General features: G+C 71.2%; 51 protein-coding genes and 1 pseudogene (1 of these 52 cut by a window edge). 16 read left to right on the top strand and 36 right to left on the bottom strand.

The genetic code is table 11. The annotated features are described in order from the left end of the window. A protein-coding gene (locus AV521_RS06690; RefSeq protein ID WP_076084902.1) for a GNAT family N-acetyltransferase crosses the window boundary here: on the top strand, positions 1-544 show its 3' portion. The gene continues 386 nt to the left of window position 1, outside the view; the window shows 544 of its 930 coding nt (coding positions 387-930); the start codon falls outside the window, past its left edge; the stop codon is at positions 542-544. Next, positions 525-1,025 (top strand): DUF402 domain-containing protein, encoded by a 501-nt coding sequence (locus AV521_RS06685; RefSeq protein ID WP_076084900.1) that lies wholly within the window; start codon positions 525-527, stop codon positions 1,023-1,025. Before AV521_RS06690 ends, AV521_RS06685 begins: the two co-directional genes overlap by 20 nt. On the opposite strand, the gene AV521_RS06680 is transcribed toward AV521_RS06685, so the two are convergent. After that, positions 1,014-1,664 (bottom strand): bifunctional 2-polyprenyl-6-hydroxyphenol methylase/3-demethylubiquinol 3-O-methyltransferase UbiG, encoded by a 651-nt coding sequence (locus tag AV521_RS06680; RefSeq protein ID WP_076084898.1) that lies wholly within the window; start codon positions 1,662-1,664, stop codon positions 1,014-1,016. The genes AV521_RS06685 and AV521_RS06680 overlap by 12 nt on opposite strands. Before the next feature lie 111 nt (positions 1,665-1,775). Between AV521_RS06680 and AV521_RS50530 the strand changes: the two genes are divergently transcribed. Then, the gene (locus AV521_RS50530) at positions 1,776-1,910 is read left to right on the top strand and encodes a hypothetical protein (RefSeq protein WP_107480835.1); all 135 of its coding nucleotides are present in this window, start codon (positions 1,776-1,778) and stop codon (positions 1,908-1,910) included. A gap of 14 nt (positions 1,911-1,924) precedes the next feature. Here AV521_RS50530 and AV521_RS06675 read toward each other — a convergent pair whose 3' ends face one another. Further along, positions 1,925-2,383, bottom strand: a complete 459-nt coding sequence (locus tag AV521_RS06675; RefSeq protein ID WP_076084895.1) for a GNAT family N-acetyltransferase — start codon at positions 2,381-2,383, stop codon at positions 1,925-1,927. A 166-nt stretch (positions 2,384-2,549) separates the two neighbouring features. Between AV521_RS06675 and AV521_RS06670 the strand changes: the two genes are divergently transcribed. After that, a complete protein-coding gene (locus AV521_RS06670; protein WP_076084892.1) occupies positions 2,550-3,533 on the top strand; it encodes a lytic polysaccharide monooxygenase in 984 nt (327 codons plus the stop codon). Between the two features lie 58 nt (positions 3,534-3,591). On the opposite strand, the gene AV521_RS06665 is transcribed toward AV521_RS06670, so the two are convergent. Together AV521_RS06665 and AV521_RS06660 are read right to left on the bottom strand one after the other, a co-directional pair. Beyond that, positions 3,592-4,455, bottom strand: coding sequence for a triacylglycerol lipase (locus tag AV521_RS06665; protein WP_076084889.1), 864 nt, complete (start codon positions 4,453-4,455; stop codon positions 3,592-3,594). Positions 4,456-4,624: 169 nt separating this feature from the next. Beyond that, positions 4,625-5,071, bottom strand: coding sequence for a MarR family winged helix-turn-helix transcriptional regulator (locus AV521_RS06660; RefSeq protein ID WP_076084886.1), 447 nt, complete (start codon positions 5,069-5,071; stop codon positions 4,625-4,627). Between the two features lie 87 nt (positions 5,072-5,158). Between AV521_RS06660 and AV521_RS06655 the strand changes: the two genes are divergently transcribed. Next, positions 5,159-5,533: a cupin domain-containing protein gene (locus tag AV521_RS06655; protein WP_076084883.1), complete on the top strand. Its 375-nt coding sequence runs from the start codon at positions 5,159-5,161 to the stop codon at positions 5,531-5,533. 17 nt (positions 5,534-5,550) lie between these two features. Here AV521_RS06655 and AV521_RS06650 read toward each other — a convergent pair whose 3' ends face one another. The 10 genes from AV521_RS06650 to AV521_RS06605 form a co-directional block, all read right to left on the bottom strand. After that, the gene (locus AV521_RS06650; protein WP_076084881.1) at positions 5,551-6,525 is read right to left on the bottom strand and encodes a hypothetical protein; all 975 of its coding nucleotides are present in this window, start codon (positions 6,523-6,525) and stop codon (positions 5,551-5,553) included. Next, positions 6,522-9,965 (bottom strand): DNA polymerase III subunit alpha, encoded by a 3,444-nt coding sequence (locus tag AV521_RS06645; protein ID WP_076085783.1) that lies wholly within the window; start codon positions 9,963-9,965, stop codon positions 6,522-6,524. Before AV521_RS06645 ends, AV521_RS06650 begins: the two co-directional genes overlap by 4 nt. Before the next feature lie 186 nt (positions 9,966-10,151). Beyond that, positions 10,152-11,234 carry a S1 family peptidase gene (locus AV521_RS06640; protein WP_076084878.1) on the bottom strand — a complete coding sequence of 361 codons (1,083 nt, stop codon included), beginning with the start codon at positions 11,232-11,234 and terminating at the stop codon, positions 10,152-10,154. Positions 11,235-11,550: 316 nt separating this feature from the next. Continuing rightward, positions 11,551-12,447 carry a S1 family peptidase gene (locus AV521_RS06635; RefSeq protein ID WP_076084875.1) on the bottom strand — a complete coding sequence of 299 codons (897 nt, stop codon included), beginning with the start codon at positions 12,445-12,447 and terminating at the stop codon, positions 11,551-11,553. Between the two features lie 247 nt (positions 12,448-12,694). Continuing rightward, on the bottom strand, positions 12,695-13,477 hold the full coding sequence (locus tag AV521_RS06630; protein ID WP_076084872.1) for a DUF1684 domain-containing protein: 783 nt from the start codon (positions 13,475-13,477) through the stop codon (positions 12,695-12,697). Positions 13,478-13,500: 23 nt separating this feature from the next. Further along, positions 13,501-14,745 (bottom strand): NtaA/DmoA family FMN-dependent monooxygenase, encoded by a 1,245-nt coding sequence (locus AV521_RS06625; RefSeq protein WP_076084869.1) that lies wholly within the window; start codon positions 14,743-14,745, stop codon positions 13,501-13,503. Then, entirely contained in the window at positions 14,742-15,836 is a 1,095-nt protein-coding gene (locus AV521_RS06620; protein ID WP_076084866.1) for an LLM class flavin-dependent oxidoreductase, read from the bottom strand. The genes AV521_RS06625 and AV521_RS06620 overlap by 4 nt, the downstream gene beginning before the upstream one ends. A gap of 43 nt (positions 15,837-15,879) precedes the next feature. After that, complete coding sequence (locus AV521_RS06615; RefSeq protein ID WP_076084863.1) at positions 15,880-16,641, bottom strand: amino acid ABC transporter ATP-binding protein; 762 nt, start codon at positions 16,639-16,641, stop codon at positions 15,880-15,882. Continuing rightward, positions 16,638-18,398: an FAD/NAD(P)-binding domain-containing protein gene (locus tag AV521_RS06610; RefSeq protein ID WP_076084860.1), complete on the bottom strand. Its 1,761-nt coding sequence runs from the start codon at positions 18,396-18,398 to the stop codon at positions 16,638-16,640. The genes AV521_RS06615 and AV521_RS06610 overlap by 4 nt, the downstream gene beginning before the upstream one ends. Next, positions 18,395-19,252 carry an amino acid ABC transporter permease gene (locus AV521_RS06605; RefSeq protein ID WP_076084857.1) on the bottom strand — a complete coding sequence of 286 codons (858 nt, stop codon included), beginning with the start codon at positions 19,250-19,252 and terminating at the stop codon, positions 18,395-18,397. The genes AV521_RS06610 and AV521_RS06605 overlap by 4 nt, the downstream gene beginning before the upstream one ends. Before the next feature lie 421 nt (positions 19,253-19,673). Between AV521_RS06605 and AV521_RS06600 the strand changes: the two genes are divergently transcribed. Beyond that, the gene (locus tag AV521_RS06600; protein WP_076084854.1) at positions 19,674-20,612 is read left to right on the top strand and encodes an ABC transporter substrate-binding protein; all 939 of its coding nucleotides are present in this window, start codon (positions 19,674-19,676) and stop codon (positions 20,610-20,612) included. A 9-nt stretch (positions 20,613-20,621) separates the two neighbouring features. On the opposite strand, the gene AV521_RS06595 is transcribed toward AV521_RS06600, so the two are convergent. Further along, positions 20,622-21,800 carry a DUF5685 family protein gene (locus AV521_RS06595; protein WP_076084852.1) on the bottom strand — a complete coding sequence of 393 codons (1,179 nt, stop codon included), beginning with the start codon at positions 21,798-21,800 and terminating at the stop codon, positions 20,622-20,624. A gap of 267 nt (positions 21,801-22,067) precedes the next feature. Here AV521_RS06595 and AV521_RS06590 point away from each other — a divergent pair, with 267 nt between their 5' ends. Then, a complete protein-coding gene (locus AV521_RS06590; protein ID WP_076084849.1) occupies positions 22,068-22,505 on the top strand; it encodes a cell division protein SepF in 438 nt (145 codons plus the stop codon). A 36-nt stretch (positions 22,506-22,541) separates the two neighbouring features. Here AV521_RS06590 and AV521_RS06585 read toward each other — a convergent pair whose 3' ends face one another. Next, the gene (locus AV521_RS06585; protein WP_076084846.1) at positions 22,542-23,732 is read right to left on the bottom strand and encodes an acyl-CoA dehydrogenase family protein; all 1,191 of its coding nucleotides are present in this window, start codon (positions 23,730-23,732) and stop codon (positions 22,542-22,544) included. Positions 23,733-23,821: 89 nt separating this feature from the next. Then, positions 23,822-25,432, bottom strand: a complete 1,611-nt coding sequence (locus tag AV521_RS06580; RefSeq protein ID WP_076084843.1) for an MFS transporter — start codon at positions 25,430-25,432, stop codon at positions 23,822-23,824. Between the two features lie 259 nt (positions 25,433-25,691). Between AV521_RS06580 and AV521_RS06570 the strand changes: the two genes are divergently transcribed. Beyond that, a complete protein-coding gene (locus tag AV521_RS06570; protein ID WP_076084837.1) occupies positions 25,692-26,969 on the top strand; it encodes a mannosyltransferase family protein in 1,278 nt (425 codons plus the stop codon). A 238-nt stretch (positions 26,970-27,207) separates the two neighbouring features. Further along, positions 27,208-28,236 carry a phosphatase PAP2 family protein gene (locus tag AV521_RS06565; protein WP_076084834.1) on the top strand — a complete coding sequence of 343 codons (1,029 nt, stop codon included), beginning with the start codon at positions 27,208-27,210 and terminating at the stop codon, positions 28,234-28,236. A 119-nt stretch (positions 28,237-28,355) separates the two neighbouring features. On the opposite strand, the gene AV521_RS06560 is transcribed toward AV521_RS06565, so the two are convergent. The 3 genes and pseudogenes from AV521_RS06560 to AV521_RS06550 form a co-directional block, all read right to left on the bottom strand. After that, a complete protein-coding gene (locus AV521_RS06560) occupies positions 28,356-28,571 on the bottom strand; it encodes an I78 family peptidase inhibitor (RefSeq protein ID WP_076084831.1) in 216 nt (71 codons plus the stop codon). A 344-nt stretch (positions 28,572-28,915) separates the two neighbouring features. After that, positions 28,916-29,884, bottom strand: a pseudogene (locus AV521_RS06555) (helix-turn-helix transcriptional regulator); the annotation flags it as partial. An 87-nt stretch (positions 29,885-29,971) separates the two neighbouring features. Then, positions 29,972-30,667 carry a transglycosylase family protein gene (locus tag AV521_RS06550; protein WP_076084825.1) on the bottom strand — a complete coding sequence of 232 codons (696 nt, stop codon included), beginning with the start codon at positions 30,665-30,667 and terminating at the stop codon, positions 29,972-29,974. Positions 30,668-31,206: 539 nt separating this feature from the next. On the opposite strand from AV521_RS06550, the gene AV521_RS06545 reads away from it, so the two are divergent. After that, entirely contained in the window at positions 31,207-31,992 is a 786-nt protein-coding gene (locus tag AV521_RS06545; RefSeq protein ID WP_076084822.1) for a hypothetical protein, read from the top strand. Between the two features lie 147 nt (positions 31,993-32,139). Continuing rightward, the gene (locus tag AV521_RS06540; protein WP_076084819.1) at positions 32,140-32,532 is read left to right on the top strand and encodes a hypothetical protein; all 393 of its coding nucleotides are present in this window, start codon (positions 32,140-32,142) and stop codon (positions 32,530-32,532) included. Between the two features lie 67 nt (positions 32,533-32,599). On the opposite strand, the gene der is transcribed toward AV521_RS06540, so the two are convergent. The 5 genes from der to aroH all read right to left on the bottom strand — a co-directional run bounded on the left by der (position 32,600) and on the right by aroH (position 37,177). Further along, entirely contained in the window at positions 32,600-34,096 is a 1,497-nt protein-coding gene (gene der, locus AV521_RS06535; protein WP_076084816.1) for a ribosome biogenesis GTPase Der, read from the bottom strand. A gap of 163 nt (positions 34,097-34,259) precedes the next feature. Beyond that, positions 34,260-34,847 (bottom strand): 1-acyl-sn-glycerol-3-phosphate acyltransferase, encoded by a 588-nt coding sequence (locus tag AV521_RS06530; protein ID WP_076085781.1) that lies wholly within the window; start codon positions 34,845-34,847, stop codon positions 34,260-34,262. 86 nt (positions 34,848-34,933) lie between these two features. Beyond that, positions 34,934-35,629: a (d)CMP kinase gene (cmk, locus tag AV521_RS06525; protein ID WP_076084813.1), complete on the bottom strand. Its 696-nt coding sequence runs from the start codon at positions 35,627-35,629 to the stop codon at positions 34,934-34,936. A gap of 103 nt (positions 35,630-35,732) precedes the next feature. Then, entirely contained in the window at positions 35,733-36,818 is a 1,086-nt protein-coding gene (locus AV521_RS06520) for a prephenate dehydrogenase (protein ID WP_076084810.1), read from the bottom strand. Next, the gene (gene aroH, locus AV521_RS06515) at positions 36,815-37,177 is read right to left on the bottom strand and encodes a chorismate mutase (RefSeq protein ID WP_076084807.1); all 363 of its coding nucleotides are present in this window, start codon (positions 37,175-37,177) and stop codon (positions 36,815-36,817) included. Before aroH ends, AV521_RS06520 begins: the two co-directional genes overlap by 4 nt. 144 nt (positions 37,178-37,321) lie before the next feature. Between aroH and AV521_RS06510 the strand changes: the two genes are divergently transcribed. Then, on the top strand, positions 37,322-37,768 hold the full coding sequence (locus AV521_RS06510; RefSeq protein ID WP_076084805.1) for a Rieske (2Fe-2S) protein: 447 nt from the start codon (positions 37,322-37,324) through the stop codon (positions 37,766-37,768). Positions 37,769-37,790: 22 nt separating this feature from the next. After that, positions 37,791-38,534 (top strand): DNA polymerase beta superfamily protein, encoded by a 744-nt coding sequence (locus AV521_RS06505; protein ID WP_076084802.1) that lies wholly within the window; start codon positions 37,791-37,793, stop codon positions 38,532-38,534. Here AV521_RS06505 and AV521_RS06500 read toward each other — a convergent pair. The 11 genes from AV521_RS06500 to AV521_RS06450 all read right to left on the bottom strand — a co-directional run bounded on the left by AV521_RS06500 (position 38,460) and on the right by AV521_RS06450 (position 51,135). Next, positions 38,460-39,203 carry a DNA polymerase beta superfamily protein gene (locus tag AV521_RS06500; RefSeq protein ID WP_076084799.1) on the bottom strand — a complete coding sequence of 248 codons (744 nt, stop codon included), beginning with the start codon at positions 39,201-39,203 and terminating at the stop codon, positions 38,460-38,462. The two genes, AV521_RS06505 and AV521_RS06500, sit on opposite strands and share 75 nt — an antisense overlap. Positions 39,204-39,207: 4 nt before the next feature. Then, positions 39,208-40,215 carry an ADP-ribosylglycohydrolase family protein gene (locus tag AV521_RS06495; protein ID WP_076084797.1) on the bottom strand — a complete coding sequence of 336 codons (1,008 nt, stop codon included), beginning with the start codon at positions 40,213-40,215 and terminating at the stop codon, positions 39,208-39,210. 67 nt (positions 40,216-40,282) lie between these two features. Next, positions 40,283-41,344, bottom strand: a complete 1,062-nt coding sequence (locus tag AV521_RS06490) for a pseudouridine synthase (protein WP_076084794.1) — start codon at positions 41,342-41,344, stop codon at positions 40,283-40,285. 12 nt (positions 41,345-41,356) lie between these two features. Beyond that, positions 41,357-42,004, bottom strand: a complete 648-nt coding sequence (gene scpB / locus AV521_RS06485) for an SMC-Scp complex subunit ScpB (RefSeq protein WP_076084791.1) — start codon at positions 42,002-42,004, stop codon at positions 41,357-41,359. Continuing rightward, complete coding sequence (locus tag AV521_RS06480) at positions 42,001-43,158, bottom strand: segregation/condensation protein A (protein WP_076084788.1); 1,158 nt, start codon at positions 43,156-43,158, stop codon at positions 42,001-42,003. The genes scpB and AV521_RS06480 overlap by 4 nt, the downstream gene beginning before the upstream one ends. A gap of 18 nt (positions 43,159-43,176) precedes the next feature. After that, entirely contained in the window at positions 43,177-43,722 is a 546-nt protein-coding gene (locus AV521_RS06475; RefSeq protein ID WP_076084785.1) for a hypothetical protein, read from the bottom strand. Next, positions 43,707-44,840 (bottom strand): ParA family protein, encoded by a 1,134-nt coding sequence (locus AV521_RS06470; RefSeq protein WP_076084782.1) that lies wholly within the window; start codon positions 44,838-44,840, stop codon positions 43,707-43,709. Before AV521_RS06470 ends, AV521_RS06475 begins: the two co-directional genes overlap by 16 nt. 424 nt (positions 44,841-45,264) lie before the next feature. Next, a complete protein-coding gene (gene ald, locus AV521_RS06465; protein WP_179022933.1) occupies positions 45,265-46,380 on the bottom strand; it encodes an alanine dehydrogenase in 1,116 nt (371 codons plus the stop codon). Positions 46,381-46,527: 147 nt separating this feature from the next. Further along, complete coding sequence (locus tag AV521_RS06460) at positions 46,528-48,594, bottom strand: tetratricopeptide repeat protein (RefSeq protein ID WP_076084776.1); 2,067 nt, start codon at positions 48,592-48,594, stop codon at positions 46,528-46,530. Positions 48,595-48,757: 163 nt separating this feature from the next. Continuing rightward, on the bottom strand, positions 48,758-49,384 hold the full coding sequence (locus AV521_RS06455; protein WP_076084773.1) for an NUDIX hydrolase: 627 nt from the start codon (positions 49,382-49,384) through the stop codon (positions 48,758-48,760). Between the two features lie 83 nt (positions 49,385-49,467). Continuing rightward, positions 49,468-51,135 carry a CTP synthase gene (locus AV521_RS06450; protein WP_076084770.1) on the bottom strand — a complete coding sequence of 556 codons (1,668 nt, stop codon included), beginning with the start codon at positions 51,133-51,135 and terminating at the stop codon, positions 49,468-49,470. Positions 51,136-51,668: 533 nt separating this feature from the next. Between AV521_RS06450 and AV521_RS06445 the strand changes: the two genes are divergently transcribed. The 3 genes from AV521_RS06445 (at position 51,669) to AV521_RS06435 (ending at position 56,665) form a co-directional block, all read left to right on the top strand. Next, entirely contained in the window at positions 51,669-53,471 is a 1,803-nt protein-coding gene (locus AV521_RS06445) for a glycoside hydrolase family 15 protein (RefSeq protein WP_076084767.1), read from the top strand. Positions 53,472-53,591: 120 nt separating this feature from the next. Further along, complete coding sequence (locus AV521_RS06440; RefSeq protein ID WP_076084764.1) at positions 53,592-54,974, top strand: FAD-binding oxidoreductase; 1,383 nt, start codon at positions 53,592-53,594, stop codon at positions 54,972-54,974. 44 nt (positions 54,975-55,018) lie between these two features. Next, positions 55,019-56,665 (top strand): PucR family transcriptional regulator ligand-binding domain-containing protein, encoded by a 1,647-nt coding sequence (locus AV521_RS06435; protein WP_076084761.1) that lies wholly within the window; start codon positions 55,019-55,021, stop codon positions 56,663-56,665. Positions 56,666-56,755: the final 90 nt, after the last annotated feature.

Raw genomic sequence — 56,755 nt, 5'->3', positions numbered from 1 at the left:
ACGCCACGGCTATCGGGGCAGCCGTTCCGCCCACTTCCTGCGCCGCGACCTGGCGGGCTCCGCTCTCCCGCCCGTACCGGAGACCCCGCCGGGCGTCGAGCTGCGTACAGCCGCGGACTTCGCGGACGACCCGCGCCCGCTGTTCGAGCTGGACGCGGAGACGATGCTGGACGAACCGGGCGACGTCGACTACGAGTTGACCGACTACGAGGCCTGGATCGAGCAGTACTGGAAGCATCCGCTGCTGGACCGCGACCTGACGGTGGCCGCGTGTGTCGAGGGCCGCCCAGTGGCCTTCAGCGTGGCCTACACCGACGGCGGCACCCGGTACGCCACCGCGATGACCGGCACCGCCCAGTCCCATCGCGGGCGCGGCCTGGCCAAGCTCGCCAAGATCCACTCTCTCTACCGGGCCCGGGCCGCCGGTGTCACCGAGGCCTTCACCGGCAACGACACCGGGAACGACCCGATGATCGCGATCAACGAGTGGCTCGGGTACGAGATCTGCGCGACGGAGGTACGCCATGTCCGTGAACTCGGCTGACGAACTGGAACAGTTGGAGGTCGTCCTGGTCAAGGCCGGCCGGACGAAGATCCGTTACCCGGCCGAGCTGCTCGGCGACGACGGCACCCGCATCGCCGTACGCGCGCCCTGGGCGGGCGCCGGCGCCCGGGACTTCGGCTTCGTCCGCTTCGAGCCGGGTGACGTCTTCACCGAGTACTACTGGCGGGACCGCTGGTACGCGGTGAAGGAGGTGCGCGCCGCGGACGGCACGGTGAAGGGCTGGTACTGCGACATCACCCGCCCGGCGGTGCGCACCGGCGCCGAACTGACCGTGGAAGACCTGGACCTGGACCTGTGGCGCTCCGCCGACGGCACGGACGTACGACGGCTGGACGAGGACGAGTTCGCCGAGAGCGGGCTGGCGGAGACGGACCCCGAGGCCGCCTCCGCCGCCGTGGCCGCCCTGGACGAACTGGAGAGGCTGGCCCGCAAGGGCGGCTTCGAGGAGCTACTGACCTGACGGGTGTCCTATGCCGGCCACCACGGCGTACCGCTCGTCCGTCACCGCCTTCCCCCACAACAGCGGGTCGTCGGACAGGCGCTCCACGCGTATCTCCGGGCTCAGCGGCGCGAGCAGGGCGGTGAGGTGCTCGGCGGGGATGCCGACGGGGTTCAGGGTCCCCCAGACCCCCTCGACCAGCACGAGCCGCCCTCCGGGCCGCAGCAGGTCCCGCCAGTGCCGCAGCACCCTGTCCGGTCCCGGCAGGGTCCAGAGCACATGCCGCACCAGGACGACGTCGAAGCGCCGCTCCCCCACCGGCGGGGTGGCGGCATCCCCGCGCAGGACCGCCGCGTCGTACCCGGCGAGCTTGGCGCGGGCCCGCTCGACCATCGCCGGGGAGGAGTCGACGCCGGTCACACGGTGTCCCTGTTCGGCCGCGAGGAGCGACAGGCTGCCGGTGCCGCAGCCGAGGTCGAGGACGTCGGCGGGGCGCTCGGGCAGCCAGGAGCGGAGTCTGGCCGCCCAGGCGGCGCGGATCCCGGGGTCGCGCAGGCCATGGTCCGGCTCGTCGTCGAAGACGCCGGCCGCGGCGTCCCAGTCGACATCCGGGGCATCGTAGGCGACCGGCGCAACCGTCCGGCCCTTCACATTCGTCATGCCCACAGAGTGACACCCGCCACTGACAATCCGGCTCCGATGAGGAACTCTCGCCGAAAGGGTCTACCTCCGTGACAACGCGGGCCACGGTAGGCACTGAAGGAGGCAGCCATGCGCCGCGTAACCGTGCAGAAGCCCCTGAAGAAGACGGACAGCCGCCGGGTCCGCGAAGAGGCGGAGGAGCGCCCCGCGGTCCGTCCCGAGGTGCGCAAAGACATCGCACGCACCTGGTGGCCCGACGGCTGACCGCGCCGGGGCCGTCAGTCCAGCCGCTTGCGGTAGTGAATCCGGTCGTAGGGCCCGTCGACACGGCGTTCCACGACCTCGTATCCGTACTTCGGGTAGATCTCCTGGTTCTCCCACATCAGCGCGTTCGTGTAGAGCCTGATCTCGCCGAGGCCCAGCGCACGCGCGCGTGCCTCGACGAAGCGCAGCAAGCGCCCTCCGACGCCCGTGCCGCGGGCGTCGGGGTGGACGGCGATGCTGTCCAGGAAGAGGTGGTCGGCGAACGCCTCGATCACGACCAGCCCGTCGACCGGTTCCCCGGTGACGAACACCTTGCCGGCGGCCACGTCCGTGGCGTGGTCCGCCACCATGGGCTGCGGCACCACGCCGATGCGCTCGATGTAGTGCTGATAGGCCGCGTCCGTCACCGCCTTGACAGCCGGCACATCGCCGGCGACGGCCGCGCGGACCTGCTCGGGATTCCTGTCGATCATGGCCGCACGCTATCTACCTGAGCGCAGTCTGAGCACCCCCTTAAGCGCACCATAAGGATCTCCTTCTCCCGCCTCCAGCAGGCGATTTCACGGTTTCTCGGGGCTAGCTTCGGAGCACCCCCACGGGATCCACCCGCACCGAGGACCGTTTTTCGAGGAGTTCCGCATGCCCGCTCGCGCCCGACGCACGGCCGCTGTCGTCGCCGTACTCGGTCTGCCGCCGCTCGCCCTGACCGTGTTCGCCGCCGCGCCCGCGTCCGCGCACGGTTCGATGGGCGATCCGGTCAGCCGTGTCTCGCAGTGCTACGCGGAGGGTCCGCAGAGCCCGAAGTCGGCCGCGTGCAAGGCGGCCGTGGCGGCCGGCGGCGCACAGGCGCTGTACGACTGGAACGGCATCCGGATCGGCGATGCCGCCGGACAGCACCAGAAGCTGATCCCGGACGGCAAGCTGTGCAGCGCGAACAACGAGGAGTTCAAGGGCCTGGACCTGGCCCGCGCCGACTGGCCGGCGACGAGCGTGCACAGCGGGTCGTACACCTTCAAGTACCGGGTGACCGCCCAGCACAAGGGGACCTTCAAGGTCTATCTCACCAAGCCCGGTTACGACCCCGCCAAGTCGCTGGCCTGGTCCGAGCTGGATCTGGAGCACCCGGTGGCGACGGCCACCGACCCGGTCGCCTCGGGTGGCTTCTACACGTTCTCCGGCACGCTTCCCGAGCGGTCCGGCAAGCAGCTGCTGTATGCGATCTGGCAGCGCTCGGACAGCCCGGAGGCGTTCTACTCCTGCTCGGACGTCGACTTCGGTGGCGCCGGGGCGGCGAACCCGGGCAGCAGCCCCGCTCCCACGGCCTCCGCGCCCTCCGACCACCAGATCGCGGCCGGTGCCGACAAGTCGACGATGACGATGCAGCACCACGGTCACGGCGACGGCACGAGCACGCCGTCCCGGCCGCCGGCACAGCAGCCCGGCAGCGCCGCCGCGCCCAACGCGCCGAAGGCGGCCGGTGCGACGAAGAACCTCGCGGAGACCGGCGCCTCCACCGCCACCTCGTACGTCGCGATCGGTGGCGCGGCGGCGCTGGCGCTCGGTTCGGCGACGCTGTTCCTGTCGGTACGGCGGCGCACGGCGGGTGGCGCCCACCGCCGGTAGGGCCTGCGGGTTCCGGGGCCTGTCCGGCGGCTCAGGTCGGACAGGCCCCGGTGGCACGTCAGCTGAAGGCCGACGCGCAGGTGGTGGCGGTGGCGGCGGCCGGGTCGAGCGCATTGGCCACCTCGTGGAAGGCGATCCGGTCGAACAGGCCGATCGCGACGTGCTCGGTGAGGTCGAGCGGGCACAGGTCCTGCAGCAGGACGTTGTGGACGTCTGAGCCGCTCAGGTACTGGCTCTGCCAGGGCGTGGCCACCTCGTCGTACTTGGTGGCGATGACCGTGTAGTGCACTCCGGGGTCGGTGTCGCCGCCCGCGTTGAGCTTGGTGAGGAAGTCGGAGCCGGGGATCTGGTCGGCGAGGCCGGGGGTGGTGGCCTTGACCAGGTCCGTGGCGCCGGGGAAGTACGGCAGCAGGTTGGTGAGGCCGCTCACGGTGGCGCCGTGGTTGTCGGGTGCCAGGCCGACGAGGGCGTTCACCTTGGCGTCTCCGCCGAGGAACCTCAGGTAGTAGCGGGGCATCATGCCGCCCTGGGAGTGCCCGACCAGGTCGGCCTTGGCGGCGCCGGTCGCGGCGAGCACCTTGTCCACGAAGGCCGACAGCTGCTCCGCCGACTTGTCGATGGGACCGAGGCCGTAGAAGAGGGGGACGCCGGGCAGTTGGCCGTAGTCGAGGGAGTAGACGCAGTATCCACGGCCCTTCAGATAGGGGGCGAGGGACAGCCAGTTGTCGACCGAGTTGCCCAGGGTGCCGTGCACCAGGACGACCGGGCGGGGGTGGTCGGCGGAGGGCTTGCACGAGAAGTCGTTCCAACCACTGCTGGGAGCGTTGTCCGCGGCATGCGCCGCGGCGGCGGGAACGGTGGCGACCGCGGCGGTGAGGAGCACCGCGGCAAGGGGTCTGAGCACTCGCTTCCAGGGCAGCATCGAGTGATCTCCTTGCGGCTCAAGGGAGGTACGACGGCCTTACCCTGTGATCCGGATCACGAGGATGCTGTTCACTCGTCAAGTTACGGGCGAGTAGTGCACATGTGAAGTTACGCGCCAGTAAAAACTTCCAGTGATAACCAACGCTCCACCAGGACCCGATGGACCTTCACCAAGCGGGCCGGATCGGACCATGGGGCACAATCCGCGCCAACCGCTCCCCCAGCGCCCGCACTTCACCCTCGCCCAGCACCCCGGCCCACGCCCCCACCACGTCGGCCGCCGCCTCCTCCGCCGCCCGGGTGCACGCCCAGCCGCGCTCGGTCAGCACGATCAGCCGGGCCCGCGCGTCCTGCGGATGCGGCCGGCGCTCCGCGTACCCCTTGCGCACGATCTCGTCCACCAGCTGACTCGCCGCCTGCTTGGTCACCCCGAGATGCGCGGCGACATCGGTGACCGTGGCCCCGTCCGGGGCGAGCCGGGCGAAGGTGAAGCCGTGGGCGGGCCGCACATCGGCGAATCCGCGTGCGACGACCCCCTCGTTGATGCGTTGCGTGAGGTCACCGGCGACGGCGAGCAAGGTGGCGGACAGGGCCATGGCTTCGGAGTTCTGCACGGAGGCATTGAAACACCCTTGACGTGACGGTCAAGCAGCTTGACCATATAGTCAATCCACTTGACCACTCGATCGGAGATCACCGTCATGCCCGTCGTCCGCTCGTCCGAGGCCGTCACCCATGAGATCCACGGCGCCCGCTTCGTCTCGTACGCCACCCCGCTCACCGGCAGCAAGGAGCTGTGCGCCTGGCGCGGGGAGATCCCGGCGGGCACCAAGGCACCGGCACACACCGTCAGCCGCGAGGAGATCCTCCATCTGCTCGTGGGCGAACTGCTGATCACCCTCGACGGCCGGACCGACCGCATCGGCGCGGGCGACACGGTGATCATCAACCCCGGTGCGACCCTGGCCGTCGAGAACCCCACCGACCACACCGCACTCTCCTGGGTCACCACCCCCATCGGCCTGGAGGCGGAGCTGGCGGACGGCACCCGCATCACCCCACCCTGGGCCAACTGACGCCCGGCTGAACGGGGTTACGCCACCAGGGACCCCGGCATCACCGCCCGGGGCCCGAACTTCGCTCGCGCGCGGTCCGCGACCTCCTCGATCCGGCGGACCTTCTCGTCCACGGGGTCGAAGGTGAGCTGATGGGAGGCCTGGTCGGCGGGGGCCAGGCCCTCGGCGCGCAGGGTGAGCGCGCGGACCCGGGCACGCTGCAGGCCAAGCGCCTCGTACATGCCGTAGGCCGCTTCCGTCAGGGCCGCCGAGTGCGCGGTCGGCTCCTTCAGGGTGCGGCTGCGGGTGGTCGAGGAGCGGTCCGCATAGCGGACGGTGAGGGTCAGGGTGCGGCAGATCTTCTCCACCGCGCGCAGCCGTGCGCCGATCTCCTCGGCGGCCGACAGCAGCGCCCTGCGATGCCGGCCGGGGTCCAACTCGTCGATGCCGAAGGCCCGCTCCGCCGCCAGTGACCGTGAGACGGCGTTCGGCACGACCCGGCCCCGGTCGATGCCGCTCGCCTTCTCGCGCAGCTCGCGGCCCGCCCGCGCGCCGATCAGCCGCTGAAGCGTGGACAGCGGCGCGCCGGCGACCAGACCCAGGGTGTCCAGACCGTACTCGTCCAGGGTGCGGGCGGTCGCCGCGCCGACGCCGGGCAGCGCGGACACGGGCCGCTCGGCGAGGAACTCCGCGATGCCGTCCGGGTCCTCGGGCACGACACAGGTCACCCCGGGCCGGGCGTCGCGCAGCGCCATACGGGCCAGCATCGGCCCCGGACCGGCGCCGATCATGCAGTCGACGCCGTGTCGCGCGAGCGCCCGCACCCGGATCACCGAGGCCAGCTCCACGGCGCTGCGCCCGAAGTACCGCTCGGCGCCGCGCAGATCGGCCAGCGCCCCGTCCGGGGGCAGCGCCTCGACGACCGGGGTGAAGTCCTCCAGCAACCCGAGCAGCCCCGGCAGGGCCGCCTCGTACATCGGCGGCAGCTGGAAACGTACGCAGAGAATGGTCATCCCGCACTCCCCGGACTCTGGTGCCACAACTTCTTCATCGCCGAAGGCCCTTGCGCGGCCTCCTGGCCCGCGGGCCGCAGATCGGCCCACGGATGCATCTCGTATCCGGTCGGCAGCTGGATCCGCCGCCCACCGGTCGGATCGCCGTCCGCGCCCTCGGCCACCGGCTCCGCGAGCCGCGCCGCCACGTCGTCCAGCCCGCCCGCGGCCCGCAGTTCGACGAGCTCGGCGAGATTCCAGGCGGCGGAACCCACCACGCTCAGACTGCGCGGACCGCGCCGCTGCACCACTCCCCGCACCAGCAGCAGCCACGAGTGGAAGACGGTGTGGGCGCAGGCATCGTGCGAGTCGTCGAAGAACGCCAGATCGACCAGCCCCGTGCCGTCGTCCAGCGTGGAGAAGATGACCCGCTTGCCGGAGCGGATCGGTGGGGTCTGGGTGGCCGCCTTGGCGCCCGCGACCAGCACGGTCTCACCGTGCCGCGCCTCGCGCAGCCGGCGCGCGGAGACCACGCCCAGCTCCTTGAGGAACTCCCGGTGGTCGTCCATCAGATTGCGCGAGGCGTCCATGGACAGCACACCCAGCTCCGCACTGAGCCGCTCCGCCGAGGTGAGGTCGGGCAGCCCGGCTGGAGCCGTCTTCCGCCCACCTGCCAGAGGGAGCTGCCCGCCACCACCGCCCCGGGCTCCCCGGTGCAGCTCGGCCAGATGCAGCTGCAGATCCCGCCGGTTGGCACCGAACACATCCAACGCCCCCACCTGGGCGAGCCTTTGGGCCAGCGGACGACTGGGCCGCCCCCGCTCCCAGAAGTCCACCAGCGAGGAGTACGGCTGTCCGCCCGCGATCCGCCGCGCCTCGGCCTCGCTGATGCCGTGCACATCGGAGAGAGCGAGCCGCAGCCCCCACACTCCAGATTCAGACACCAGTTCGATCCGATGGGCGACCCCGGACACATTCACGTCCAACGGCAGAATCGGCACCCCGCGCCGCCGTGCATCGGCCAGCAACAGCCGCTTCGGATACATCCCCGGATCGTGTGTGAGCAGCCCGGCGTAGAAGGCGGCCGGGTGATGGGCCTTCAGCCAGGCCGACTGATACGTCGGCACGGCGAAGGCGACGGCATGCGCCTTGCAGAACCCGTACGACCCGAAGGCCTCGACGATCTCCCAGGTCCGCTGAATCGTTTCCGCATCATATCCGTTCATCGCGGCGCGCTGAGCGAACCAGACCCGGATCCGCCCCTGCGACCCGGGATCGGACAGCCCGCGCCGTACCGCGTCCGCCTCGGCCCGCCCGCAGCCGGTCATGATGTCGACGATGTGAATGATCTGCTCGTGAAAGACGACGACGCCGTACGTCTCCTTCAGCGGACGCTCCAGATCCGGGTGCGGATAACGCACCGGCGCCCGCCCGTGCCTGGCCTCGATGAACGGCCGCACCATGTCGGCGGCGACGGGCCCGGGCCGGAACAGCGAGATATCAACGACCAGATCATGAAACGTGCTCGGCTGCAGCCGCCCCACCAGATCCCGCTGACCGGGCGACTCGATCTGGAAGCACCCCAGCGTCTCGGCGGACCGGATCAGCTCATAGGTCTCCGCGTCCCCCGGCGGCACCGCGTCCAGATCGACCCGCTCCCCCGTCGCGCGCTCCACCTCGGCGACCGCATGCGCCATCGCCGACTGCATCCGCACACCCAGCACATCGAGCTTGAGCAGCCCCAGGTCCTCCACGTCCTCCTTGTCGAACTGCGACATGGGAAAGCCCTCGCCGCTGGTAGGCATCACCGGCGTACGTTCGAGCAGCGAGGCATCGGACAACAGCACCCCGCACGGATGCATGGCGACCCCGCGCGGCAGCGCGTCCAGCGCCTCGACCAGCTCCCACAACCGCCCGAACTTCTCCTTCTCCCCCGCCAGTTTCCGCAGCTCGGGCAGTTCCTCCAGCGCGGCCCGCGCATCCCGGGCCCGGATGTGCGGAAAGGACTTGGCGACCCGGTCGATCTCGGCCGGGTCCATGGACAGAGCGGCGCCCACGTCCCGGATGGCATGCCGCACCCGATAGGTCTCCGGCATCGCGACCGTCGCGACCCGCTCGGTGCCGAACCGGTCGATGATCGCGCGGTAGACCTCCAGCCGGCGCGCGGACTCCACATCGATGTCGATATCGGGCAGGGCGAGACGGCGCTTGGACAGGAAGCGCTCCATCAGCAGCCCGTGCTCGACCGGATCGGCATGCGCGATCCCCAGAAGGTGATTGACCAGCGATCCGGCCCCGGACCCTCGGGCGGCCACTCGAATCCCCATCTTCCGTACGTCATCGACGACTTGAGCCACCGTCAGGAAGTAGGAGGCATAGCCGTAGTAAGCGATGACGTCCAGCTCGTCATGCATCCGCGCCCAGTAGTCCCGGCGGTCGTCATAGCCGCGCAGCACCATGCCCGCCGCCGCCCGTGAGGCGAGCACGCGCTGGGCGGTACGACGCCCGGCACCGACGAGATACGCCTCGGGAAAATGAACCGTGCCGATGCCGAGATCGTCCTCGGGGTCGACCAGGCACTCGGCGGCGGTCGCTCGGGTCTGCTCCAGCAGCCGGTACGCGACGTCCCGCCGGTAACCGGCAGCCTCCACGACCCGCTCGGCGACCCGCACCATGTCACCCGCGCCCTTGAGCCAGGCCTCGCCCGAGTCCAGCTCCTTGGCGGGGTCGATGGGCACCAGCCGCCGGGCGGCATCCAGCACATCGGCGACAGGCCCCGCACCGGGGTCGGCATACCGGACGGCATTGCTGAGCACGGGCCGCACCCCCTGCTCGGCGGCGAAGCCGACGGTACGGGCGGCCAGGCGCAGGGAGCCGGGGCCGGTGCCCTTGCGCTGATGCCAGACGGCCTCCAGCCTCAGTGCATCGCCGTAGACCTCGCGCCAGGGGACGAGGAGCTTCGCGGCCCGGTCGGGACGGCCCGCGGCGAGGGCGCGGCCGACGTCGGAGTCGGGACCGAGCAGCACGGTCAGGCCGTCGGCGTGGTTGTCGGGCCAGGTCAGCCGGGGGGCGTCCGTGGCCGTATGGGCGGCGGTGACCAGGCGGCACAGGTCGGCCCAGCCCCGGGCGCCGTCCCGGGCGAGAAAGGTCACGCGGGGCGTCGACTCGTCGACGAAGGCGCCACCGCGCACCGGAGTGCCACGCCGTTCCCGGCGTACCGGATCATCCGCACGCACCCGCGCCGGCCCCTCCACCGCCAGATCGGCGCCGAACAGCGGGCGGACTCCGGCCTTCGCACAGGCCTTGGCGAAGCGCACCACCCCCGCGACGGTGTCACGATCGGTGAGGGCGAGAGCATCCATCCCCCGCTCCGAGGCACGCTCGGCCAGCCGCTCCGGATGGGATGCCCCATACCTCAGGGAGAACCCGGAGACGGTGTGCAGATGCACGAAGCCCGGCACACCCACCTCCCGCACTCGAACATCAGTTCCCTACTTCCACCCCCACCATACCCCTATTCTCGAACGTGTGTACGACATCCATGCAGCCGCCTCCCACCTGCGCAAACACCCGGAGACGAGGCCGCCGCAGGCATGACGAAGTCCCGCCCCCAGGCATCCGCGGGGGCGGGACTTCACAAAAACGAATCAGCCGATCTGCGCCCCGGTGGCGGACAGCGCGGCGGTGACCGGCTGGAAGAACGTCTCCCCGCCGGAGGTGCAGTCGCCACTGCCACCCGAGGTCATGCCGATCGCGTTGCTCCCCGAGAACAGCGAGCCACCGCTGTCACCGGGCTCGGCGCACACATTGGTCTGGATGAGGCCGCTGACGGAGCCCTCCTGGTAGTTCACCGTGGCGTTCAGCCCGGTGACCGTACCGTCGTGCACATGGGTCGTCGACCCACTGCGCGTCACCTTCATCCCGACCGTCGCCTCGGCGGCCCCGGTGATCTTCTGGGTGGACCCGTTGTACAGGTCGACCTCGCTCGGGTGGTCCACGCCCGCCGCGTACTTCACGAGCCCGAAGTCGGTCCCCGGGAAGTGCGACTCCGCGTTCTGCCCGATCTCCTTGCCGCTGGAGTCCGACCAGGTGGAGATGTCCGCGGTGCAGTGCCCGGCGGTCAGGAAGTACGGCTGCCCGTCCTTGACCACGTTGAAGCCGAGCGAGCAACGCCCACCGGAACCGCTGATCGCGTCACCACCGGCGATGAAGGGCTTGAACTCCCCCTTCGACCGCTGCAGTTCGGCCTTGCCGCCGAGCGCGTCGACCACCTTGCTCAGCTTGGTCCACTGCGTGCCCGACACCGTCTTGTCGGCGGTGACGACAACCTTGTTGCTGACCGGGTCCGTCGCCCACGACGTCCCCGGAATGGTCGCGTCCTTCTTCAGCGTCGTCCGCGCACCGTCGAGCGCGGCGAGCGAGTTGGCGACGAGTCTCGCCTTGGCTCCGGCCGCCTCGACGATTTTCACGGCACTCTGGTCGAGCACGTTGACGACAAGGCTCTTGGCCTGGGCGTCGTAGTAGCTGCCGGCGGCGCCGGAGCCGAGGTTCTTCAGCAGCGTAGAGGCGAGGTTTCCAGCCGCCGGGGCGGACAGAACCTTCAGCTCCGGAGCGGACTTCGCCGGCTCACTGGCGTTCGCATTCTGCAAGGTGACACCCGCTGCGACCAGTGCGGCGATTCCCGCACCGGCCAGGGCGGCCCGCCGCCTGGGTATGCGTCGGTGCTTCAACTCACGTCCTCCTGTGGGGGGATGGTCCGCCGGTTGTGTGGGGGCGACGGACCGGAAGGCTGGTTGACGAGGGCCCACTCTTCCGAACGACACAGGGGGCACACAAGGTTGACTTCAGGACGCACACAGAAGCGCCGTACACACCCCCCACGAACTTGACCGACCACGGTCACGCCAGGAAATTAACACTGCAAACACAGGGCGCAAGTAGCCCTCTGCGGAACGTGACGGGATCACATGGCTTGTTCTCACCCATTCCCGCCAAGGGAAAGTCCCCGTACGCCCAAGGGTGTACGGGGACTCGGCAAACCGGCCGTCAGGGCAGCGTGACCCCGTAGTGGCTCAACGCCTCGGTGACCGGCTGGAAGAACGTCGTACCACCGGAGGTGCAGTCACCACTGCCTCCGGACGTCAGCCCGTAGGCCACAGAACCCGCGTACAGCGGCCCACCGCTGTCGCCGCCCTCGGCGCACACCGTGGTCTGGATCAGGCCGGTGACGGTCTCACCGCTGCCGTAGTGGACGGTGGCGTTCAGCGCCGTGACCCGCCCGCTGTGCGTACCGGTGGTGGAGCCGCGCCGGTAGACGGTCTGGCCCACGCTCGGTGTACCCGCGCTGGTGATGCTCTGGCTGCCGACCGCGCTCGGGTGCGCGATGGCGGAGTTGGTGTACCGCACCAGCGCGAAGTCGTTGCCCGGGAAGCTGTAGTCGACGTTGGTGCCCAGCACCGTGGTGTGGCTGGAGTTGCTGTACCAGGTGGAGGCGACCTGGCCGCAGTGCCCGGCGGTGAGGAAGTAGTACGTGCCGCCACTGTGCACGTTGAAACCGAGCGAGCAGCGGTACTGGCCGCCGTAGATGGCGTCGCCGCCGCTGATGAGCTTGCTGAACTTGCCGGAGGTGTGCTTGATGGTCAGCGCCTCCGCGTTGGCGCCGGCCAACCGCTTGATCCTGGCGATCGCGGCCTTCGACACCGTGCTGTCGACGGTGACGACGACACGGTTGGTCCTGCTGTCGACCGCCCAGGCCGTACCGGCCACATCGGCCTTGCCGACGGAGTCGCTCGCCTTGGTGAGCTGGGCCGCGCTGAAGTGGTTGTCGCTCGCGTTCGCGGCGGGGACGGCGAACGCCGCGGCGGCCAGGAAGCCGGTGGCCACGGCGATCAGCCGGGTCCGTCTCGCAGTGCCGCTGTGGGGAGTGGTGCGCTTGATCCTCACTTCTCGTTCCCTCCCAGGGGAATTCGGGGGCCCGCGTGGGGTCGGGGCCCGTGAGGCGCAGCCAGGGGGCCGAGCCGGATTCCGAACACGTATGCCCCCCGACAAGCGCTCGCTGAGGGGGAGTATTCGGCCGGACGACCGGTCGCCACAAGGTCGCCTTTCGGCCGTAGGACTTTAAACCACTCTTACGCAGCAGCCCTTGACACCGACTCAACACACACCTGCACCAACCCGACACACGCTGCTCTCAGCCCAGCGCGCGCTCCCCTGCCCCGATCGCCACGTCCAGCGTGTTGCCGGGCGGCGGGAACGGGCAGATGAAAGCGTCGGCGAAGGCGCACGGCGGAAGCTGGGCGCGGTTGAAGTCCACCGTCGTACGCCCCTCGGCGTCCGGCGCCGCGGGATAGAGGAAGCGGAACCGGAAGCTGCTGTCACCGCTGGTGGCGTCGGCGAACACGGCCCACAGCAGCCCGTCGCCCTGCTGCGCGACCTGAAGCGTCAGCTCCCGCCCGTCCAGGGTGAAGGCCAGCTCTCCGGCGAGGGCGAGCCCCCGCTCGCGCCCGTCCGCGTTGCCCACCCGCAGGGTGCGCGGGTCGTCGTACGGGGTGAAACGCCCCGGCACCGACCAGCGCGGGTCGTACTCGGTGGCCACGATGCCCTTGAAGGCACGGCGGGCCTCGGCCCCGGGGTCGTAGACCCGCACGCCCCACACACCCTCCCGGACCAGCACGAACAGCCGCTTCTCACCGAGCGCGACCCGCGCCTGTGCCTCCGGTCCGCGGTCGGCGGAGAGCCGGACCGCACCCGCGAAGGGCCGCCCGTCCACGCTCAGGCCGTCGGCCTCGACGGCGGTGAGCACCACGCCCTCCCCATCGGCCACCCAAATCCCGGGAATGTCCGGAAGCCGCCCAGCCGGATGGTCCTCGACCCAGTGGGTGGCGGTCAGGGCGAGCGGTCCGTAGGGCGCCGAGACCTTCTCGGCACGCTTCTCGTGCCACTGCTGCCACGCGTCGGCTGCGTCCGTCGTCATGCCGTCTTTCCTTTCATCGGTGATCAGCCTTCCTCCACCGGGTGAGGCAGCCCGAGATGGGAGCGGAGAGTGGCGCCCTGGTATTCCGTGCGGAACGCGCCACGTTCCTGGAGCAGCGGCACCACCCGGTCCACGAACTCCTCCAGTCCGTCGGCCGCCAGCAGGAAACCGTCGGCGGCTCCCTCGCGGACCTGTGCGTGCAGGTCGGAGGCGACCGAGTCGGGCGTGCCGACGAAGGACTGCCTGCCGCCGGCCTCGATCACGGTCTCCCGGCCGGACAGCCCCTTCTCCTCCGCCAGCGCCCGCCATCTCGCGACGCGTGCCAGCGTTTCGCGGTCCCGGCTGCGCGGGGCGATCGCGGGCAGCGGACCGTCGGGGTCGTGACCGGAGAGGTCCACGCCCCAGAGCCGCTCCAGCGCGTAGCGCGCGTACTGCGGGGTGACCCGTTGCCGTCGGATCCCGGCGGCCCGCTCCTGCGCCTCGGCGGCGGTGTCCCCGAGTACGACGGTGACACCGGCCATGATCCTCAGCTCCTCCGGTGCGCGACCGTACGCGGCGAGCCGCCGCTTGACGCGGACGTAGCGGAAGCGGGCCGTCTCCAGCGGGCCGTGCCGGGTGAGGAGCACATCGGCCGTGGCCGCGGCCAGTTCCCGGGTCTTTGCGGACTCGCCCGCGTGGATCACCACGGGCCGCCCCTGCGGTGACCGCGGAAGCCCGAACTCGCCCGCGATGTCGAAGTGCCGGCCCTGGTGCGCGAACGGCCGGGGCGTCCCGTCGGGCGTCCAGGAGTCCCACAGCAGCTTCGCCACGGTGACGAATTCGGCGGTTCTCGCGGAGTGCTCCACGGGTGCGCCGGGGCGGAAGTTCTCGGCGGCGTCCGGTGTGGCCGTCACCCGCCAGGCCGCCCGGCCCCCGCTCAGCTGGTCCAACGTGGCGATTTTTCGGGCGAGTTCGTACGGTTCGCCGAAGGCGGTGTCCGCCGTGGCGGCGAGCCCCAGCCGCGCGGTGCCCTCGGCGAGCGCGTTCAGCAGGGCGGCCGGTTCCGGCCGGCCCACCGGTTCGAGGTCGTGGATCCGGCCCCGGTGCTCGGGCAGCCGCAGCCCCTCGTCGAGCAGCAGGAAGTCGAACAGCCCGCGCTCGGCGACCTGGGCCAGGCGCTCGAAGGAGGCGAACGCGGTGCACGGGTCCGCGTGGGGATCCGCCCATCCGGTGGTGTCCTCGGCGCCCGGGCCGAGGGCCGCGAGATGCACCCGCCGCCGTACGCTCATGACGTTCCCCCTGTCATGGCGCTTCCGGCCCCGGCGTACTGATGGGCGGGCCGCGCGAGCCCCAGGTGCTCGCGCAGGGTGCTGCCCGGGTAGAAGGTGCGGAACAGGCCGCGGTGCTGGAGCAGCGCCACCGTGCCGTTGACCAGCCGCTCCAGGTCACGGCGCGGCTCGACGGGGACGAGGTGGAAGCCGTCGGTGACACCGTCGGCGTGCCAGCCGGCGACCAGTTCGGCGAGATCGACCGGGCCGCCCCGGTACAGCGGCCCCCGCGCGGTGGGCCGTGGGCCTCCGCCGCCGTGTCCGGGCTCGGCGGCGTGTTCCCCGTCGCCGAGGTCGATCAGCAGGCTCACCAGGACCCGAAGGCCGTCCGGATCCCGCCCGGACCGGGCGGCCAGAGCGCGCAGTTCGTCGCGTACGGCGGTGGCCTGCGCCGGGGTCGCGGCGCGGACGAGGGCCACGTCCGCGTACCGCGCGGCGACGGAGCGGGCCTCGTGCCCGGTGGCGTCGACCACGCGGACGGGGTGGCCCTGCGGCGGCCGGGGCACGGTCGAGGGGCCCCGGACCGAGAACGCGGTGCCGGTGAAGTCGACGTGGTGCAGCTTGTTCCGGTCCAGGAAGCGACCGTCGTGCACGTCCCGGATCTCGGCGCCGTCCTCCCAGCTGTCCCACAACTTCGCGGCCACGTCGGCGACCTCACCCGCCTCCCGCCACAGCTCCTCGGGCGGCGCGGCAGGACGGCGGCCGAAGAGCCGGGCCTCGCCCTCGCCGGTGGACACGTCGATCCGCCAGCCGGCCCGGCCGCGGCTGATCCAGTCCAGCGTGGCCACGGCGGCCTGCACCCGGAAGGGCTCGGTGTGGGTGGTGGTGACGGTCGGGACCAGGCCGATGCGCCGGGTCGAGGGCGCCGACCGGGACAGCACGCAGAGGGCGTCGGGCCCGGGCCGGCCGAAGGAGTCGTCCAGCGTCACGAAGTCCAGCCCACCGCGCTCGGCGAGCCGGACCAGCTCGACGTACGACTCGGCGCCGAAACAGCCGGCCAGATCGACGGCGGCGGCGAGATGCGGCAGCCCACGGCCGTGGCGCGCGCTCACCTCGACGCTCCCGGCACGGTGCGACCGGCGGCGATGCCCACCCTCACAGCACCTTCGCCAGAAATGCCCGCGTCCGTTCCTCCCGCGGAGCGCCCAGTACCTCACCCGGCGGTCCCTGCTCCACGATCCTGCCGTCGGCCATGAACACCACCGTGTCGGCGACCTCACGGGCGAACGCGATCTCGTGTGTGACGACGATCATCGTCGTGCCCTGGGCGGCCAGGTCCCGGATGACATCGAGGACTTCGCCGACCAGCTCGGGATCGAGCGCCGAGGTCGGCTCGTCGAAGAGCAGCAGCCTGGGCTCCAGCGCGAGCGCCCGCGCGATGGCCACCCGCTGCTGCTGCCCACCCGACAACTGCCGCGGATAAGCGTCTGCCTTGTCGCCGAGGCCCACCCGCTCCAGCAGCCGGCGCGCACCCGCGACCGCCTCCTTCCGGGGCCGTCTCAGGGCGGACACCGGTGCCTCGACGACGTTGTCCAGGACCGTGAGATGCGGAAAGAGGTGGAAGTTCTGGAAGACGAACCCGATCCGGGTGCGCTGCCGGAGCACCTCGCGCTCGGGCAGCTCGTACAGCTTGTTCCCGGCGCGCCGGTACCCCATCAGCGCGCCGTCCACGCTGATCTCGCCCCGGTCCACCTTCTCCAGGTGGTTGATGGTGCGCAGCAGCGTGGACTTGCCGGAGCCGGAGGGGCCGAGCACAACGGTCACCTCACCGGCGCGTACTTGGAGGTCGATGCCCTTGAGGACGTCGAGCGAGCCGAAGCTCTTGTGCACCGACCTGATGTCGACCATGACTGTCATCGAGCGAGTTCCTTTGTCTGTGAGACGCTCAGGAAGGCCAGTACCGCCCGGGCGGTGGCGTCGTTCTGCCGGAACGCGGCGCCGCCGGTGCGCGGCCGGGTGAAGGCGCCGGCGGTACGGGTCTCGGTGTACGGGCCGAGGGCGAAGCGCCGGGGATGCGGGCGCCCGGCGCCGTCGAGGATCCGGCCGTCGGCGGGGTCGGTGCGCAGCAGTCCGTCGGGGGTCTCGGCGGCGCCGTCGGCGTGCAGTTCGCGCAGCAGGCTGTCGCGGGCCCGGCCGACGGTGGGCTCGGGCAGCCGGGCCTCGACCAGCGCCCGCGCCTCGACCGAGAAGCCGGGCACGGTGGGGCTGGCGGCCCGGAACACCCCGTCCTCGGCGGTGACGGTCATGTCGGCGCCGATGAATCCGAGCAGCCCGGCCCGGGACAGCGCGAGCATCTGCCGCAGCCGCGGTCCGGGCGGCCCGGACGCCAGGTAGCTGAAGAAGCCGTGCCACCAGGGGCCGATGTTCCCGAGCCGCGCGAGCTGCCCGTAGACGGAGAGCAGTCCGAGGAAGACACCGAGATCCGCGCTGTGGGACGGGTTGTGACGGCGGTTCAGGTCGGCCTCGACATGGGCCCGCAGCCCGTCCTGGAATGCCTCGTGCGAGGCGTACCGCACCCCGTCCAGCGGGTGGTCGAGCGCGGCGAGGTCGAGGCGGTCGGCCGGGTCGGGTACGGCGGCGGCGACGAGCGCCCGGACCTCGGCGGGGTCACCGGCGGCCGCGTACGTCTCCTCGAAGTCGGCCCAGGCCATCGCCGTACGCTCGGTGTGGGCGGTGAACAGCCGGTGGTAGTGGGCGAAGCCCAGCTCCTTCTCCACCAGTGGCCACACATCGCGCCTGAAGTCGAAGCCGTCCTTCCTGGCCAGCAGGTCCTCGACCGCGGCCGGCCCGAGGAAGCGCGGCAGCGGGGGCCGGTCGCCGGTCCAGCCGTAGCCGATCTTCGCGCGGTACGGCACTCCGCGCCGCGAGCCGACATGGAGCACCGGCTCCCGCCCGGAGGGTATGTAGGTGTCGCCCTCGTACCGCCCGCCGCGGCCCTCGGTGAGCAGCACCATCAGGTCGACGAAGGCCAGCCCGAAACCCCGGACGAGGACGGGTTCGCCGGGCTCCAGCGCGGACAGGTCGCTGTCGGCGGTGAAGTCGGGCGGCAGGTGCACCAGGCCGTGCTTTCGGGCGTATGCGGCCAACTCGGCCTGCTGTACGTCGAGTTCGGCGTCGAGGTGGCCGAGGGCGAGGATCACCAGGTCGGCGAGGAGGGGGCGCGGGCGGTCCTCCAGCCACACCTGCTGGCGGCCGTCGCGCGGGCCGCCGATGCGCAGGGCGCGCCGGGGATGGTGGTGGACGGTGACCTCCGGCGGCAGATCGGCACGGGCCCGCTCGTACACCCAGCGCAGGTAGCGGCCCTGAAGCTGCCGGTCCGCGAAGGTGCTGCCGTCGAGTCCGGCCCACTCGTGCAGGGTGGGGCCCCCGCGCACCGGTCCCGCCATGGTCACCGTCTCGTCGGTGAACATGGTGATGTCCTCGGCGTGCGAGTTCATCCACAGCAGCGGCGACTGCGCCTGGCGCCAGATGCGGCCGCCGCCCGGCGGATACGGGTCGACCAGATGGATGTCGAGGCCCGAACCGGCGTACAGCTCCGGGGCGTTGGCGGCGATGCGTTCCAGCAGTCCGGTCCCCCGCGGCCCGGCTCCCACGATCACCAGCTGCGGTCTCATCGGGCGTGCTCCGTGCCGCGTGCGTAGTACTTCTCGACGTAGTGCTGACCGAGGCCGAGCAGTGAGGTGACGACCGCGTACCAGAGGGTCGCGACCATCAGCAGCGGGATGACCTGGTAGGTGCGGTGGTAGATCAACTGGGTGGAGAACAGCAGGTCGTCGACGGCGATGACGCTGACGATCGAGGTGCCTTTGAGGGTGCCGATGAGCATGTTGCCGGCGGGCGGCACGATGGCGCGCATGGCCTGCGGCAGCACGATCCGCCACCAGCGCCGTGACCGGCTCAGGCCCAGCGCCTGGGCGGCCTCGATCTGGCCGCGGTCCACGGAGAGGATGCCGGCCCGGACCACCTCGGCGGCGAAGGCGGCCTCGTGCAGGGTGAGCCCGACGACCGCGACGGCGACAGGAGTGAGCAGGTTGACGGTCTTCACGCCGAGCACCTGCGGGTACAGCGCGCCGATGTTGAACCACAGCAGCAGCTGCACCAGGATCGGGATCGACCGGAACAGCCAGACGTAGCCCCAACTGACCGCTCTCAGCACCGGGTTGGCGGAGAGCCGGAAGGCGGCGAGCAGGGTGCCGAGGGCGAAGCCGAGGACCATCACGACGGCGGTCAGCCACAGCGTGAGCCAGAGTCCGCGCAGGATGGCGTCCGAGGTGAAGTAGTTCGCGACGACGTTCCACTGGAACGCCTGGTTGCGCAGGACGGAGTCGACGGCGAAGGCGAGCAGCACGAGGACGACGACGGCTGCCGCCCACTGGCCGTACCGGCGCTGCGGGACGATCCGCGGGGCGTCCGCGGGCTCGGGTTTCTCCGGCGCGGTGGGGGCTTGGGTGAGGGTGTCGGATGACATGCGAAGGCTCCGTGACGCGTGGGTCGTCAGAACGGGGTGGTGCCTTCACACGGGCGCGCCGTGCGGCGCGCTGTACGGCCGAGCCCCTCAGCAGGGCCGTACCCCGAGAGTACGTGGGCGTTTCCGCGCACTGTCAAGGCTGTCCGAACTGTGAGCCGTACGTCTCAGGTCAGTTGACGCGAAACCGGATGCCTGTTCCACTTGGCCCATGCATCCACAGCAGTGGCTGGTCACCCGCTCCCACATCGACTTCGGTCGCGTGTGGTCCTGTTCCTGTTGAGCTGACCCCCTGCGCGCGCCGGCCCGTCGGCCGGCGTCATCGCGTTCTCCCTTCTTTCGGCACGCCTTTCGCCACGCCTTCACACGCGCACCCCTCCCCTCGCGCTTCCGCACACCGCTGCTCACAGGAGACCGCTTTCTGATGCGTTCGCGCCTTTTGCTGCCGTTCGTCACGATCACCTCGGCCACGCTGTTCCTCACCGCCTGCGGCTCCGGTTCCGGAGGCTCGGGCGGAACGGACGCCTCCAAAGTGGCGGCCGGATCCGACGACGTGCCCACCACGGACGTCGTCTCGGCCGAGAGGAAGGACGAGGCGGCGGCGAAGCTGCTGCCCGCCGGCACCACACACCTCACCGTCGCGATCAGCGTCGGCGGCACCCCGCCCGGCACCACCTATCTGTCCGACGGCAAGACGCTGACCGGCCAGGACGTCGACTTCGCCAAGGCGGTCGCCCGGGTGCTCGGTATCAGGCTGACGGTGGAGCAGGCGGGCTTCGAGGCGATCCTGCCCGCGCTGGACAGCGGCAAGTACGACTTCGGCGCGAGCAATTTCGGCGTCACGGACGAGCGCCGCAGGACCATCGACTTCGTCACCTACGTCAACGACGGCCAGGGCTTCGCCACCCGCAAGGACAGCGAGCTGACGAAGATCACCGACCTGAAGCAGCTGTGCGGACTGAACGTCGCGACCGGCGCCGGCACGACCTTCGAGGCCACGCTGGAGGAGAACAAGCACGTCTGCACCGACGCGGGCAAGAAGCCGTACCAGGTGCAGACGTATGCCGATCCGAGCGCGATATGGTCGTCCGTCCAGCAGGGACGCAGCGACATCGTGATGTCGACGATCAACGGTCTGCGCTACGCCGTCGCCCACCAGCCGGGGCTGAAGTTCCTCGACGAATACCACCGCCTGGACGTGGGCTTCGCCTTCAAGAAGGGCACCGGGCTGGCCCCCGCCTTCCAGGCGGCGGTGAACAAGCTGCTGTCCGACGGCACTTACGGCAAGATCCTCAGGAAGTGGGGCACGACGGGCTCGGCCATCAGCACGTCGCGGATCAGCCCGCCGGAGCTGAAGAACTGAACGCCACGGTCACAGACCGCAGTCACAGCACGAGCAGCATTCACAGCACTCGCAGCACTGACAGGCCTCGCAGCACGACGCGTCACAGTCACAGTCGCAGTCGGCGCAGCAGCCCTCGCGCCTCTTCCGCGACCAGGGGCCCTCGAACTCGTCGGCGCAGCACACCTTGCAGGTGCAGCACAGGCCGAGGGCGGCCGCGCAACCGGCCCAGAAACCCCGCTTGTCCGGGCGCGGCGGCTGGCCGAAGGGATGGCCGTACGGGTGCTGGGGCGCGTCGGGCGCGTGGTGGCCGGGCGGCGGCCCGAACGCGGCCTCGGGCGCGTGTCCGCACGACGAGCTGCCGAACGCCCGGTCCACGGACCGTCCCAGCTCGTGCACGAGCAGCAGATGGACGAGCTTGCCGTCGGCGAACTCGGCCTCGCGCAGGGCGAGGCGGATGCCGTGCAGGGCGTCGTCGGCGAGCCGGCGGACCTCGGTCCGCGAAGTGCCCGTGGCGGTGAGCGGGTTCCAGGCGCCCGACAACGCGTCGGTGCGCTGGTCCTCCACGGCGTCCAGGAGATGCGCGAGCCGCCCGAAGAGCCGTCCGGCCTCCGCGAGCGGCTGTGCGTTGTCCGGCCGTCCGGCCAGCACCGCGGTGTGGGCGAAGGCGGCGGCGGTGGCGGTCTCGGTCGGCTCGGTGACGGTCAGGATCGGTGTGCCGTACCCGGCGAGGGTCTCCAGACCGAGCTGCCGATCGACGGCCTCGACGAGGACACCGGTGTCGAAGCCGACCGCGGAGCCGCTGCGGGCACCGGCGTTGCCCCAGCCCACGGCGACCCGGCGCGCGGCCGCGGCCACCGGTCTGCGGGCCAGCAGCCCGTCCCCGTCGGCGACATGATCGCGGACCTTCGCCGCGGCGAGCACCAGCGAGACCGCGGCGGCGAGCCGCGCCCCCTCGCCCTGGGCGACGGACGCGGTGCGCATCCCGCGCAGCGCGCACGGCCCGGCCGTACGGCGGCCGTCGAGGGTCGGGCCCGTCTGAGCATCCGTCAGAACCGATATGAGCAGGCCGTCATAGTTCGTCACGATCCGTGCGAACTGGCCGTGGTCGCGGCGCAGTGCGAGACAGAGCCCGCACAAATGCGCCATCCACTCGGTCTTGAGGCGTTCACCGAGCCGATGAGCGCACGGTCTGACGATTCCGAACACGACGATCCCCCGTGATGTGGTACGACGTTGGCGTTCACCCGTACGCGCCGATGATCACCCATCCGCCGCCGACAATCATATTTCACTCTCAGTCAGCAGCCGTACGAGTCGGGACCCTTGGGATACAAGGACTCTCGACGGATCGTCTGTGCACCAGTACCGTCACAAACTCCCCGGGCGGCGTCTATCCACTTGGCGCACCGTCCGCATCATGGATGACCATAGGGATGCGGAAAGCACGAAAGACCGCTGTGAGAGGAGGCGTCCATGGGATCGGTACGCAAGGCGAGTGCGTGGCTCGGCCTCGTCGACGACAACGATGACGAGCGTTACTACGACGACGAGTACTCCGAGGGCTCCGAGTCAGGGGACGCCTGGGTCACGGACCCCCGGGTGAAGGTGGCCACGGACACGGCCGAGGAGAAGGGCCGCCGGATCGGCACGGTCACCCCGGACAGCTTCCGGGACGCCCGCGCCATCGGCGAACTGTTCCGGGACGGCGTCCCGGTCATCATGAACCTCACGGCGATGGAGCCCGCCGACGCCAAGCGCGTGGTGGACTTCGCGGCGGGGCTGATCTTCGGTCTGCGCGGCTCGATCGACCGCGTGTCCAACCGGGTGTTCCTGCTGACGCCCGCCGACACGGAGATCGTCAGCAGTGAGGCGTCCACCCACCGCGACGACGGATTCTTCAACCAGAGCTGAGGCAGGGCCGCTCGCCGGCCCTGCCCGCCCGGGGCCTCACCGGAAGGCGTCGAGCCCGGTGAGCGCCTTGCCCAGCACGAGCTGGTGCATCTCGACGGTGCCCTCGTAGGTGAGCACCGACTCAAGGTTGGTCGCGTGCCGCATCACGGGGTATTCGAGGGAGATCCCGTTGGCCCCGAGGATCGTCCGCGCCGTACGGCAGATCTCGATCGCCTCGCGGACGTTGTTGAGCTTGCCGAAGCTGACCTGCTCGGGACGCAGGCGGCCGGCGTCCATCCGCCGCCCCAGATGGTGGGCGAGCAGAATCCCCTTGTGCAGTTCGACCGCCATGTCCGCGAGCTTGGCCTGGGTGAGCTGGAAGCCGCCGATGGGCCGCCCGAACTGCTCCCGGGTCTTCGCGTAGTCCAGCGCCGCCTCGAAGCTGCTGCGCGCCGCGCCCATCGCGCCCCAGACGATGCCGTACCGGGCGTGGGACAGACAGCTGAGCGGGCCGCGCAGTCCGGTGACCTCCGGGAGTACGGCGGTTGCGGGCAGCCGTACGTCGTCCATCACCAATTCGCTGGTGACCGAGGCGCGCAGGGACCACTTGTGCTTGATCTCGGGTGCCGCGAAACCGGGGCTGCCGGTGGGCACGACGAAGCCGCGGATGCCGTCCTCGGTCTGCGCCCAGACGACGGCCACCCCGGCGACCGACCCGTTGGTGATCCACATCTTGCGGCCGCTGAGCACCCAGTCGTCGCCGTCGCGTTTGGCGTGGGTGCGCATCGAGGCGGGGTCGGAGCCGTGGTCGGGCTCGGTCAGCCCGAAGCAGCCGATCACCTCGCCGGCCGCCATGCGCGGCAGCCACTCCTGCTTCTGCTCCTCGCTGCCGAACCGGTGGATCGCGTACATGGCGAGGGAGCCCTGTACGGAGACCAGGGACCGGATACCCGAGTCCGCCGCCTCCAGCTCCAGGCAGGCCAGGCCGTACTGCACGGCCGTGGCGCCGGCGCAGCCGTACCCGGTCAGGGACATGCCGAGAGCGCCGAGGGAGCCGAGTTCGCGGGCGAGGTCCCGGATGCCGGGCAGCTCGCCCTTCTCGTACCAGTCGGCGACATGGGGCAGCACCCGGTCGGCGGCCCAGCCGCGGACGGTGTCCCGGATGGCCAGGTCCTCCGGTTCCAGCAGGTCGTCGATCCCGAGCGGGTCGGCGGGATCGAAGGGGGGCAACTTCGAGGACGCGGACATGGGACACCCTCCGGCACACAAGAAAACTAGCACCGCTAGCCACGGATCGACGCCGACGTTACGGTGCGGTGTCGCCCACGTCCAGTGCGTCAGGCCGTGACACGGGACTCCGCGACTTCCCGGGGCGCGGGCAGCTCCACCGCCACCACCGGCTCCGCGCCGCACTGCATGACCCGCGGCAGCCGCAGCGCCATCACCGCGCCCAGCAGCAACAGGCCCGCGCTCACCAGCAGCGTCACATGCAGTCCGTGCACGAAGGAGTCCCGTGCGGCCCGGCGCAGCGCCGCCCCGGCGGACCCGCCGAGGCGTCCGGCGACGGCGTAGGCCTCGCCGAGCGAGTGCCCCGCCGCGTCCGACGCGTGCCGCGGGACGCCCGGCACCGAGCGCAGATTGGGGGCGTAGGCCGCGTTCATCACGGTGCCGAGCAGCGCGATGCCGATGCCGGCACCGAGTTGGTACGAGGTCTCGCCGATCGCCGCCGCGCCACCAGCCTGCTCGGCCGGGGACTCGCTGAGCATCGACTCGTAGGCCCCGAAGAGCGTGGTCTCAAGACCGAAGCCGAGCACCACGAACCCGCCCAGCAGCAGCGGCGCGTTGTCGGCGGTGCCCATCGCGGTGAGTGTCAGGACCGCGGCGGCGGTCAGCAGGAAGCCGACGCAGACCATCCGGCGCGGCCCGAAACGGCGCAGCAGCCGTGCGCCCGCGAGGCCGGCCGCCATCGCCGCGACGGTCAGGGGCAGCAGCCTGAGGCCGGTCTGCAGCGGGGAGAGCCCGAGGACCAGTTGCAGATACTGGGCGGCGATCAGCTCCAGGCCGACGAGCGCGAGCATCGCCAGCACGATGCAGCCCACCGAGGTGCTGAACGCGGGCCGGCGGAACATCCTGAGGTCCACCAGCGGATGCGGGTGCCGCCGCTGCCGTCGTACGAAGAGGAGGAGAAGGGTCGCGCCGGCCAGCAGGGGCAGCACGGTGAACGGGCTCAGCGGGGGCCCTCCGCCGCCCAGCTGCTTCACGCCGAGGACGGCGCCGAAGAGACCGCCGGCCGCCATCAGGGCGCCGACGACGTCCCAGGGGCCGCTCCGCCCGCCGCGGGACTCGGGCAGCAGGATCCGGCCGACCGGCAGGCTGACCAGCATCAGCGGGATGTTGACCAGGAAGACCGCGCCCCACCAGAAGTGCTCCAGCAGAAAGCCGCCGAGCAGTGGACCGACGGCCGCGCCGACGGCGGCCACCGCGCTCCAGATGCCGACGGCGAGCGCGCGCTCGCGCCGGTCGGGGAAGACCTGACGCAGGATCGACAGGGTCGCCGGCATGATCATGGCGCCGCCCACGCCGAGCAGGGCGCGGGCGAGGATCAGTGTCTCGGCCGTCGGCGCGAAGGCGGCCACGGCGGAGGCGACGCCGAACAGGCCGTAGCCGAGCAGCAGAACGCGACGGCGGCCGATCCGGTCGCCGAGGGTGCCGAAGAGAATCAGCAGCGAGGCACAGACCAGCGGATAGACGTCGACGATCCAGAGCAGTTCCAGGGCACCGGGCCTGAGGTCCTGGGTGACGGCGGGGACCGCCACATGCAGCACGGTCGCGTCGACGGCGACGAGCAGCAGGCTGACGCACAGGACGACGAGAACGACCCAGCGGCTCGCGTCGGCACCGGCCTCCGGACGGCGCGGCCGAACGGCAGCCGTGGTCGTCCCGGACATGCGCGTACCTCCCAGATGTGCCGCGCGTGGGGCGGAGCGACGGGGTGGGGACTCCCTGTCGTACGGCCGGAGAGGAGCGGGGTCTCCGGCCCGCGCGAACCCACGCGGGTGACTCGTCAGCGTACGCGAGTCCGCCACGGGGTCACGTGGCAGAGCTCTCACACGCATACGGGAACCCTTGTGGCGTACCCCACACCGTTCTGTCTTGACCACGCCCCCGGGGACGGTGCGGTTCCACCGCCGGTCGATAATCGAGTCCGTGAGCGATCTTGAAACGCGCGTGGCGTCACCCCGCGCCCCACTTCCGCGCCGGGCGGCTCCGGCCCTGCTGGGCTATGCGGCGGTCCGCGCCCTCGGGCTGGTGGTGCTGGCGGTGTGGAGCGCCGCGCGTGGCAAGAGCGCGTACACCTTGCTGACCGGGCGCTGGGACTCGCTCTGGTACACCCGGGTCGCCGAGCTGGGGTACGGCTACGAGGTACGGCTGCCGAACGGCGACGTGCACTCCAATCTGGCGTTCTTCCCGCTGCTGCCGTGGCTGGAGCGGTCGCTGCACGCGGTCACGCCGCTGTCGTACGCGGGCGCCGGTTTCGTGGTCAGCCTGCTCGCCTCGCTCGCGGCGGCCTGCGGGATCTTCGCGGTCGCCGACCGGGTGTACGGCCCCAGGGTGGGGATCTGCGCCGTCCTGCTGTGGGCCGTGCTGCCGGTCGGGATCGTGCAGTCGATGGCGTACAGCGAGTCGCTGTTCACAGCGCTGGCGGCCTGGTCGCTGTACGCGCTGCTGACCGGCCGCTGGGTCTGGGCCGGCACGCTGGCCGCCCTGGCGGGGCTGACCCGGCCGGTCGGGGCGGCGGTGGTCACGGCGGTGTGGGTGACGGGCGTGCTCTCGTTCGTGCGAGACCGGAGCACGACGTCCGCACCAGGCGCGCACCACACCGAACGCACCCCGGCGCACACGCCCAGCGCGCTTGATGGCACACACGCCCCGGCTCTCACTCCGGGCGCACAGGCCCCGATCGCACCGTTCGCCTCATCCGCCCCTGCCTGCCGCCGGGTGCTCGGCATGTTCATCGCGCCGCTCGGGACCGCCGGTTACGTGCTCTGGGTCGGCCGGCGGACCGGGAAGGGACTTTTCGGGTACCTGGACGTACAGGCCGGATGGCGCAATGGGTTCGACGGAGGCTACGCATTCGCACGCTTCGTGGCCGACAAGTTCACGTCATTTCCGTCCGCCCTCGCGGGCGTCGGCCTGATCATCGGGGTCGCCCTGGTGCTCTGGCTGTACGTCGCCGGGATCCGCCGGCGCCAGCCGGTCGAACTGCTGGTGTACACCGGTGTCGTCCTCGCGCTCGCGCTGTGCGCGTCGAGCTACTTCGGCTCCAAGCCACGGCTGCTGATGCCCGCCTTCCCGTTGCTGCTGCCGCTCGCCGGTGCCCTCGCCGGGCTGCGGACGCGCCGATCCGTGCTGGTCACGGCCATGTTGGCGGGCGCGGCAGCGATCTACGGGGCGTTCTGGCTGAACGGTTCCGGTCCTCCATGATCGACATCGGCGGCCCGATGACGCTCCGGAAAATTCCGCCCCAGGGTGGGGTTAACGTATTCATAAGCGCCATATAAACAACGTCCGGCATGATCAAAGGAATTGAGCGGAAGCACCTCACGAGATTGCGGAATCCCGGGAATTCGGACCGCCCTTGAGAGGTTTGCCACATCACATCGTCATCACAAACCCACTGTTTCGACGGGGTTCACAGCTCACTCGCTGTAACGTCGATTGGGTGCGTACCGAACGAAACCTCACCCGGCGTCTGGACCGGGTGTTCGCCAGACTCGACCGTGAGCCGGAACGACCGGCCCACATCGATGTGCCAAGGATGAGCCGGCACCGGGTCGTTCTCTTCACCGCGACCCTGGCTTTCTACCTGGCGATCGTGTGGGCCGTCGTGATCACGTCCTGGCTGGTCCGGCTCGACTGGCAGGTCATGTTCTTCCGGCCGTACCAGCAGTGGCCGCAGATCCATGCCTTCCTCGACTACTACGTGGTGCTCGGCCAGCGCGGCCCCACCGCGGTGATGGTCGCGGCCTGGCTCGGCTGGCGCTCCTGGCGGCAGCACACCCTGCGCCCACTGCTCACCCTGGCCGCCTCGCTGCTGCTGCTGAACATCACGGTCGGCGCCGCCAAACTCGGGATGGGGCGCCTCGGTCCGCACTACGCGACCGTGATCGGCTCGAACGAGATGGGCCTGGGCGGCGATATATTCCCCAGCGGCCACACCGCCAACGCGGTCGTGACCTGGGGCATCCTGGCCTATCTGGCCTCCACCCCGAGAGCGCGCCGCTGGCTGTCCGCGCTGTCCGCGATCACGGCGCTGGGCGTCGGCCTCACCACCGTCTACCTCGGTACGCACTGGCTGAGCGACGTGCTGCTGGGCTGGGCCGCGGGCCTGCTGATCCTGCTCGCCCTGCCGTGGTTCGAGCCGCTGATCGCCAGGACCGAGACCGCGCTGTTCGATCTGCGCGACCGCTGGCGCGGCCGCCGCAGCCGGCCCGTGCCCGAACCGGTCGTCCCGGTCACGCCGGTGGTGCTCAGGCCGCGCGGCGCACCGGACGAGCAGCCGACCCCGGCGCGCGAGCCGGTCACCTCGGCCCGCGCCGCCCGAGCGATGGCGCATCTGGCCCCGGGACCGCACACGACCCGTTCGGAACGCACCCCGGTCACCCCGGTGGGCAGCCGCCGCCCACCGCACACCGACCACCGCCTCCCGCGCGGCACCACCCAGCCGGCCCGGCCGCTGACCGGCGGCTGACGGCTCGCACGGCGACGGGGCTCGGTACGCACAACCGCCCCGCGCCACAGCGACGGCCCCGCTTCCCGGCAGAGGGAAGCGGGGCCGTCGTCCTGTGCGGGCCTGCACCGAGCGGAGCGTCACCCCTTCCAGGCGCGGGCCACCCGGCCGTCGCGCACCTCGAAGTTCAGACGTCCCACCCGGTACTCCATGGTGATGATCGCGCCCGGCGGCAGCGACCGTACGGTCGACCATCCGCGCTGCCGGGCGAGCAGCTCGGCGTTCGCGGCGTCGAGGCCGACGTACCCGTCCGGGCTGTCCTGCGGCTCCGTCGGCGGAGTGGGAATGGGTGCCATGCCGCCACGCTAGGCCGCAACCGGCGGTCACGGAAGCCGGGCACGGCCGGGTAAGAGTCGTATCCACGTACGGTCACACTTCTGTCACAGCTTCCCGGCTCCGATTCTGTCGCGCCGAGTCACACGTACGAGGGTTTCCGTTGGGCTCACCGGGGGAATCGAGCGGAATTTCAGGCGCCACCGAGCACCCCTTGGAATTACCCCGCGAAAAGGGCGGCGATGATCCAAGCGGAGCCTGGAACGTGATTTCCCGTGCAATCCGGCGTGATGCAGAGGCTGCTGACACCGCATAGGAATTTCACGGATTCCACACACGGCCGCCGTGACCCCTGTCAGACGGGCTCCGCGGACCGCGCCAGCGCCGCGTCCAGCCGGTCCCGGATCGCTCTGATCGCCTCGGTCAGCCCGGCGGGCTCGATCACCTCGAACGGGAAGCCCGGCATCATGAGGTGAACGACCATCACCTCCGGGTTCGCCGCGCCGGAGCGCAGGATGCAGGCGTCCGCGCCGTCGGCCTCCAGCGTCCCCATGGACGGTGAGATCCGCGCGGCGGCCTCGTGCAGCGGCACCAGCAGCCGTACGACGGAGTGTGCGGCGTACGCGCGCGTGGAGACGCCCTTCGAGACATAGGCGGCCAGATCCTCGGCGGGCGGCTCGCGCGGGGTGAAGCGGGGCCCGTGCGGCGGCCTGGGTGTGATGCGGTCGACGCGGAACGTCCGCCAGTCCGCCCGGTCGACGTCCCAGGCGACCAGATACCAGCGCCGCTCGGTGCAGACCAGCCGGTGCGGCTCGACGGTACGGCGGCTGTCCGCGCCGTCGTGGGTGCGGTACTCGAAGCGCAGCCGCTCGGCGTCCCGGCACAGGTGCGCCAGTTCGGTGAGCAGCGCCGGGTCGACGGCGTCGGCCGGCGGGCCGCCGCGCAGCATCGGCACGGTGAAGGCGTTGAGGGCGCTCACCCGGCGTTGCAGCCGGTTCGGCAGCACCTGTTCCAGCTTGGCGAGGGCGCGTACGGAGGTCTCGCCGATGCCCTCGATGCCCTGGCTCGCGGCCGTGCGCAGACCGACCGCGACGGCGACGGCCTCGTCGTCGTCCAGCAGCAGCGGCGGGAGTTCGGCGCCCGCGCCCAGCTGGTAGCCGCCGCCGGAGCCGGGGCTGGCGTTGACCGGGTAGCCCAGCTCGCGCAGCCGGTCCACGTCCCGGCGGACGGTGCGCGGGGTGACACCGAGCTGTTCGGCGAGTCCGGCGCCGGACCATTCGCGGTGGGCCTGGAGCAGCGAGAGCAGGCGCAGCAGGCGTGCCGAGGTCTCCAACATGGGGCCGAGTCTGCCAGGGGATGCGGACAGCCGCTGTCCTCGATGGGCAGCGGCCGTCCTCACAGCGTGCTCGACCTGAAGGGTGCTTCAGAGCGCGAGGCGCTGGCCGGGCACGATCAGGTTCGGGTCGTCGCCGACGACCTTCTTGTTGGCGGCGTAGATCCGCTGCCAGGTGGTCCCGTGCCGGGCGGCGATGGCGCTCAGCGTGTCGCCCTCGCGGACGATGTAGTCACCGCGGGAGTCACCGCGGCCGGTGTGGGCCGCCGGGCGTTCCGGCGTGTTCGCCGGAGCGGAGTTCGACGGTGCGGACCGCGTCGGGGCGGACTTCGTCGTCTCGCTGCCCGTCGAGGCCGTCGTACCGGAGGAACCGGTGTGGTCCGCCGCGGGGGCGGCGCCGGAGGCTCCGGCGCGGCCCGAGCAGACCGGCCAGGCACCCCAGCCCTGGGCCTGCTGAACCTGGGTGGCGACGGCGATCTGCGCGCTCCTGGAGGCCTCGTCGGCCGTCGGGGCATAGGCGGTGCCGCCGTACGCGCGCCAGGTGCCGGCGGAGAACTGGAGCCCGCCGTAGTAGCCGTTGCCGGTGTTGATGTGCCAGTTGCCGCCGCTCTCGCACTGGGCGATGCGGTCCCACACCCCGTTGTCCGCCGCCGCGGCGTTGCCGGTCGCGGCCAGCAGCCCCAGCGGGGCGAGCAGCGCGGCTCCGGCGAGCGCGGCCGTCGTACGGCCCTTGCGGGAGCCGTCGTGACGGGCGGCGTTGCGGGTGGTATCGGCACACTCGGACATGTAATTCCCTCTCCACGAACCCGGGCTCCCCCAGGCGGTGCACGTCTCGCCGCGCAGGACCGCGGTTCCTCGTGCCCGCCCCGTCCGCGTGGCCGGTACCGGCGTTGCTGCTCTGCCGGTGCCGGGCGTCGGACGCACCCAGGCGGTGCTCGTTGCACACGGCGGAGGAATTTAGGGAGGACCAGCGCCCGGAATCAACCAACTCCCCGTCATTCCAGGCCAGTTGCCTGTTACCGCGGGTATCGACGATTTTCGGCCACCCACTACATCCCTGGATTTCCTGATTTATCAACCACCGACCGAAGCGACCTGTGAGCCACTTCACCCCTTCAAGTTCCTTGACTTGACGACGAGTTGACGGTGAGTAGCGCATTCCGCACATGATGTGACCGTGCGCGGTGGTTGGTGCGAACCGGTTGTCCCCAGAGCGTGACTCCCACCACAGGACGTCCGTTGTCTTCTTCATGAGCCCGGAACCCCGGGACTCATCGGCCGGGAGCCACCCGGTCGACCCAGCACCGCATCCCGAGGGAGCCACCGTGCCGCGCATGCTCGACGTCAGTGACGCCGTACGCGCCGAGATCGGCGACGAAGAAGCCGACCGGCTGCTCGCCGGAGAGAACGCACCGGGCAGTTACGACTGCACCTCCTGCCGCACCCCGGGCGACTCCGAGCAGGAGCGCACCAGCACCGTTCTGTTCGTCGGCGACGAGACCGCCGTGCTCGCCTTCGCCCACGCCAGCTGCCTGCCCTCGCAGGTCGTCCAGGTCACCGAGGAGCAGTTGCGGGGCGCCGTCCGATCCATCGACGGCGTGGCCGCCTCCGCGGGCACGGCGCAGCAGGTCGCGCCCGAGCAGGCGGTGCTCGGCGTGACCAGCGGACTCGTGCTGATCGAGGGCGAGTTGCACCCCGCGCTCGTCGTCGAGCCGACCTCGGCGATCGTGCGCCCCGGCTCCACCGGGACCGGCGACGACTTCCTTCCGCTGCTCATCGAGCAGGGGTTCATGCCGGTGACCGAGCTGTCGTCCGTGCCGCCGGTGCTGCACGGCTGGTCGGTGCTGCTCGCCATGGGGCAGCTGCATGCGGTGCTGCAGCCCTCGGCGAGCGGCGGACAGCCGGTCGCCTGGTGGCAGGCGCATCAGCCGCTGCAGGTGACGGACGGGTGGCGGGCCGCGGCGAACAAGCACCAGCAGGTGCTGATGTTCGCGGCGCCGGTGGGGTCGATCGGGCGGCAGCCGAGGGAGGACCTGCTGCGGGGGTCTCTCGACAAGGCGGCGGCGCAGGGGAAGCTGGTCGGGGCGGCCCTTCCTCTTGCGGGTACGTGATTCTTGCGCCTGAGGGGCGGAGGGGCCGCTGTAAAGGGGCGGGTGCGGGTGCGTTGTGGCTGAAGCCGCAAATCAAATGCGGCCTCGCGCCCCCAAAGGCATGCCGTGGAACCGCATCTCTTTAGGGGTGCCGTCGTTTGGACATACGTGCACGCATACGACACTCCTCCCCGCCGGTCATTGTTCTCCCCCATCCCGTCCGCGCGGACGGGGCAGGAAGGTGTGGCCTCCCCCACGCCGATCTACGACTCGCTCTACGCGGAGTGGGTCAAGGCCTTCCGTACGCTGCCGGGTGACCGGAGCGGGGAGGAGGGACTGAGGTTCAGCCCGTTCGGGCAGCTCTCGGACCGTACGGGCGGCTACGGCGGGCATCGGGCCGGGTCGTTCAGCAGCTCGTACAGCGCCTACAGCGCGGGGGCGTACAGCGCGCGGCAGCAGTCGCAGTGGCAGCGGATCGGCACGCTGGGGCGGCAGCACGAGGACACCGGTATGCACCATGTTCCGGCGGCGCTGCCTCCCGGACCGCGCCGGGGCATGTGACGGCGAACGCTGAAGGGCGGCTCCTGGACTCCGGTCTCCAGGTGCCGCCCTTCACGTCGTACAGCCGTTACTTCTTCTTCGCGCCGCGCTTCTCGCGCACCCGCACCGAGATGTGGATCGGGGTGCCCTCGAAGCCGAACTCCTCGCGCAGCCGGCGCTCGATGAAGCGGCGGTAGCCCGCCTCGATGAAGCCGGAGGCGAAGAGCACGAAGCGCGGGGGCTTGGTGCCTGCCTGGGTGCCGAACAGGATGCGCGGCTGCTTGCCGCCCCGGATCGGGTGCGGGTGGGCCGAGACCAGCTCGCCGAGGAAGGCGTTGAGGCGGCCGGTGGGGACGCGGGTCTCCCAGCCGGCGAGGGCGGTCTCGATGGCCGGGACCAGCTTCTCCATGTGCCGGCCGGTGTACGCCGAGACGTTCACCCGCGGGGCCCAGGTGACCTGGCCCAGCTCGGTCTCGATCTCCCGCTCCAGGTAGTAGCGGCGCTCCTCGTCGAGGGTGTCCCACTTGTTGTAGGCGATGACCATCGCACGGCCCGCGTCGACGGCCATGGTGATGATCCGCTGGTCCTGCACGGAGATGTTCTCGGAGGCGTCGATCAGGACGACCGCGACCTCGGCCTTCTCGACGGCGGCAGCCGTGCGCAGGGAGGCGTAGTAGTCGGCGCCCTGCTGGAGGTGGACGCGCTTGCGGATACCGGCGGTGTCCACGAACTTCCAGGTCTTGCCGCCCAGTTCGATCATCTCGTCGACCGGGTCGCGGGTGGTGCCCGCCAGTTCGTTGACGACGACGCGCTCCTCGCCGGCCACCTTGTTCAGCAGGGAGGACTTGCCGACGTTCGGGCGGCCGATGAGGGCGATGCGGCGCGGGCCGCCGATGCCGCTGCCGCCGAAGCTCTCGCGCGGGGCGTCCGGCAGGACGTCCAGGACGGCGTCCAGCATGTCGCCGGTGCCACGGCCGTGCAGGGCGGAGACGGGGTGCGGCTCGCCGAGGCCGAGGTTCCACAGGTAGGCCGCGTCGGCCTCGCCGCTCGGTCCGTCGACCTTGTTGGCGCACAGTACGACCGGCTTGCCGGCCTTGCGCAGCAGCCGTACGACCGCCTCGTCGGTGTCGGTCGCGCCGACCTTGGCGTCCACCACGAAGACGACGGCGTCGGAGGCCTCGATCGCGTACTCGGCCTGGGCGGCCACGGAGGCGTCGATGCCGAGGACGTCCTGCTCCCAGCCGCCGGTGTCGACGACCTTGAAGCGGCGGCCGGCCCACTCGGCCTCGTAGGTGACGCGGTCGCGGGTGACGCCGGGCTTGTCCTCGACGACCGCCTCACGGCGGCCGATCATCCGGTTCACCAGAGTCGACTTGCCGACATTGGGGCGGCCGACGACGGCGAGCACGGGCAGCGGGCCGTGGCCCGCCGCCTCGATGGCGCCCTCGACGTCCTCGATGTCGAAGCCCTCTTCCGCGGCGAGCTCCATGAACTCCGCGTACTCGGCGTCGCCGAGCGCCCCGTGGTCGTACTCGTGCGCGTGCTCATGCGCGTCCGAGCCGTCGGGCTGGATCTGGTCGTTCATGAAGTCCGTACCTCGTTGTTCATTCGTGGTGATCGGTGGAGAAGCCCTGCCTGGGCTGATCCACTACTCAAGTGTCGCTCGGGCCTGTCCGGCGGATCAGGTCGGAGGAAATCAACGGTATCCGACCAGCCCCGCGTCTCCGGAACGATCCGCTGGGCAGGCCCTAACGCCCGGTCAGGCGCCTGGCGTTTTCCAAGTGGCTGGTGAGCTGCTTCTGGATGCGCTCGGTCGCCTCGTCCAGCGCCTTGCGCGTGCGCCGCCCGCTCCCGTCCCCCGCGTCGAAGGGGTCGCCGAAGACGACGTCGACACGGGAGCGCAGCGGAGGCAGCGCCTTTATCAACCGTCCGGGTCGCTCGGCGCTTCCCATCACGGCGATGGGCACGATCGGCGCCCCGCTGCGTACGGCGAAGTAGGCGAGCCCGGCGCGCAGCGAGGCGAAGTCGCCCTCGCCGCGGGTGCCCTCCGGGAAGATGCCCAGCACGCCCCCGGCCTCCAGCACACCGAGGGCCCGGATGATCGCCGCGCGGTCGGCGGTGCTGCGGTCCACCTTCAGCTGGCCGATGCCGGTCAGGAAGGAGCCCAGCGGGCCGACGTACGCCTCCTTCTTGATCAGGAAGTGCGTCGGCCGGGGTGCAACCCCCATGACCATCGGGCCGTCGATGTTGTGGGAGTGGTTGACCGCGAAGATCACCGGGCCGGTGGCGGGCACCTTCCAGGCGCCGAGCACGCGCGGCTTCCACAGCCCGTACATCAGGCCGACGCCGATACGCCGGCCGACCTCGGCACCCCGCTCCGAGGGGGGCTTCTCCGGCTGCTGGTCAGGAGCTGACGGAAGGCTCACTTCCCGGCCCGCTTCTCCTCGACCAGGGTGACGACGCACTCGATGACCTGGGCGAGGGTGAGCTCGGTGGTGTCCACCTCGACCGCGTCGCCGGCCTTGGCGAGCGGCGAGGTCTTGCGGGAGGAGTCGGCCGCGTCCCGCTTGATCAGCGCCTCGCGGGTGGCGTGCACGTCGGCGCCCTTCAGCTCGCCGCTGCGGCGGGCCGCGCGGGCCTCCGGGGAGGCCGTGAGGAAGATCTTCAGGTCGGCGTCCGGGAGGACGGTCGTACCGATGTCACGGCCCTCGACCACGATGCCGTACTCCGCGCCGGCGGCGATCGAGCGCTGCAGCTCGGTGATCAGGGTGCGCACCTCGGGCACCGCGCTGACCGCGCTGACCTTGGAGGTGACCTCCTGGGTGCGGATCGCGCCGGCCACGTCGGTGCCGTCGACCGTGATGGTCGGGTGGGCCGGGTCGGTGCCGGAGACGATCTCCGGCTTGCCGGCGACCGCGGCGACGGCGGTCGGGTCCTCCAGGTCGATGCCGTTGGTCACCATCCACCAGGTGATCGCCCGGTACTGGGCGCCGGTGTCCAGGTAGCTCAGACCGAGCTGCGCGGCGACGGCCTTCGACGTGCTCGACTTGCCCGTGCCGGAGGGGCCGTCGATCGCGACGATCACGGGCTGGGCGGTCGGGGCGGCGCCGTTTTCCACGGAGGGACACCTTCCTGGTGCGGTGTGGGCGGGTACGGGGAGCGAGAGCGCCCCGCACAAGGTTACTGGGTGCGGGTCACTCGTCCGGACGCCTGTGGACGCGCTACTGCCGCAGCGCCCAGCCCCGCTCCCGCAGCGCCTCCTTCAGCGCCGGCGCCGCCTTCGGTTCGACCATGAGCTGGACCAGACCGGCCTGCTGCCCGGTCGCGTGCTCGATGCGCACGTCCTCGATGTTGACCCCGGCCCGTCCCGCGTCGGCGAAGATGCGGGCCAGCTGGCCGGGCTGGTCGTCGATGAGGACGACGACGGTCTCGTACCGGTGCGGCGCGCTGCCGTGCTTGCCCGGCACCCGCACCTGGCCCGCGTTCCCGCGGCGCAGCACGTCCTCGATGCCGGCGGTGCCCTCGCGCCGCTTGGCCTCGTCGGAGGACTGCAGGGCGCGCAGCGCCTCGACGGTCTCGCCCAGGTCGGAGGCGACGTCGGAGAGCAGGTCGGCGACCGGGCCGGGGTTCGCGGACAGGATGTCGATCCACATGCGCGGATCGGAGGCGGCGATCCGGGTCACGTCCCGGATGCCCTGCCCGCACAGCCGTACGGCGGCCTCCGCGGCGTGCTCCAGGCGCGCGGCGACCATGCTGGACACCAGGTGGGGCATGTGGGAGACGAGGGCGACGGCGCGGTCGTGCGCGTCGGCGTCCATGACGACCGGCACGGCGCGGCAGTGCGAGACCAGCTCCAGGGCGAGGTTCAGCACCTCGGTGTCGGTGTCCCGGGTCGGGGTGAGCACCCAGGGGCGGCCCTCGAAGAGGTCGGCGGTCGCGGCCAGCGGGCCGGACTTCTCACGGCCGGACATGGGGTGGCTGCCGAGGTACGCCGACAGGTCGAGGCCCAGCGCCTCCAGCTCGCGGCGCGGGCCGCCCTTGACGCTGGCCACGTCGACATAGCCGTGGGCCACGCCCCGGCGCATGGCGTCGGCGAGCACACCGGCCACGTGCGCGGGCGGGGCGGCCACGATCGCGAGGTCGACGGGGCCGTCGGGGGCCTCGTCGGTGCCGGCGCCCAGCGCGGCGGCCGTACGGGCCTGCTCGGGGTCGTGATCGGCGAGGTGGACGTTGACGCCGCGCTGGACGAGGGCCAGGGCGGCGGAGGTGCCGATGAGGCCGGTGCCGATGACGAGTGCGGTTCTCACTGGGCGATGTCCTTGCGCAGGGCGGCCGCGGCGCCGAGGTAGACGTGGTTGATGTCGGCTCGGGGCCGGTCCGACTCGATGTGCGCGAGGAGCCGTACGACCCGGGGCATGGCGCCCTCGATGTCCAGTTCCTGGGCGCAGATCAGCGGCACGTCGACGATGCCCAGCTTGCGCGCGGCGGCCGCCGGGAAGTCGCTGCGCAGGTCCGGGGTGGCTGTGAACCAGATGCTGATCAGGTCGTCGGTGCTCAGTCCGTTCCGCTCCAGGACCGCGATGAGCAGGGCTACGACCTGCTCGTCCATGTGCCCGGCCTCGTCCCGCTCCAGTTGGACGGCCCCCCGGACCGCTCGTACCGCCACGGCGCTGCTCCCTGCTGACATGCGGATCTGTGCTTGGTCCGTCCAGGGTAGTCAGCCCGCGCGCGACAGGTGCGGGCCGCCCGATCGCTGAGACGATGCGGAGTGTCCGATATGCATCGATTTCGAGGTTGTACGGAGGCCGGCATGACCGAGGACGTGAAGCGGCGCACGGTTCTGGCGACGGGTGCGGCGGCAGCGATCGTCGCGCCCGTCGCGGCATGCGGCGGCGGCACCAAGAGCAGCGGCAGCGCCAGCACGAGCGGCAGCACCGAGAGCGCAAGCGACATCAAGACCGCCGGCACCGGCGGGGATCTGGGCAAGACCAGTGGCATCCCCGTGGGCGGCGGCACGATCTTCAAGGATCAGAAGGTGGTCGTCACGCAGCCGAAGAAGGGCGAGTTCAAGGCCTTCTCGGCGATCTGCACCCACCTGGGCTGCACGGTGAACAACATCGCGAACGGCACGATCGACTGCCCGTGTCACGGCAGCAAGTTCCACATCGCCGACGGCTCGGTGGCGCACGGCCCCGCGACCAGGCCGCTCCCCGAGAAGTCGATCAAGGTGGAGAAGAATTCGATCCGTCTGACGTGACCGGTCCGCGTACGCTCCCGGCATGCAGCCCGAGACCCTGGTACGCGACCACACTGTTTACGCCTGTGTCATGGGTTCCCGGGCCTTCGGTCTGGCGACGGACACCAGCGACACCGACCGGCGGGGTGTGTTCCTCGCCCCCACTCCCCTGTTCTGGCGCTTCGAGAAGCCGCCGACGCATGTGGAGGGGCCGGGCGAGGAGCAGTTCTCCTGGGAGCTGGAGCGGTTCTGCGAGCTGGCGCTGCGCGGCAATCCGAACATCCTGGAGTGCCTGCACTCCCCGCTGGTGGAGCACCTGGACGACACCGGCCGGGAGCTGCTGTCGCTGCGCGAGGCCTTCCTCTCCCGCCGGGCCTACGACACCTTCACCCGCTATGCCCTCGGCCAGCACAGAAAGCTCGACGCCGGCATCCGTACGACGGGCGCCCCGCGCTGGAAGCACGCCATGCATCTGCTGCGCCTGCTGATGAGCGCTCGTGACCTGCTGCGCACCGGCGCGCTGCGGATCGACGTCGGCGACCGGCGCGAGGCGCTGCTCGCGGTGAAGCGGGGCGAGGTCCCGTGGGCCGAGGTGGAGGCGTGGATGGCCCGGCTGGGCACGGAGACGGAGCAGGCCCTGCACCGCAGCCCGCTCCCGCCCGAGCCGGACCACGCGCGCGTGGCCGACTTCCTGTTCCGGGTACGCCGGGACTCAGCGCTGCAGACGGACGCGTATCACGAAGTCGTGCAGGGCGTCGTACGCGGTGGGCGCGTCGGGCAGGGCTGAGGCGGACTGGGCCTCGTCCAGCACGGCGTGCAGGCGCTCCACGTCGGCCTCCACGCGCGCGTGCGGGATGTCGGCGATGCCGTGCTCCCGCTCCCCCTTGGCGGCTATCAGCTCGGGCAGATAGCCGGGTGCCTCGATCTGCTCCAGGAGGGTGGGCAGGTGGGCCTGGACCTCGCCGCTGCGCATGAGGTGGATGCCCGTGAGCAGCACCCTGAACGTGTAGAGCAGCGGCTTGAGTTCGCCGGTCTTCTCGAACAGCCGCCACTGGGTCACCGCGAACCCCCGGTAGTGGTGGGCGTGGTGGCCGGTGAGGACTCCAGGGGCGAGCGCGGCCAGCTCCCGGTGCGTGTCGCCGGTGTGCACGACCAGCGGTGAGAGCAGCTGCTCCAGAACGTAGCCGTTGCGGCGCAGCATCAGCCGGACGAACTTGCGCAGGTCGTGGGTGACGAGGTCCAGCTCGACGCCGTAGCGCACCCAGGCGCGCGAGCGGGTCTCCTCCGGCTCGTGCAGCCCGACGAGGTCGGCCGCCGGGAGCAGATGGACGCCCCGCAGGTCCACGTCCGAGTCCTGCGACGGGAAGCCGTACAGGTGGGCTCCGGAGACGGTCGCGAACAGCAGCGGGTCGGGCTGTTCCGCGACCACGGGCGCGAGGTCGAGGTCTTCGATCATGGTCCTAAGCGTCCCAGAGCGCCCCCAGGGCCAAAAGGTCGCCTCGGTACTCGATGCGCTCGGCCCAGTCGGCCGGCCAGGCCTGCGCGCCCAGCCAGGCGCCCGCGAACGCGCCGGTCAGGCAGGCAATGGAGTCGGAGTCGCCGGCGGTGCAGGCGGCCCGGCGCAGGGCGGTGACGGGCTCGTCGGGGAAGAGCAGGAAGCACAGCAGCCCGGTGGCGAGGGCCTCTTCGGCGATCCACCCCTCTCCGGTGGCCAGGCACGGGTCGGTCTCCGGGGAGACGGTCCGCACTGCTTCCTGGAGCCGGTCGAGGATCCCGAGGCACTCGTCCCAGCCGCGCGCGATGAAGTGCTCGGGGCTGGGGTCCTGGGACCGGGTCCACAGGTCGCCGAGCCAGGTGTGGTCGTACCGGGTGCGGTGGTCGAGGGCGTACGAGCGCAGCCGGCCCACGAGCCCGGCCGGGTCGGTGCCCCGGGCGAGCAGGTGGACGGCGTGCGCGGTGAGGTCGGAGGCGGCGAGCGCAGTGGGGTGGCCGTGGGTCAGCCCGGACTGCAACTGGGCGGCGCCGGAGCGCTGTTCGTCGCTCAGCCCGGGGGCGAGCCCGATGGGCGCGACCCGCATGTTGGCACCGCAGCCCTTGGAGCCGATCTGACTGGCGTGCTGCCAGGCCCGGCCGTCCTCCGTCAGGAGACCGCACGCGGTCAGGCAGGTGTTGCCCGGGGCGCGGTTGTTCTCCGGCGAGTGGTACCAGTCCACGAACTCCTCGCGCAGCGGCCGCTCCAGCCGCCTGGGCGCGAGGTACCCGCGCTCCATGGCCGTCCGCAGCCCGCGCCCGACGGCGAGGGTCATCTGGGTGTCGTCGGAGACGATGGCGCGCCGCGGCAGCTCCATCTCCCGCCAGGGCCCGCACTTGGCGAGGATCGACGGTACGTCGTTGAACTCGGTCGGGAAGCCGAGGGCGTCCCCGAGGGCGAGGCCGAGAAGTGCGCCGGTCGCCGGCTGCTTGGGCATATACGTCATCCCCCTTTATTGTCGTTGTGACGATAAAGGGGGACGGCGATGTGGCGCAAGCCGCGCTCTAGAGATCCACTTCCTTCATCAGCATCCCGACCTCGGTGTTGGACAGGCGCCGCAGCCATCCCGACTTCTGGTCGCCGAGCGTGATGGGGCCGAAGGCGGTGCGGACCAGCTTCTCGACCGGGAAGCCGGCCTCCGCCAGCATGCGCCGCACGATGTGCTTGCGGCCCTCGTGCAGGGTCACCTCGACCAGGTAGTTCTTGCCGGTCTGCTCCACGACCCGGAAGTGGTCCGCGCGGGCGTAGCCGTCCTCCAGCTGGATGCCGTCCTTCAGGCGCTTGCCGAGGTCGCGCGGGATCGGGCCGACGATGGCGGCGAGGTAGGTCTTCTTCACGCCGTACTTGGGGTGGGTGAGGCGATGGGCCAGCTCACCGTGGTTGGTGAGCAGGATGACGCCCTCGGTCTCGGTGTCCAGCCGGCCGACGTGGAAGAGCCGCGTCTCACGGTTGGTGACGTAGTCCCCGAGGCACTGCCGTCCCTCCGGGTCCTCCATCGTGGAGACGACACCGGCGGGTTTGTTCAGCGAGAAGAACTGGTACGACTGCGTGGCGACCGTCAGGCCGTCGACCTTGACCTCGTCCTTCTCCGGGTCGACCCGGCGGCCCTGCTCCAGCACGATCTCGCCGTTGACCTCGACCCGCGCCTGCTCGATCAGCTCCTCGCAGGCCCGCCGCGAGCCGTAGCCGGCGCGCGCGAGGACCTTCTGCAGCCGCTCGCCCTCCTGCTCGGCGCCCGGGAAGGTCTTGGGCAGCTTGATGTCCTTCTTGCCGGCGTAGCGCTCCCGGTTGCGCTCCTCGACGCGCGTCTCGAACTCACGCGAGCGCGCGGGGGCCGTACGACCGGACTGCTGGGGCTTCTTCGGGCCGCCCTTGGCGCCGCCGCGCGCGGTGCCGCCGCGCCCGGACTTGGGGCCTTCCTGGGAGGCGCCGGGACCCACGTCGTAGCGGCGCTCCTCGGGGCGGGGCTTGCGGGGCCGGCCCTGCCCCTGCCGCTCGTCCCTGCTGTTGCCGGCACCGCGGTAGTTACCGCGCCCGCCGCTCTTTCCGCTGCCGCTGCTTCGCATCAAAGTTCCGTCTTAGTCGTCTGCGTCCTCTACGCCGGGCGCGTCGGGCGCGTCCGGGTCGAACGACGGGACCCCTTCCTGGGTCTCGGCCTCGATCGCCTCCGCCTCCGGGAGGAAGGGCGCGAGCTCCGGAAGCTCGTCCAGGCCACGCAGGCCCATCCGCTCCAGGAAGTAGTTCGTCGTCCTGTACAGGATCGCACCTGTTTCGGGTTCCGTGCCCGCCTCCTCGACCAGACCGCGCTGCAGCAGGGTGCGCATCACACCGTCGCAGTTGACCCCGCGTACGGCGGAGACGCGGCTGCGGCTGACCGGCTGGCGGTAGGCGACCACCGCGAGGGTCTCCAGCGCGGCCTGGGTGAGCCGGGCGGTCTGGCCGTCCAGGACGAGCCGCTCGACGGCGGGGGCGTACTCGGCACGGGTGTAGTAGCGCCAGCCGCCCGCGACGAACCGCAGCTCGAAGCCGCGGCCCTGCACGGTGTACTCGTCGGCCAGCTCCCGCAGCGCGTCGGCGACCTGCCGTCTCGGCCGCTCCAGCAGCTTCGCGAGGTGCTCCTCGGTCGCGGGCTCGTCGACGACCATGAGCATCGCCTCCAGGGCGGGCTTGAGATCGAGGTCGGCGACGGCCGCCGGTCCGGCGGGGGCCTCGGTGGTCTCGCTCACGGCTTCTTCTCCTCCTTCGGCGGCTCGGGCGGCCGGTCGAACTCGTCGGTGACCATCGGTGCCGAGTCGGCGTCCCCGCCGGTCCAGCGCACCAGCAGTTCCCCGAGCGCGGTCTCCTGCTCCAGGGCGACGGCCTTCTCGCGGTACAGCTCCAGCAGGGCGAGGAACCGCGCCACGACGGTGAGCGTGTCGTCCGTGTCCTCGATCAGGGCCCGGAAGCTGACCTCCCCCAGCTCCTTCAGTCGGGCGACCACGATCCCGGCCTGCTCCTGCACGCTGACCAGCGGGGCGTGGATGTGGTCGACGTAGACCTGCGGCTTGGGCTTGGGCTGCATCGCCTTGACCGCGAGCCTGGCGAAGCCCTCGGGGCCGATGCTGATGACGACCTCGGGCAACAGCTCGGCGTGGTGCGGCTCCAGGCCGACCGTACGGGGCCAGCGGCGGGCCTCGTCGTCGAGGCGCCGGTTGAAGATGTCCGCGACCTGTTTGTACGCGCGGTACTGCAGCAGCCGCGCGAACAGCAGGTCCCGCGCCTCCAGCAGCGCCAGGTCGGCCTCGTCCTCGACCTCGGCGGCGGGCAGCAGCCGGGCCGCCTTCAGATCGAGCAGCGTGGCCGCCACGACCAGGAACTCGGTCGTCTGGTCCAGGTCCCAGTCGGGTCCCATGGCCCGGATGTGCGCCATGAACTCGTCGGTGACCTTCGACAGGGCCACCTCGGTGACGTCCAGCTTGTGTTTGGAGATCAGCTGGAGGAGGAGATCGAAGGGACCCTCGAAGTTCGAGAGCCGCACCTTGAAGACACCGTCACGGACTTCTTCGGGCTCGACGGGCGCGGACGCCTCGGGTACAGCGGGCGCGGGGACCTCGGGTACAGCGGGCGCGGGCGCCTCGGATACAGCGGCCTCGGGCGCCTCGGATACAGCGGGCGCGGGCGCCTCGGATACAGCGGCCTCGGACGCCTCAGGTACAGCGAGCGCGGGCGCCTCGGGTACGGCGAGCGCGGGCGCCTCGGGTACGACAGTTCCGGGCGCCTCTTCCGGCACAGCGGGTTCAGCCGGGACCACGGCCTCAGCCACAGACGTACCCGGCCCTCGACCCAGGGCACGCCTGCGACCGGCGTTCGTGCCGGGAGCGGGAACGTCAGACGAGGTCATAGCCCCCGCAGGCTACCCCTACCGCCCCCGCAGCCGTCGTACGAGGATGCTCGCGTCCCCGCGTGACTCCAGGTCGGCCAGGACCACGGCCACCGCCTCACGGACGATCCGCCCGCGGTCCACCGCCAGCCCGTGCTCGCCCCGGAGCACCAGGCGGGCGTGTTCGAGGTCCATCAGCTCCTCGGCCGACACATACACCGTGATCTTCTCGTCGTGCCGCTCGCGCCCGCTGGGCCGGCGGTTCGCCGCCCGCCCCCGCTTGCGCGGCTGCGCGGCGCCAGAACCTTCCTGCGCCGCCTGCCGGCGCGCCGGGCGGCTGCGGGACTCGCCGGCCCCGTCCTGCTCGGACTCCGCGGCGACATGCTCCGCGCCCGCTCCGTCACCGCCCTGGACGGGCACGGACTGCGGTACGTCCTCGGCGGCGGCCACGTCGTCACTCTCCCCCGCGGGAGCCGGCACCCGGGCCTCGCCGTTGGCGCGCCGGGGCGTGGACGGCTGGAGCGCAGTCCCCCCTGTCGTACGGAAGAGTTCGTCGGCCCCGGGCAGACTCACTCGGCGTGACACCGGGCGAGCACCTCCCTGGCGAGCTGGCGATAGGCGGCGGCACCGACGGAGTTGGAGGCGTACGTGGTGATCGGTTCACCGGCGACCGTGGTCTCCGGGAAGCGGACCGTGCGGCCGATGACCGTGTGGTAGACGTGGTCGTCGAACGCCTCGACCACACGGGCCAGGACCTCGCGGCTGTGGACCGTGCGCGAGTCGTACATCGTGGCGAGGATGCCGTCCAGTTCCAGCTCGGGGTTGAGCCGCTCCTGGACCTTCTCGATGGTCTCGGTCAGCAGGGCCACACCGCGCAGGGCGAAGAACTCGCACTCCAGCGGCACGATCACCTTGTGAGCGGCCGTCAGGGCGTTGACGGTGAGCAGGCCGAGCGAGGGCTGACAGTCGATCACGATGTAGTCGTAGTCGGACATCAGCGGCTTCAGGGCGCGCTGCAGCGTCGACTCGCGGGCGACCTCGGAGACCAGCTGGACCTCGGCGGCCGACAGGTCGATGTTGGAGGGCAGCAGGTCCATGTTGGGGACCGCCGTCTTCAGCAGGACCTCGTCCGCGGACATGCCCCGCTCCATGAGCAGGTTGTAGACCGTCAGGTCGAGTTCCATCGGGTTGACGCCGAGACCCACCGACAGCGCGCCCTGCGGGTCGAAGTCCACGAGCAGCACGCGCCGGCCGTACTCCGCGAGCGCGGCACCCAGGTTGATGGTCGACGTCGTCTTGCCGACGCCGCCCTTCTGGTTGCACATCGCGATGATCTTCGCGGGGCCGTGGTCGGTCAGCGGGCCCGGGATCGGGAAGTACGGCAGCGGGCGTCCGGTCGGGCCGATGCGCTCGCGGCGCTGGCGGGCCGCGTCGGGCGCGAGCGTGGCCGCGTACTCCGGATCGGGCTCGTACTCGGCGTCGGGGTCGTAGAAGTGCCCCTCGGGCAGTTCGTCGTAGTCGGCGAATTGGTTGTGGGGCGCGCCACTTCCGTCGCCGGCCATGGCGTTCACGTGATGGCCATCCATGCTCTGGTGTGCTGTCCCGGCCGCCTGCGGACCGGAACTCTGGTGGGCTGCGAAGGTGCGCACAGCTACGGAGCCGACAGCCTCGAATCCCGCGGAGCCCTGGCCCCGTGCAGGCATTCCTGGTTGACCACCCCCGGGAGAAAATGTCGACTCATTCACAAGTCGTCTTACCTCCTTGGTGACCAGGAAACTTCTAGACAAGGTCAGCGTGGCACCATGCCGACGGTTGGCGACTCTATGGCGTGTCGGCGGTCCGCAGCAACACAATCCGCCGGACCCGGCAGGATGTGTCGGCAATGAAACATCTCGCTGTCAAGGGCGTACGGCCGTCGCACAGCAGGTTTCACCGGTGTGCGAATCGGTCGAAGGGTTACGTTCGAGGCGAGTTGACCGAGAGCCGCAAAGTGACCATACACACATCCGGCCGGACCTTGTCGGGCAAGGTCCGGCCGGGCGCGCGGTGTTGACGATGTGTGTTGACGAATCGCCTTTTACCCGTTGGTGACTTAGTGACTCACCAGGTCACGGGCTCGGTCGGGCGTCAGCCGAGCAGGGTCTCCAGCTCGACGTGCTCCAGGCCGTGGGCCTCGGCGACCTCGCGGTACACGACCTTGCCCTCGTGGGTGTTCAGGCCCTTGGCGAGCGAGGCATCGCGGCGCAGCGCCTCGACCCAGCCGTTGTTGGCGAGGGAGACGATGTACGGCAGCGTCGCGTTGGTGAGGGCGTTGGTGGAGGTGTTGGGCACCGCGCCGGGCATGTTGGCGACGCAGTAGAAGACCGAGTTGTGCACCTTGAAGGTCGGCTCGGCGTGCGTCGTCGGGTGGGAGTCCTCGAAGCAGCCGCCCTGGTCGATCGCGATGTCGACAAGGACACTGCCGGGCTTCATACGGGCCACCAGCTCGTTGGTGACGAGCTTCGGGGCCTTGGCGCCCGGGATGAGGACCGCGCCGATGACGAGGTCGGCGTCGAGGACGGCCTTCTCCAGCTCGAAGGAGTTGGACATGATCGCCTTGACCTTCGTACCGAAGATCTTGTCGGCCTCGCGCAGCTTGTTGATGTCACGGTCGAGCAGGGTCACCTCGAAGCCCATGCCGACGGCGACCTGGGTGGCGTTCCAGCCGGAGACGCCGCCGCCGATGACCACGCACTTGGCCGGGGTCACGCCCGGGACGCCACCCGGCAGCACACCGCGGCCGCCGGCCGCACGCATCAGGTGGTAGGCGCCGACCTGCGGGGCGAGCCGGCCCGCGACCTCGGACATCGGGGCGAGCAGCGGCAGCGCGCGGTTCGGCAGCTCGACGGTCTCGTAGGCGATGGCCGTGGTGCCGGACTCGACGAGCGCGTCGGTGCACTCCTTGGAGGCGGCCAGGTGCAGGTAGGTGAAGAGGATCTGGTCCTTGCGGAGGCGGTGGTACTCCTCCGCGATGGGCTCCTTGACCTTCAGCAGCAGGTCGGCGGCGGCCCAGACCTCGTCGGCGGTGTCCAGGATCTGGGCACCGGCGGCCACGTACTCGTCGTCCGTGATCGAGGAGCCGACGCCGGCGGCGCGCTCGATGACGACCTGGTGGCCGTTGCGCACCAGCTCGTGCACACCGGCGGGGGTGATGGCCACCCGGAACTCGTTGTTCTTGACCTCGCGGGGGATGCCGACCTTCACGTCGATCACGGTCCTTGGCTCAGAGGGTATGGGGGGTGCATTACATGACATACCCAGGCATGCAGGGCACACCGGGAGACACCGCAGGAGAACGTGCGGCAGAGCCAGTCTAATGAAGGCGTTCCGACTGTCTAGCCTTTCATTGCATCAATCTTCGCTGGATGCACTACGGATTTCGCAGGCTTCAGCGTCCGGTTTGGGGCTTGCGTCGTCCTCCGGGGCCTCCTCGACCAGCATGCGCTCGGCCGCGCCGCGGTGCAGACAGGCGGCGGCGGAGTCGCCGAGCCGATCCAGCGTGTCTGCCAGCCGGAGCTGCAGCGCGGCCTGCAGCCGGACGTCGTCGGCGCGCCGCGCCCACTCCACCGCCTCCTGACAGGTGCGCAGCGACTCCGTGAGCCGTCCCGCGTACTCCTGCACCCGGGCCAGCTCGCTCAACGCCCGGGCATGGGCGGCGACATCGCCGCTCTTGCGGTAGCCGGCAACGGCGGCCCGCCAGTTCCTGAGGCCCTCGCCGTAGCGGCCCGCATAGGTGTGGGCGGTGGCGATCCGGCCGTACAACCGGGCGGCCTGCTCGCGCTCGCCCCGGGCCAGCCGCTCGGCCAGGGCCCGGCCGAACCAGTCGGCGGCCCGGTCGTGATCGCCCAGCTCCTGGTAGGCGCCACCTACGGATTCCATTGCGCGACCAGCCGCATACGGGTCATTTGCCCTGCGTCCGGCCGCCAGAGCCAACCGATATCGTGCCAATGCGTCTTTGGTACGGCCGGTCTGCGCGTCCACGTCACCGAGGTTCAGCAGGGCCGCGGCCTCCTCCCGGGGCAGGCCGCGCCGCCTCGCGACATCGAGGACCAGGCTGTGTACGTCGTACAGGTCGGGCGCCGCGGCATGCGTGCCCTCGTGCGCCACCATGGCCCTGACCAGCTGGGACATCAGCCGACGGGCGAGGGTGTCCAGCTCACCGACGGCGACCGCGAGGCGGGCTGACGCCAGCAGCGCGGGCCGCCGGATGCGCAGCCAGTCGGCGGCCGCCCTGGGGTTGGGGAAGCGCACCTCGCGAGGCATCGCGTTCAGCTTCTCCCGGGCCTGCGGGCTGTCCGTCTCGGTGATCGCCCGGCAGGACTGCAGCAGCCGTACGGTCCGCTCCAGCATCCGGGCCCGGGCCAGCTGCAGCTCGGCGGGCCGCTCCTGGCCGTCTGCGCAGGCACGCAGCAGCGGATGCAGACAGCCGGGGACGTCGTACTGGGGCAACGGGGAGTCGACCGCGCGCAGCAGGCCGAGGGCGACGAAGTCGTCCAGGGTGGCGCGGGCGAAGCTCACCGAGCAGCCGGCGAGGGACGAGGCGGTGTGCGGGTCGATCAGGCCGGCCGGGGCGAGGGAGAGCAGCCGCAGGACACGGGCGGCCGGACCGGCCAGCTCATCGTGGACATGCCGGAAGACTCGGGCCTGCGGGGTCGTGTCCGTGCCGTCATCGGTGCCGGTGCGCAGCCGCTTGGCGAGGTCGGAGACGGCAGCCTTGGGACGGGCGGCGAGCCAGCCGCCGGCCAGCACGAGCGCGGCAGGGTGGCCCTGGCAGGCCTCGACCAGGCTCTCGGCGGAACGCGGGTCGACCGTGATGCGGACCGAGCCGGTGTAGCGGGTGAGCAGTTCCACCGCGGACTTGGTGTCCAGGCCCCCCAGGGTGCAGGGGCGGACGTCCGCGATGCCGGTGAGCGGGCCCGAGGAAACGGCGACCACCAGGCAGTCCGGGGCCTGCGGGAGCAGCGCGTCGACCTGCTCGGCGCCGGCCGCGTCGTCCAGCAGCAGCAGTGTGCGCCGGTCGGCGAGGGCGGTGCGCAGGGCCTCGGCCAGCTCGTCCTCGGCGGCGCCGGCCGGAGCCGGCAACTCCAGCGCGGTCAGCAGCTCACGGGCGACACGCCCGACCGGGACGGGGGTGCCGTCGGGCTCGCTGAGCCGGGCCCGCAGCACCCCGTCGGGGTAGCGGCCCCCGACCTGGCGTACGAGTTCCTCGGCGAGGGCGGTGCGGCCGGAGCCGGGGCGGCCCGCGATCAGGAGCACGCGCGCGCGTGGCGCCTTGCGGCCGGAGAGGGTGTCCAGGCCCGCGCGCTCGATGTCGGCGCGCAGCTCCTTCAACTCCCTTGTACGGCCCAGGAAATGGTCTTCCGCGCCCTCGTACGCCGAGCGCCGCACGCCGCCTGTGTCCACCACCTGATCCGTCACGGGCCACGCTCCCGTCCCACCGCACACGCAAGCCCGCCGGATCTTCCGCAACGGGCGTACACGAGCCTAGTTCACGCTCTGCGACGTGCTGTGAGGAGCGCGGCGGACAGATCCCCTGATCGGATCAGGCGATCGTCACACCAGTAACCCGAACGGGTGCGGCTCAAGCCTCGAAGGGCCGGGCCGGCCAGGGGGCGCCGGCCGGGCGGAGCGCGTCGAGGCCGTCGCCGCTCCGGGCGGCCACCAGGGAGAGCACGCCGACGACCAGGCAGTTGTTGTGCACGTCGCCGGCCAGGACGCGGCGCACCAACTCCTCGACCGGCACGCGCGCATGCTGCATGTCGGTCTCCTCGTGCTCCGCCTCGAAGCGCTCCCCCTCGGCCTCGGACAGGCCACGGGCGAGGAAGATCCGTACGGCCTCGTCGCAGCCGCCGGGCGTGGTGTAGACGTCGGTCAGCACCCGCCAGTCCTCGGCCTTGACGTGCGCCTCCTCGTACAGCTCGCGCTGGGCGGCGTGCAGCGGGTTCTCACCGGGGATGTCGAGCAGACCGGCCGGGATCTCCCACAGCTTGTGCCGCACCGGGTGGCGGTACTGCTCGATGAGCAGCACCCGGCCCTCCTCGTCCAGGGCGAGGACGGCGACCGAGCCGGGGTGGACCTGGTAGTCGCGGCGGGCCACCGAGCCGTCGGGCATGACCACCTCGTCCGTGCGGACGGAGGTCTTGTTGCCCACGAAGGGGGTCTCCGTCGCCCGGATCTCCCACGCCTCGGGGGTGTCCTTGATCGTCATGCCCTGTCCCTCCACACATGCGCCGGCGGCCGGGGCGCGATCCCTCTGCATTCGCGCGCCCCGGCCACCGTACAACCCTTGTGTTACTTCGCGATCTTCCGCTCGACGGCGGCCTTCACCAGGCCGGCGAAGAGCGGGTGCGGACGCGTCGGCCGCGAGCGCAGCTCGGGGTGCGCCTGGGTGGCGACCAGGTAGGGGTGCGCCTCGCGCGGGTACTCGACGTACTCCACGAGCTTGCCGTCGGGCGACGTGCCGGAGAACAGGATGCCCGCCTTCTTCTCCAGCTCCGCACGGTAGGCGTTGTTCACCTCGTAGCGGTGGCGGTGGCGCTCCTCGACGTACTCCTTGCCGTCGTACACCTCACGCACGATCGAGCCCTCGGCCAGCTTCGCCGGGTACATGCCGAGGCGCATGGTGCCGCCCATGTCGCCCTCGCCGGCGACGATGTCCATCTGCTCGGCCATGGTGGAGATCACCGGGTGGCCGGTGGCCGGGTCGAACTCGGTGGAGTTGGCGTCCGGGATGTCGGCCAGGTTCCGCGCGGCCTCGATCACGATGCACTGCAGACCCAGACAGAGGCCGAGCAGCGGGATCTTGTTCTCGCGGGCGAAGCGGATGGCGCCGACCTTGCCGAGCACACCGCGGTCGCCGAAGCCGCCCGGGATGCAGATGCCGTCGACGTCGCCGAGTGCCGCCTTGGCGCCGGCCGGGGTCTTGCAGTCGTCCGAGGTGACCCACTTGATCTTCACGCGGGCGCGGTTGGCGAAGCCGCCGGCGCGCAGCGCCTCGGTGACCGACAGATAGGCGTCGGGCAGGTCGATGTACTTGCCGACCAGCGCGAGGGTGATCTCGTGGTCGGGGTTGTGGACGCGGTCAAGCAGGTCGTCCCAGGTCGTCCAGTCGACGTCCCGGAACGGCAGGTCGAGCTTGCGCACGACATAGGCGTCCAGGCCCTCGGTGTGCACGACCTTCGGGATGTCGTAGATCGAGCGGGCGTCGGGGCAGGCGACCACGGCCGCCTCGTCGACGTCGCACATCAGCGAGATCTTCCGCTTGATGGCGGTCGGCACCTCGCGGTCGCAGCGCAGCACGATGGCGTCGGGCTGGATACCGATGTTGCGCAGCGCGGCGACGGAGTGCTGGGTCGGCTTGGTCTTCAGCTCGCCGGACGGGCCGATGTACGGCAGCAGCGAGATGTGGACGACGAAGACGTTGTCCCGGCCGACCTCGTGGCGGACCTGGCGGACCGTCTCCAGGAAGGGCAGCGACTCGATGTCGCCGACCGTGCCGCCGACCTCGGTGATGACGACGTCCACCTCGTCGGTGGCCATACGGCGGATGCGGTGCTTGATCTCGTTGGTGATGTGCGGGATGACCTGCACCGTGTCACCGAGGTACTCGCCGCGCCGCTCCTTGGCGATCACGGTCGAGTAGACCTGGCCTGTAGTGACGTTGGCGCTGCCGTCCAGGTCGCGGTCGAGGAAGCGCTCGTAGTGTCCGATGTCCAGGTCGGTCTCGGCACCGTCGTTGGTGACGAAGACCTCACCGTGCTGGAAGGGGTTCATCGTGCCCGGATCGACGTTGAGGTACGGATCCAGCTTCTGCATCACGACGCGCAGGCCGCGGGCCTTGAGCAGCATGCCCAGGCTGGAGGCGGTCAGGCCCTTGCCGAGCGAGGAGGCAACGCCCCCGGTGACGAAGATGTGCTTGGTCGTCGTGGCTGTGCTCGATCGAAAAGCAGCGGGCGGCATGGCCAAGAGGGGGCTCCCGTGGTCGCGGTCTGTCGTGCGGTACGGCTGCCTTTCCGGAGATCTCCGGGGGTGCCGTCGCTGCGGTTCGGGGGTTTCGGGCCCACCGGTCCACGGGCTACCAGGGTATCAGCGCCTGGACGAGATGGCTTCCGGCCACGCTCCGCACGCGTCCGGGCACGGAATGCCCCGTCACTCCTGTCAGCACAGGCACGCCCAGGTCACACGGTTATTACCCGCTGCTCACCCGTTCGGCCCACACGGGTTGCCCGGAGCGGCACGCAGATCATCTACGTGCGTCGTATCCTGCTCGGACACTCGCTGCCGTGCCCGGCCGGACCGAGGGCACACCCCCGCCTGCACCAACCGGAAACAACGAGAGCGCGGCAGTTCGTTGAGCAAAGACTGTCGTGTTGCCTCAGGGCTCGGCGGGCTGCTTTGCTTCACCGCTCAACGACGCATAACAACGACCCCTTGACCGCACTAGCGACCGCCCCCTGTGCGGGGGTGACGTGGCCGTTCGACTGGAGTTGCACGTGGCCGGGCGCATCGAAGACTACGCACTCATCGGAGACATGCAGACCGCCGCACTGGTCTGCCGGGACGGCACAGTGGACTGGCTGTGCCTGCCCCGCTTCGACTCACATGCCATCTTCGCCGGCCTGCTGGGCACCGAGGAACACGGTTTCTGGCGGCTCGGACCGGCGCACGCGGCCGACGCCCAGCCGCCGTCGGCGGACCGGCGCAGCTACCGGGGCGACTCGCTGATCCTGGAGTCGGAGTGGGACACCCCGCGCGGCACGGTCCGGGTGACCGACTTCATGCCCCCGCGTGAGGGCGCGCCGCAGCTGATCCGGATCGTGGAGGGCGTCACCGGGCGGGTGCCGATGCGCTCGGCCCTGCGGATGCGGTTCTCCTACGGCCGGGTCGTGCCCTGGGTGCACAAGCACGAGGGGCGGACCGTCGCCGTCGCCGGTCCCGACTCGGTGTGGTTCGACACCGGGGCGGAGACCTACGGAAAGTCACTGACGACGTACGCCGACTTCACGGTCGCCCCGGGTGACCGGATCGCGTTCACGATCTCGTGGCAGCCCTCGCACAAGGAGCCGCCGCCGCTGCCGGAGCCGGAGGCCTCGCTGGAGGCGACGGAGGACTTCTGGCGCGAGTGGGTCGAGCACTGCACGTACCACGGGCCGTACCGCGAGGCGGTGGTCCGCTCGCTGATCACCCTGAAGGCGCTGACGTACGCCCCCACGGGCGGCATCGTCGCCGCCCCGACGACCTCCCTGCCGGAGGACATCGGCGGCGTGCGCAACTGGGACTACCGCTACACCTGGTTGCGGGACGCGGCGATCACCCTGTCCTCGCTGCTGCGCACCGGCTACCGCGAGGAGGCCCGCGCCTGGCGCGAGTGGCTGCTGCGCGCGGTCGCCGGCGACCCGGAGAACCTGCAGATCATGTACGGCATCGCCGGGGAGCGCGAGCTGGGCGAGGCCGAGCTGGACTGGCTGCCGGGCTACGAGGCCTCGGCACCGGTCCGTGTCGGCAACGGCGCCGCCCACCAGCTCCAGCTGGACGTGTACGGCGAGGTCACCGAGGCCCTGCACCTGGCCCATATGACGGGCCTGGCCCGCAACGACTACGCCTCCCTGCTCCAGCTCAAGCTGATCCGCTACCTGGAGGACCACTGGCAGGAGCCGGACGAGGGCATCTGGGAGGTGCGCGGCCCGCGCCGGCACTTCGTCCACTCCAAGGTGATGGCCTGGGTCGCGGTGGACCGCACCATCAAGCTGATCGAGTCCGGGGACGCGGACGGCCCGCTGGAGCGCTGGAAGGAACTGCGCGACGACATCCACCGGGACGTCTGCGAGAAGGGCTACGACAAGGAGCGCAACACCTTCACACAGTCCTACGGCTCCCAGGAGCTGGACGCCTCGCTGCTGCTGATCCCGCAGATGGGCTTCCTGCCGCCGGACGACAAGCGGGTGATCGGCACGATCGAGGCGATCCAGCGCGAGCTGTCCACCCCGGACGGGTTCATCCTGCGCTACCCGACGGAGGGCGCCCACGAGGGCGTCGACGGCCTGCCCGGTGACGAGGGCGCCTTCCTCGCCTGCTCGTTCTGGATGGCGGACGACCTGGCGATGATCGGCCGGGTGGACGAGGCCCGCAAGCTGTTCGAGAAGCTCCTCGCCCTGCGCAACGACCTCGGTCTGCTCGCCGAGGAGTGGGACCCGCGCCTGCAGCGCCAGGTCGGCAACTTCCCGCAGGCGTTCAGCCACGTGCCGCTGATCGACACGGCGCTGCGGCTGACCGCCTCCGGCGCTTACGGCGGCTAGCAGGGTGTCGGTCGTCCGCGGGTCCGTTGTGGCTGGTCGCGCAGTTCCCCGCGCCCCTTTGGGGCGCTCCGGCCTAGGCTGGTAGCGCACAAAACCCCCTTCACCGGAAAGGGGGCGGCGATGGCTTTCCCCTCCAAGGCGCGCACGGCCCTCGCCGGGTTGCGCGAAGACCTGGCAGGCGAGGTGTTCGCCCCGCAGGACCGCGGCTACGACGAGGCTCGGGCCGTCTTCAACGCGATGATCGACCGGCGCCCGGCCGTGATCGCCCAGTGCGCGCACGCGACCGATGTCGTCCGGGCCGTGCGCTTCGCGCGCGACCTGGACCTGCCGATCGCGGTGCGCGGCGGCGGGCACAGTGTGGCCGGGTCGGCGCTCGGCGACGGCGCGCTCGTGGTGGACCTGCGCCGGATGCACGAGGTGACCGTCGATCCGGCGGCCGAGGCGGTCCGGATCGAGGGCGGCGCCACCATGAGCCAACTGGACCGGGCCACCCAGCCGTACGGCCTCGCGACCACCGGTGGCCGTGCCTCCACCACCGGGATCGGCGGCTTCGTCCTCGGCGGCGGCACCGGCTGGCTGGACCGCGCGTTCGGCCTCGCCGTGGACAACCTCCTCGGTGTGGAACTGGTGACCGCCGACGCCGAGCGGGTGCACGCCAACGCCGACGAGAACCCCGAGCTGTTCTGGGCGCTGCACGGCGGAGGCGGCAACTTCGGCATCGCCACCGCGCTCACCCTGGAGCTGCACGAACTGCCGGTCTTCTCCGTCGCACTGCTGATGTACCGGCCGCAGCTCGGCCCCGAGGCGATCCGCGCCTTCCGCGAGGTCGTCCTCGGCGGACCCGACGAGGCCGGGGGCGCCGTGCTGTACGTGACGGGGCCGCCGGAGGCGTTCGTACCGCCGGAGCTGGTCGGCACGCTGCTGTGCGGGCTGCTGCTCACCTACGCGGGCGACGAGGAGGGTATGCGCAAGCTCGCCGAACCGCTGCTGGCCGTGCCGCACGAGGTGGAGGTGGCCGGCGCGATGCCGTACGCCGATGTGCAGTGCATGCTCGACTTTCCCTCCGGACTGCGGAACTACTGGTCGGCGGAGTATCTGACCGGACTGCCCAACGAGCTGGTGGACGTCTTCTGCGCCCGCGCGGACAGCATGCCGGTGCCGACCGGCAGCCAGCAGATCCTGTTCCCGCAGGGCGGGGCGATCGCCGCCGGTCCGCACGAGTACCCGGTGCCGTACCGGGACGCGCCCTGGGCCGCGCACCCGTTCGGCATCTGGGCGGACCAGGCCGAGGACGAGCGGGCGATCGCGTGGGTGCGGGGCGTGCGCGCCGACGTACGGCCGTGGAGCACCGGGGACGTGTACCTGAACTTCATCGGGGACGAAGGCCCGGAGCGGGTGCGGGCCGGGCTGGGCGAGGGCAACACGCTGCGCTTGGAGAAGGTGAAACGGCGCTACGACCCGGACAACGTCTTCCGCTTCAACCACAACATCAAGCCCATCTGACAGGGAGCTGTCCCGAGGGCGTTTACGCAGGTAGCGTCCGCTGCATGGACAGCCGTACGGACCACCGATTCGACACCCAGGGCGCCGGGATCACCGTGCAGCGGGCACTGGAACTGCCCGGGCTGCGCAGCGGGCTGCCGGAGATCGTGGCGGGGGCCGACCGGCTGGGACGCGCGGTGCGCTGGGTGCACGCGGGCGAGGTGCCGAACATCGCCTCGCTGCTCAAGGGCGGCGAACTGCTGCTCACCACCGGATACGGCCTCGGCACCCGCCCGGCCGAGCAACGGGCGTTCGTGCGCACCCTCGCCGAGCGCGGAATCGCCGCCCTGGTGGTGGAGTTGGGTCCGCGTTTCGCCCGGCTGCCCGCCGCCCTGGTGGACACCGCCCGCGCGGCCGGGCTGCCGCTGGTCCAGCTGCACCGCGAGGTGCCGTTCGTGACGGTGACCGAGGAGATCCACACCGAGATCGTCAACGGCCACTACGCCCTGCTGCAGCGGGCCGAGGAGGTGCACCGGCGCTGCACCGAGGCGCTGCTGGGCGGCGGCGGGGTGCCGCAGGTGCTGGGCATCCTGGCGGACTTCAGCGGCAACCCGGTGTTCCTGGAGACGGCCGACGGCCGCCTGCTGTACGCCGCCGGGGAGGGGCCCGAGGGCGCGGATCCGCTGCAGGTGTGGGAGGGGCTGCGCGGTTCGCACAAGGACGCGCCGCCGCCCGCCGGTTCGGTGCTGGTGGACGTGCCCGGGGGCGGCCCGGGTACGGCGGGCTCGGTGCGCGCCCGGCTTGTCCTGCTGCCGGTCCGCTCACCGCTGGCCCCCGTGCACCGGATCGCCGCCGAGCGGGCCGCGGGCATCCTCGCCGTGGTGCTGATGCAGGCCCGCCAGGAGGAGGAGCTGGCCGCCCGCGGGCGCGGTGACTTCCTCACCGATCTCGCCGAGGGCCGGATCACCGCGGAGGACGCCCCGGCTCAGGCCCGGGTCCTCGGCTTCAAGCCCGGCGACAGCCCGCTGCTGCCGGTGGTGATGCGGATCGGTGACTCCCTGTCCCCCGGCGGGGGTTGGGCGGTGCTGGCACGCGCGGTCTCCGAGGAGCTGGCCGCGGTGGGGGTGCCGGTGCTGCTGGGTGTGCGGCCGGTGGAGGGCCGGGTGCTGGTGCTGCTGGGGCTGCGCTCGGAGTCGGAGCGCTCGGCGGTCGCGGACCGGGTGGCGGCGGCGCTCAGGGCGGGCGTGGAGCGGGCCGGGATGCGCCGGCCGGGCTCGCCGCCGCCGGTCGTGGTCGTCGGGGTGGCGGGCGGCTGGGCGGCCGCGTCGGCCGGGCTGCGTCACGCGGCGGAGACGGCGACGGCGGCACAGGGCCTGACCGACCGACCCTGGTACGACGCCCGCCGCCTCGACATCGACCTGCTGCTGTGGCGGCTGCGCGACCACCCGGACCTCGCCGCGTTCGTGGACCGCGCGATCGGCCCGCTGCGCGATCACGACCACCGCTCCAAGCCGCCGCTGCTGCCGACCCTGGAGACCTATCTGGCGCACGCCGGCCGCAAGGCGGAGACGGCCCGCGAGCTGCATCTGAACCGGCAGACCCTCTACAACCGGCTCGCCCGTATCGGGGAGTTGCTGGGCACCGACCTCGACGACCCGCAGACGGTCCTGGCGCTGAGCCTGGCGCTGCGGGCCCGCCGGCACGTGCCCTAGAGCCCTTCGGTCAGAGGCGTTCCGGGCTGTGGACGCCCAGGAGGGACATGCCCTGGTGCAGGGTGCGGGCCGTGATGTCGCACAGGAAGA

The sequence above is a fragment of the Streptomyces sp. IMTB 2501 genome, assembly GCF_001953885.1.
Taxonomy (GTDB): Bacteria; Actinomycetota; Actinomycetes; order Streptomycetales; family Streptomycetaceae; genus Streptomyces.
The sequence above is the reverse complement of the archived record's forward strand: the minus strand, read 5'-3'. Positions and strand labels throughout refer to the sequence as shown.

Excerpts from the sequence above, each read along its gene's own strand:
- AV521_RS06685 (WP_076084900.1), top strand. The coding sequence starts at position 525 with ATGTCCGTGAACTCGGCTGACGAACTGGAACAGTTGGAGGTCGTCCTG.
- AV521_RS06440 (WP_076084764.1), top strand. The coding sequence starts at position 53,592 with ATGGCTTTCCCCTCCAAGGCGCGCACGGCCCTCGCCGGGTTGCGCGAA.
- AV521_RS06455 (WP_076084773.1), bottom strand. The coding sequence starts at position 49,384 with ATGACGATCAAGGACACCCCCGAGGCGTGGGAGATCCGGGCGACGGAG.
- AV521_RS06630 (WP_076084872.1), bottom strand. The coding sequence starts at position 13,477 with ATGACGACGGACGCAGCCGACGCGTGGCAGCAGTGGCACGAGAAGCGT.
- AV521_RS06665 (WP_076084889.1), bottom strand. The coding sequence starts at position 4,455 with ATGCTGCCCTGGAAGCGAGTGCTCAGACCCCTTGCCGCGGTGCTCCTC.
- AV521_RS06585 (WP_076084846.1), bottom strand. The coding sequence starts at position 23,732 with ATGTCCGCGTCCTCGAAGTTGCCCCCCTTCGATCCCGCCGACCCGCTC.
- AV521_RS06590 (WP_076084849.1), top strand. The coding sequence starts at position 22,068 with ATGGGATCGGTACGCAAGGCGAGTGCGTGGCTCGGCCTCGTCGACGAC.
- AV521_RS06605 (WP_076084857.1), bottom strand. The coding sequence starts at position 19,252 with ATGTCATCCGACACCCTCACCCAAGCCCCCACCGCGCCGGAGAAACCC.
- AV521_RS06625 (WP_076084869.1), bottom strand. The coding sequence starts at position 14,745 with ATGAGCGTACGGCGGCGGGTGCATCTCGCGGCCCTCGGCCCGGGCGCC.
- AV521_RS06670 (WP_076084892.1), top strand. The coding sequence starts at position 2,550 with ATGCCCGCTCGCGCCCGACGCACGGCCGCTGTCGTCGCCGTACTCGGT.
- AV521_RS06450 (WP_076084770.1), bottom strand. The coding sequence starts at position 51,135 with ATGCCGCCCGCTGCTTTTCGATCGAGCACAGCCACGACGACCAAGCAC.
- der (WP_076084816.1), bottom strand. The coding sequence starts at position 34,096 with ATGAACGACCAGATCCAGCCCGACGGCTCGGACGCGCATGAGCACGCG.
- AV521_RS06435 (WP_076084761.1), top strand. The coding sequence starts at position 55,019 with ATGGACAGCCGTACGGACCACCGATTCGACACCCAGGGCGCCGGGATC.
- AV521_RS06580 (WP_076084843.1), bottom strand. The coding sequence starts at position 25,432 with ATGTCCGGGACGACCACGGCTGCCGTTCGGCCGCGCCGTCCGGAGGCC.
- AV521_RS06550 (WP_076084825.1), bottom strand. The coding sequence starts at position 30,667 with ATGTCCGAGTGTGCCGATACCACCCGCAACGCCGCCCGTCACGACGGC.
- AV521_RS50530 (WP_107480835.1), top strand. The coding sequence starts at position 1,776 with ATGCGCCGCGTAACCGTGCAGAAGCCCCTGAAGAAGACGGACAGCCGC.
- AV521_RS06675 (WP_076084895.1), bottom strand. The coding sequence starts at position 2,383 with ATGATCGACAGGAATCCCGAGCAGGTCCGCGCGGCCGTCGCCGGCGAT.
- AV521_RS06560 (WP_076084831.1), bottom strand. The coding sequence starts at position 28,571 with ATGGCACCCATTCCCACTCCGCCGACGGAGCCGCAGGACAGCCCGGAC.
- AV521_RS06615 (WP_076084863.1), bottom strand. The coding sequence starts at position 16,641 with ATGACAGTCATGGTCGACATCAGGTCGGTGCACAAGAGCTTCGGCTCG.
- AV521_RS06480 (WP_076084788.1), bottom strand. The coding sequence starts at position 43,158 with ATGACCTCGTCTGACGTTCCCGCTCCCGGCACGAACGCCGGTCGCAGG.
- AV521_RS06500 (WP_076084799.1), bottom strand. The coding sequence starts at position 39,203 with ATGATCGAAGACCTCGACCTCGCGCCCGTGGTCGCGGAACAGCCCGAC.
- AV521_RS06530 (WP_076085781.1), bottom strand. The coding sequence starts at position 34,847 with ATGTACGGGCTGTGGAAGCCGCGCGTGCTCGGCGCCTGGAAGGTGCCC.
- AV521_RS06600 (WP_076084854.1), top strand. The coding sequence starts at position 19,674 with ATGCGTTCGCGCCTTTTGCTGCCGTTCGTCACGATCACCTCGGCCACG.
- AV521_RS06510 (WP_076084805.1), top strand. The coding sequence starts at position 37,322 with ATGACCGAGGACGTGAAGCGGCGCACGGTTCTGGCGACGGGTGCGGCG.
- AV521_RS06505 (WP_076084802.1), top strand. The coding sequence starts at position 37,791 with ATGCAGCCCGAGACCCTGGTACGCGACCACACTGTTTACGCCTGTGTC.
- AV521_RS06490 (WP_076084794.1), bottom strand. The coding sequence starts at position 41,344 with ATGCGAAGCAGCGGCAGCGGAAAGAGCGGCGGGCGCGGTAACTACCGC.
- AV521_RS06495 (WP_076084797.1), bottom strand. The coding sequence starts at position 40,215 with ATGCCCAAGCAGCCGGCGACCGGCGCACTTCTCGGCCTCGCCCTCGGG.
- AV521_RS06680 (WP_076084898.1), bottom strand. The coding sequence starts at position 1,664 with ATGACGAATGTGAAGGGCCGGACGGTTGCGCCGGTCGCCTACGATGCC.
- AV521_RS06650 (WP_076084881.1), bottom strand. The coding sequence starts at position 6,525 with ATGACCATTCTCTGCGTACGTTTCCAGCTGCCGCCGATGTACGAGGCG.
- AV521_RS06610 (WP_076084860.1), bottom strand. The coding sequence starts at position 18,398 with ATGAGACCGCAGCTGGTGATCGTGGGAGCCGGGCCGCGGGGGACCGGA.
- AV521_RS06655 (WP_076084883.1), top strand. The coding sequence starts at position 5,159 with ATGCCCGTCGTCCGCTCGTCCGAGGCCGTCACCCATGAGATCCACGGC.
- AV521_RS06470 (WP_076084782.1), bottom strand. The coding sequence starts at position 44,840 with ATGCCTGCACGGGGCCAGGGCTCCGCGGGATTCGAGGCTGTCGGCTCC.